Below are 57671 nucleotides of genomic sequence, written 5' to 3' on the forward strand. Positions count from 1 at the left end.
ATCAGAGTTACTCTATCTCCAAGAATTTGAGAGTATGGAGCACTTTCAACAGGAATTAGAGAGGTATATTGTTTATTTGAACTGAACCCAAAAAGTTAGACACGTTATTTAGGCAGCTATGGAGATGGTACGATAAACTGGACACTAAATTAAGAGAAAAAGGTGATTCGGTTTATGGGTAGAAAGGAGAAGAAACTTCTAGTGTCTAATCATTAGTTTTCTTCTTCATAAGTCATACATCCCTAAGTTTTGGACAATCCTATTAAAAGGTTGTCTTGGTGAGAGGAGAAGAGAGAAAATACTAGTAAATATTATTATGGGATTTATTGTACCTTGGATTTTTGGATTTATCTTATACAAAAAGGAATCTATAATTGTCCTTTTAATTGCACCTGTAGGAATGACAGTAGCCTTTATACTAAATGAGTGGGGGACTAATTATTTTTGGCAGTTTGAACCAAATTTTAGAAATCGAAGTTTATCTGCACTTCCTTTGAATATGGGTTTCTACCCTGTCCTAGCTTCTTATTTAGTTTATTTTAAAATAAAAAAGAGGGTTAATACCTTTCTGCTTTTAATTTGTTTTACTCTTTTTACTACAGGTTTTGAAGGCATTGGTTTAATCTTTGGAAAAGTAGAGTACTTTAATACTTGGAATATCATTGGAACTTTTATTAGTTATTTAATAGCATATATTATTATTTATGGTTATTATCAAAGTTTGGTAAAACATCAAATTTTTAAAAATTAAGCTCTACTTTCTACCAGTTGCTCGAATTAAATGATTTGTAAGAAAGAGAATAGCAAAGGGACCGATCAAAGCAATGAAGTATACAATAAAGACTTTGTATAATTTATAATTCATGTATAGTAAATCCACCTTTATCTACTAGAGTGAGTATTGAAGGGTTTCTTAAATAGAATGTTCAACTAAAGAAAAACTCATTCATGCTCATTAAAAAGCGAAAAAGCTACTGGGACCTAATCAGGAAATTTTTCTGTTGCGTATCATACACTGAACTATATTTAAAAATTATAATTTTCACTAAAGTGCTCATAATATGATAAATACGTCAAAAGGAGATACAAAAATGCTTATTAAAAAGATACTAATATTTTTACCACTATTCCTTTTTGTTGTTTATTCCTCTACGCACGCATTAGCGATGACGAGTACTTTCAGAATTGTAAATGATAAAAACGAGACGATTGCTTCAAAAGAAGTTTCATTTCAAGAAGGTGAGACATTATACGAAGTAACAAAAAGGGCCTTTAACATAGAAGAATCCCAAGGGAATATTATATCTATAAATGGTATCCATTCAATTCCAAAGAAAAATATACATTGGGCTGTTTTTGTAAATAGGAATTTTATAGAGTTAGGTTTAGATGAAGTCACGCTCAATGAAAATGATGATGTAGTATGGGCTTTGAAAAATTGGGATAACCAAGAAATTTTAAAGTGAATAACATAGAAAATTAAAACATCCTACAAAAAGTAGTTGGTTATTATTCTAACTACTTTTTTGTAAGTTGTAATTTCCGATAATGATGATTATGTTAACTGTGTCTGTATATTGTATTCACCTCAAGCTTCTTTTTTAAGAATAAAATAGTAAAAAGCAGAAATTCCCAAACTGACAAATATAATAGGTAGCACAATCATTGTATGTTCACCTTCTTTTTCATAAGGCCTGTTGGGATAGACGTTTCAGCTGTTACTGGAGAGTCAAAAAATACTCTTTTTAATTTTTTATATTCAAAGAAAAGTAAAGCTATACTCATACAGGTTAACAAGGTGGTAACAGAACGAGCTGGTATTTCAAAACAAAAGTCAAGAATAGTAATATTTACTGTGATAGGTAAGTAAATAATGTTCCCTAAAGTTGCTGTCTTTGGAATTACTAATAATAAGGCTGCTGTTATTTCTCCAAAAGCAATAAAAAGATTATATGTATCCGAATATCCAAAGAAATGCCATGCTAATTGCATTGCTGAGTCCTTTGTCGAGTCATATATAAAGTCGCCAGTAGAAAACTGACCTGGATAGATTTTAGCAATGCCGTAAATCAAGAAAGTTAATGCTAAAGACCATCTAAAGGTAGTAATAATCGTCATTCTAAGCTTTTTTAGAAATGTACTTCTATTCATCTGTTTTCCCACTTTCTGTTTCCGTTTTAATAAACCTATTTTGTATTTCTTTACTAGGAACGAGACAACTTTCTTTCTTTCCAAAGAATCGATATCGGTTCTTTGCAATAAAACGGTACACTTTATCTCTGATTTTTTTAGGTATTATCCAAAAGAGAACGAAGAACCTTATAGGTCCGGTAAGCTTATTTATGATATGTAAGATTGCTGTAGATTCAGTATATATTTGATCTTTATCAATTAAGATAATGGAATCCAATTGCTTATTATTCAGATTGTGATCTGTTATTAATGAGGATGCTAAATCTGATTGAAGAGACAAAAATTTAAATATGCCTTTAGGATCCCTTTTTATAACAAATTGAACCCAATGATTACATACGTTACATATACCATCAAACATAATAATAGGTTGATTGTCTTTTTTAAACTTCAATATATTTCATTCCCTTACCTAAATGTAAATATTTTCTACAATTAATTATAATACGAGATTTAATAAAGCTCACCTAACAATAATGTAAGATGGACTTACAATTTTGTTAGGTGAGCTTTATTTTTTTAAGAAGAGTGCCTAGAAGTTGTATTATGTAAACTTGTTTTGTATATGGTATACAAAGAAATCATTGAGAGAAATATTAAAATAAAGTTAAAAAGTTTGGAGAAGAAATGAATGAATACTATTTTAGAGGATTTTTACGAATTAAGAGAAATACTAAGTTCTTTTGACACTCTTCAGAAGCAGTACAACTGGTTGTTAACTGATTTAGATGGATCTTTACCAGACAAGTACCTTGATCACTTTATTGATTATAGAATTTACACTAATGGGACAAAAGAAAGTACTTATTGGATTACAGGTGAAAAGCTTACAGAGCTCGCCAATAAAGAGGAAATATATTTTGCCTGGGGAGTTTTTTCTGCCTTCAATAAGAACGAACATATAGATTTAGATATACTTAAGGAAGAACCTTATGCTGATGGAAATCCAAATTTTTGGGTTGAAAGACCAACTATCCAGCATCCCAAAGCAATGACAGAATTAGTTTTATGGGACTCATCTTTAGTATTACTTTTGAGTAAGGATGAAGAAATATCTACTAATTTCAGAAATAGGTTTAAAGAGTTTAAAGATCTTGAAGTATATAATAAGGAACCTTCTTAAAAATAAAGATAGAATAATTGAGTCTATAAATGAAAAAGTGCGAGGAGTTTTAGCAGATATGAAAAAAAGAATTGCTAGTTATATTATCTTTACTTTATGGTCTTTGTTCTTGTTTTTTTTATGGATTATTTTTTCATTTTCAAAAGGTACAGATGGAGAATGGTGGTCTATTTATCGTTTAAATCCTGATAAATATGGACCATGGTCTTTGGAATTTTCTTATATAAAGATTATTATCGCTGCTATTATCTCATTGATAATAGCTCGTATTATAACCCTTGGATTTAAAAGAAAATAGGCTTTTTATACACTTTCATTGTTAGAGAACCTAAGAATATAAACTTGATTTCCGATAATAGGTTTTATGTTACCTAGAAATGAATATCCTCTATACAGAGTCGATGTTGAAAATAGGAGTAATGAAGGGAGAGACTATAATGTTAGGAGTAGAACGTGGCTTAGTAAAATTAGAACCTTATAATGATAAATGGAGTAAGTTATTTGATAAGGAGAGAGAATTATTATCTTCTCAATTAAAGAATCTTATTGTTGAAATTGAACATGTGGGAAGTACATCTATTGAAGGTCTATTTGCTAAACCAATTATTGATATTGCAATTGGAGTTAGCTCTTTGGATGTAATTATAAAATTAAAAGAAAAAGTGAAGGAACTTGGGTATGTAGAAGTACCTGTAAGTTTAGATGGCAAGCATGTTTTTGCAAAGTATAAAGAAAAGAAAATCACTCATTTTTTACATGTAATGATCTATAAGCAGAATCTGTGGCTAGATCAAATTTCCTTTAGAGATTATTTACGATCAGCTCCTGATGCAAAGTTAGAGTATATAAAACTAAAAGAAGAACTAGCAAATAAATACCCGAATGATGTTATTTCATATACAAATAATAAAAAGAAGTTCGTTGAGGACATACTAAAAAGGGCAAAGAAATTGTAATAGTGATGAATATAAATAAAACCTTAGGAATCTGTGAATTTTTAAGGTTCTGTTTATTCTGAGCCGAGAATATCTGTTATGGTAACTAGAAATATATTATACTCCAAGAAAAAAGGTATTTGTTTCCTTTTTCGCTGTATATTATAGTGAATATACGGTGCTAAAAATAGGAGGAAATTAGATGAAGAAATTCTTTAAAAGTGCTTTAAAGGTATCAATAGCCTTTTTAGTCACTTCGATAATTTTGTACATAGTAATAATCGGGGTTCCTCTGTCACGAACTTTTACAGCAAGCACTGTTGGTACACTAATACAGATTGCTGTACCTATTCTAAGTTTAATTACTATAATGGGTTTTATTTATTCTTTCTTTATTAAAGGTAAACAAAAATTCGTCTTCTTAGTGTTTCATTTTGTTTCTATATGCATTATTTCATTTGGTATATATGTTTCTATAGCTCTACGAGACTTTGCACCTTAAAAATTAATCATGAATAAAAAAGAATCCTTTGCTATTAGCAAAGGATTTTCAAATTTATTGGAATAGGGGAATATGTTATTAGTGTAGCCAGATTTGTAGATTCATATACATATATCTTAAAAAATAAATGTTATGATTGAACATTATCTTAGAAAATAACTTCATTTGAGTTCTGTTGTTAGTTAAGTAAATATTAAAGTATTTTAGTTATTATTAAAGTTTTACTATTTACAGTTAGTGACGACAAATACGCAGTTTTTCTACAACATGAGTAAATAATAAAGTATTTATAAATAAAATAAATTAGATATTACTTTTAATTTTATTAATACTTAATAATTTTTATTTTTTAGTTAAGATATTTAAAACTATATCTTTTCAGTTTAATAGTACCAGTATGTATCCGAATTAAAAGTTAGTATAATGTTTGTAAAATTTTTCAAATATTATAAGGTATTATTTTTAGTTAAAATAGACTAGTATCAACTTAACTATACATATGGAGGAATAATCACCAATGAGTAACACTTTTTACAAAAATATTAGTTGCTATTCTAATAACATTGTCTTTGAAAATGAACGTGCTTTATCTTATACGACATTACTTAAAAAGAGTGGAAAAAAAGCAAATAAGAAGTTTATTGTGATTGACAAATATCTAGACATAACTTTCTCTTTAGAAATGCCCCTTGAACTTCGTTCAGAGGAATGTGTACACATGTACCCTTCTAACCCTTTAACATTTCGTGTAATGGGAGCCGATACTAGTGTACATAACACTATGAAGAAGTATTATGAAAGTATTGGGGAAAGTTGGGAACAATTCAAGACTGAATTCTTTACCGAATACAGTAGGACAGTAAACCCTATGCTTTTTCAAATGGAAGATAAATAAAAGACGGTCAGAATGAATCTAAGGATCAATCATCAGAACCAAATAAAAAATATTTGTATAGAAGATTTTCTCCATTATAGAGAGAATATTGGATTATAAGGATAAAAAAATGGATAAATATCGATTTATAAAAGCACAGCTGGCGAAAACAAATAAAAAAAACGACGAAAATTATGTTATTACACGTATTTGGAATCGTCTTGATAATTTAGATATTAAATTTATTACACAACAATATGTGATTCGACCTGATGGTAAATATGCTTTGACCGACATGTATTTTCCACAGTTAGGTATACATATAGAAATTGATGAGGGGCATCACAAAACAAATATCGAATCAGATAAAGCAAGAGAAGAAGATATAGTCAGAGTAACTGACCACGAAGTTAAAAGAATAGATGTCGCAAAAGGGTTAATTAGTATTCATCAGCAAATAGAAGGTATTGTACAGGAAATTAAAGAAAGATTATTAAAAGAGAAAGATAAGTTTGTACCTTGGGATATAGAAAAAGAACAAAGCCCCCAGACATACATTGAAAGAGGCTTTATTTCGTTACATGATAATGTTGCTTTTCGTACAATTGCTGACGCATGTAACTGCTTTGGGCATCGTTATAAAGTCTGGCAAAAAGGAGCTGCATCTCATGTCTATGAAAAAGATACGGAGTTATGGTTTCCAAAGTTATTCCCTAATGGAACTTGGGATAATTCCGTTTCTGAAGATGGAATTATCATTTTGGAAAGAAATCTAGATGAGATTGAAAACCAGAGATATTTAAAAGGAATTGTCGATGGACGAATTGGCACTAGAATAAGACCTCATAAACGCATTGTTTTTGCAAAAGTAAAGGGACCATTAGGAGATATTATGTATCGATTTAAAGGCAAATATCAATTAAATATTAACAAATCCTTTAAGTCCGGTTGCATAGTTTGGGAAAGAATATCTGAAAGGGTAAAAACTTATCCTTCAAGATAAATAATAGCGTGTATAGTATTTATATCCACAATCTAAGCTTCTATTTCCTTTTTCAAACTCAAGCCTGTCCTGCTGTTTAAAGAGTTAGATGAATAAGAGTCTAACTCTTTTTTGTATTAGTACACGAATCATTTTTCACATTATTCATTAACTAGAACCTTATAGTAAGTAAAAAAGAAAGGTAAAGATACCTTTCTTTCTATAGGGCTAACTTAGTTTTGTTTGGATGCCAGATTATCGAGTTTCCAATGTGTATTGTCAAACGGATCATTTTGACTATCTATGTATAAGTAGAAGTTTTCTAGTTCCCTTGCATCTTTAATTAAAAAGGAAACATCAAAAACCATAGATTGCCCTTGAGGGAGATTTTTAAATTTCTGAGTTTCGTTAGGAAGGGCTTTCCCTATAAATTTTTGATGTGTTTTCTCATTTTCTACCCAAAACTTCAAGGGAGAAAGATCAACACCTGTGCCATCATCATGAACATTCTCTACTTTAACTTGAGCCTTAATTGTGCCTGAACTCTCATTAGCTTCTTCGTATGTTCCATTCAAAACAGAAATACCATAATCCCCGCCTTTTACACTTTGTCGATAAGACATAGTTCCGTTTTCTAATTGCTCCCTCTCTAACCTTTCTTGCTTTTCCGAAGGAGATAGGGTACTTTCAACTTTTTTTTGTGGTTCTGCTTGAACGGTTTCTTTCTCATCACTACAAGCTGTCATAAGGCTTGTAATCATAAATGCTATGCAAGCTGTTGCTATGATTGATTTCATCGTATATCCTCACTACATTCAAAATTTTAGTATCAGGTTAATTCTACATTAAAAAGAAATAAAAGGAATTATATTTTTGTGAGAATATGACATAACGTATAAAAAGGTTAATTACTTTTTATACGTACATTAAGGTTTATTTCAGAGAATAAATAGACGTTTTTTTATTTGTTTTTTTATCGTCTAAAAAAGTGTACCTTTTGGGACTGTCTATATTGAACAGTCTTAAGGACAGATTATGTGTTATATCCTCAATGAAGGATTGGATTACTAGTGATACTCTTTTGTTCTGTACTAATGGGCAGTCAAGAAGAGGTTCTATTTTTGTAAAAACCATGATGAAAAGTCTGTGATATAATTACTCAAGATTAAATGTAGAATTTAGTTTTTGGAGGAAATTTTTGAATAGAGAGAAAAAGACAAGAGGCTTAAAAAGAAAAACAAAGAAGTTGATACAACGTTTAACAGAAGCAACAACTGAATTTCCTAGTGAATTCTGGCATGGATATTGGCATTTACATTTACCTTGTTCTCAAGGATTTATTAATTCCAATAAGACGCCGCATGCCATTAAGAGGCTTTGTCTTCAGACTTTAGTAGATAGAACCAAATATCTTATAGATCTGAAACAACCATCTACAGAGACAATCCGTGTAATGTCTGCAATAGATATACCCGACATATGGTCTTCTCAAATCATTGTGTTTTCAGGCGACAGTCATTATGAGGGTTTCTTTGATCGAGATAATGAAGAACAACAATGGATTCCTCTCCCAAAAGAGCGTGATTTATCAAGAGAATGGCAGTTGATCCTGCCTGACGATATGGCCATATGGGGTTATCTTGTGAAAAATTTTGATGAGGGAGATACGTACGAAAGCGAATTGTGGTTTATTGGCGAAAGGGATTAAACATATTAATGGTTTCATCAACTTACGTGTGCTTAAGTTGATGGGGGAGGGTTGCTGTGGCAGCCCTTATGGTTTAAAAGGAGAAGAATATGAGAGAAGCAATTAGATCCCAAATAGGTAAATTAATAGGCTTAAATTTACGATACGCTGGAAGAGCGTCGAATCTGTTTTGGCTTGGGTTTGGAGAAATGATTTCAGTAACCAGAAGAGGAAAAACTGAGGAATTAGCTGAATACGCTTTAGATATTCAATGTTCGTGGCGTATTACCAAGGACAATAAAATATTAGTAGGCTCACGGGATTTCTATTCTCCAAGAACAGGATGGAATGAGGAAAACGATGATTTTGATTGGGATGTGCAAGGAAATAATAGATTTGATGAACGAATTGAACCCTTTATAGAAAATGCAAAAGAACATGTAACTGTAGAAAGGGTTGAACCAGACGAGGTAGGAGGACTAAAAATCTTTTTATCTCAAGGTTATTTATTGGAGGTATTCCCGGATACTTCAGAAGATGATGAATACAGTGAGTTCTGGAGATTTTTTAACCGAAGAGAAAACAGCCCTCACTTTGTTGTCACAGGTAATGGCATTGAAAACGAGTAATTTCCGATGAAAGGGTATTTTGGTTGAAGATTAGGAGAGGTTTTTATGAAGAGAGGAATAAGTTTTGAGATTCCCAATGAATGCGGAACCTTTCTAGGGGATGTACTAAAGCCAATAGATATAACAGATTTTATTTGGCGAGTTAGTAATGAAGAATCATATCTAGAGGTGAATGATAAAGTAGATGAAGAACTCTTCCCTGAAGAGAAAAAAGTAATGCCAGGTACTGAACTTAAAAACCTATTAGAAAACAATGTCTATTATATTATTTTTGCTGATTTAAAGGCATATCCAAAAGAAAAGATTTCAGAGATTGTCACCTATGAAGAGTTTATCGAAAGTGATTGCGAACTTGTTCTGTTAGTAGTAGATAGTTGTTACACCACTATTTATTGCAAAGATAAAGAAAAGCTCGAACTACTTTATAGAAATGCACAAGCTTATGAATTTAAATATGTCCAATATGTTACTGAGAAAAATGATACAAGAACAAGATTAACTGTGTGGTGAAAGGTTTGGAAAACGAACGAGCTCTTGTGTATCAAGAGCTCATTTTTTTGATTGGTTCCGGAAATACCTGTTATGTTAACTAAATTTATACATGATACGAACTTATTATAAGATAAGCCCTGAAGCAAATTCTTTTTACAATATGGATATTTTTAGTAATATTAATAGGTACTAACGAGGAGGGAATCTTATGAAAGCCATTATACATTATCATAAAAAAGGAATAGCTGGTTTAAAGTATCAAGATACTCAAGAAGAAAAGCCCGGCTATGGTGAAGTAAAGGTAAAATTGATCACCGTAGGTTTGAATCGTAGGGATTTATTTGTTATTAACAATAGAAATCAAGATGAACAACCTTTCATCTCTGGCTCTGATGGGGCTGGAATAATAACAGAGATTGGAGAAGGTGTTTCGAACATTAGTTTACATACTGAAGTAATTATCAATCCAAGTTTAGACTGGGACTTTATTGATTCTGTTCCGGATGTTCCTAAAATTTTAGGGGGTCCATCAAATGGGACTTTCTCAGAGTACATAATTATATCAGCTAAGAATGTGGTTAAAAAGCCTACTTACCTTTCATGGGAAGAAGCAGGAGTATTACCTTTATCAGCTTTAACTGCTTACAGAGCTCTTTTTACAAAAGGAAACTTGAAAGAGGGACAGCATGTTTTAGTACCGGGAATAGGAAGTGGTGTAGCTACTTACGCAATGTTATTTGCAAAAGCAATAGGTGCTAAGGTGAGTGTCACATCAAGAAGTGAAGAAAAAAGAAAACTTGCTAAGAAATACGGTGCAGATCATGTGTTTGATAATAACAGTGACTGGGCAAAAAGTTTAGATGGTGAAAAGGTTGATGTCATATTGGATAGTATAGGTCCTACTACTTTCCCTAATTATTTCGATGTTTTAAAGCCAAATGGTGTTATTGTGAATTTTGGAGCTAGTTCTGGGGACAAAATTGAAATTCCTCTGAGAGCTCTATTTTACCCTCAAATAAATATCCTTGGTACATCTATGGGGAGTAAAGAAGAGTTTAATCAAATGCTTCAATTTATGACTAAATACGCTATAAAACCTATCATTGACCAAGCATATCCTTTATCTGAAGCTGTTCAAGCTTTTAATAGAATGAAGGAAGGATCTCAATTTGGAAATATTGCATTAGTAGTTAATGAAATGTATTGATTTTGTTGGTTAAGCTCACTAAAAAAGTGAGCTTTTTTGTTGCTAGAAGGCGTTTTATGTTAACTTTAAAAAGCTCGATTATGGTAAAATATAATAATAAAGTAACTTATTAGGTGTGTTTTTTTGAATAAAAGGGCCGCAGGTTGCTTATTCATATTCTTGGCAGCCTTATTTATATGTACAAAGTTTATTAGTGCAGCAATTTATTCTTCTAGTGAAGCATCTTGGAGTTCAGGTACATTTAACGATCAATTGCATGAAATTGGCACGACCTTAAATATTTTAAGTATAGTATCTTTAGTCATTGGTATTGTTTATTTATATTTTGCGGAACGCGATAAGCAATAAATATAAAAGATCTTATTCATACTAATAAGGTCTTTTTAATTATGTAGCCTATAGATTCTATAAAAAAGGAGTTTTTATGAAATATAAATCTATTATTTTACTTTTTTTATGCACTGTATTTCTTCTGGTATCATGCCAACAAAAGCAAGAGAATATTAAAGATATTTCCGTAAAAAAGATTTCTTCTTACAATACAGAAGATTGGAAAATAAATATCGTACCTAAGAAAGATCACAATAAATGGGTATACGATGTGAAAGCTACTTACTTAAAAAATAAGAGCATTGATGTAACAATAAAACCATACTCAGATAATTCTAAGTATGGATACAAAGGTTATTTAAAAGAACCTATAGTTATCCCTGGAAATTATGAATCTAATGAGTCTGTTTATTCTAAGGAAAACAATAAGGTAAAAATAAAGTTAGAATGGACTGAAGAGAAAGAGAATGAATTGAAACAAGCAGAGGCTGAATATGAACTGGTACCAAGAACAAAGTAAAGACATTTTATGTTAATTGACAGATAAATAAATCTTATCCTTAACCATATATCTAATTCTTGGAGGAATAAATTGAAAAAACGATTTAGTCAATACTCATTGTGGTTATCGTTGCTTGGAATTGTTATTGGGGTAGGACAATATTTTACACCAATATATAGCTCAAATATTCTTTATATAGAAATTGTCATTTACCTTATGGGCTTTGTATGTGGAGTAATAGCTTTTGGAAAACATGAAAAAGGACTAATGAAATATTTTAGTTTGACTTCTTTTGTTGTAACTCCACTACTTATCATGTTAGATATGTTATTTTTTGCAATAAATTTCGATGAAAATTAAAAGAAGTAAGCATCATATTACTTGCTTCTTTTTTATTTCTTAGAATGCTGATTATGTTAACTAATTATGTATATGATATATAGCTTAAAAACAAAAAAACTTCCCACTGCACAAGGGAAGTTTTTTTGTTTAGAGCGATAGAGATTCTAAAGAGGACGATGCCTTACGGAGTCTTGAGTAGTTTGCTCAAATTATTAGGTATTATTCATATAGACAATTACTACTTAGGTTCTATGAGTATCGATGAAGCTCCTTATTTAAATAAAAAACGTCTGCAACATACATACAAATCATCTAGCATATATTTTCAAAGTAACTTTAACAAAGAATATTATAGGAGGTGTTTATTACGAAGTGGGTTACAAGAATTATCCAGGGACTATTAGTTATTGATTTTTTATTATCTGGAATTATGAAATTAACAGGTAATAATACGGTGGTACAGGAATTTACAAAGGTCTACAATTTTCCACTAGGATTTATGTATACTATTGGTATTCTTGAAGTCTTGGGTGCACTTGGACTATTTATTGGTTATTGGAAGCCAAAACTTGCAATAGCTGCTTCTGGAGGATTAGGGCTAATTATGATAGGGGCGATATTCACTCTTTTTAATGCAGGACAAGGATTAATGGCTCTAATGCCTTTAGTAGTTCTTATTTTAAGCATTATTGTATTTATAAGAAATCAAGCAGTTTTGAAACAGCAATCAATAATTAAAGAAGAATAATTGATTATACAAATAGATATTTAAACATTCTTATTTTTCAAACTCACATACATCAAAAGCCCTTAGAATCATTAATTCTAAGGGCTTTTAATTCGTATAATCTACATTATGGTAACTAAAGTTTATATATCATATACAATTATTAATTCACTTATAAAGTCCCTAATATGAAAAACACTGAAGAATTTTTTTCAGAAAGAACAGATGAATGCATATATAAGGATCATATGTATTAACCCAATCGATCTAATTTTACAGTGGACGCAAAGTAGATGCAATAAATCTAATATAACCATTAATTTATGTCTTTAACTAATGTTAAAGATAAATAGCAAGTAAAGCTTCATATCTTTATATATAGTTTGTTAACACAATTCAGTTATCCTAGTTAGTATACGCGAATTCACCCCGAATAAGCAGTCAGGAGAACCCTGACTGCTTATTCAGGGTGAAAAACTATTTATCTGTGGCAAAATAAAGCAGAGCTATGACCGGAAAAGCTATTCCAACCCATAATGCTACACTCCATCCACCTGAGGCATATGCCCATCCTCCGACAGAGGATCCAATAGCACCACCTAAAAAGAAAATAGCCATGAATAACCCGTTTAATCGGCTACGAACCTCTGGACCCAATGAGAAAATCAATCGTTGACTGAGCACAAGATTGGCGGATACCCCCATGTCTAACAGAATAGCTGCGATTACTAGAACAGCTATTCCAACAGGGGAGCTGCTTCGAATTACGAGTGGTAGTAATAAAGAAATAATGACAATAGCGAGAGCTATCCCTGTTGCAGGTCGAGTCCAGCCGCGATCAGCTAAGCGACCAGCCACTGGTGCTGCTACCGCACCAGCAACTCCGACGAGTGCGTATAGTGCGATAGCTTTCTGAGAAAAATGAAAAGTAGGGCTAGACAATAATAACGGAACAGTAGTCCAGAATAAACTGAAAGTACCGAACACACATGCATGATAGATAGCGCGACGACGTAAGATTGGAGTAGTTCGCAACAGTTGCCACATCGAACCTAATAAAGCAGCATAGTGTGTATTTGCCGTGGGCTTCCTAGTAGGAAGTACTTTTGATAAAACGATCGCTAGGATAATAATTACTGCGGCAGACAAGGCGAATATTGCATTCCATCCCCAGATATCAGCTACTAAGCTGGAGATTGGGCGTGAAAGCATGATACCAAGTAACAGACCACTCATGACATTGCCAACAACGCGACCACGTGTAGCTTCCGATGCAAGGTATGATGCAAAAGGTACGAGCACTTGTGCTGCGACCGACCCCAATCCGATGAAAAACGAAGCCACTAAGAAAAAGATTCCGTGTTTCACAAATACTGTGGCAATCAGAGCGACTGCACTGAGAAGTAACGATACAACCACTAGCTTTCGATTTTCAACAATATCTCCCAAAGGTACGACAAATAGTAAGCCGACAACGTATCCAATCTGAGTTAGTGTTACAATCAAGCCAGCGCTACTAGTAGACAAACCAATTGCAGTGCTAATTAACCCAACCAAGGGCTGTGCGTAGTAAAGATTAGCTACAATGATACCACATGCAGTTGCTAGGAGTATGGTTAAACTCGCTGAAATACCCTTATCAATTGTTTGGTTTTTTAAATTAGACATAATTAACTCCTTTTCAGAAATAATCTTTACCTCTGTAAAATATTTTTATTATTTAGCCATTATTTCAATCTACTTGATGTTTATTGTAATCGTATGATTTTTAATACATTATTTGTTCTCTAATTTTTTTAGATGTTATAAGCTACAAAAAGCCCTTGATAAAAGGGCTTTTTGGTTCCTGTAAAATTACATTATGTGAACTAAGAATATATATGATATTAAAAAATAGTTTATGGTATAATAAGGAAATATATTAATATTTTGTTATTTTTTATGATGAAAAAGGAGGAATTTCAATGGGAACGGTATTGTTTTTTAATTTTCCTGGAGAAGGCCATGTTAATCCCACAATTGCACTAGTAGAAGAGCTAGTGAAAAAGGGAGAAGAAGTGGTTTATTACTGTGTAGAAGAGTATAAAAACAAAATTGAAAAAACAGGTGCTTTATTTCGTCCTTATGAAAATTTCACACGTAATATAGATCCAATGAAAAGGCTGACAGAAAAAATAGATCCTCTCGAAATGTTGCTATTTATGGGACGGTCAATGGATAAGATTATAGAGGATGTTTTAAACGAAATAAGCGAAGAGAAATACGACTATGTTATTTATGATAATAATTTCGCCGCAGGATGGATTATTGCTGATGTACTGGGAATACCTAAAATATCTTCTTGTACAACATTTGCCGTTAATGAGGATATCTTTTCAGCCCTTATAAAGAGCAGAGGAGAAATAGATAAAACTTCCCCAAGGTATCGAGAAATTGAAGAAATATCGACAAAATGGAAGCATAAATATGGAGTAATTCTCAGTGATAGTCAAAACTTGATGTCTTGTCCTGGGGATATCACGATTGTATTTACCTCTAAGTTATATCAACCCCATGCTGATAAATTTGATGAGTCTTTCATCTTTGTTGGTCCTTCTATTGCGCCACGGAAAGATGTAGAAACTCTTCCTTTAAAAAGTATCCCTAGTAATAGGCTCATTTTTATTTCAATGGGCACGGTATTTAATCAGCAACCTGAGTTATATACTACCTGTTTTAAAGCATTCCAAGAAAGTAAAGCTACAGTTGTATTATCAGTAGGAAAACAGACTGATATTCGCCAGTTTAAAGATATTCCACCTAATTTCATCGTGCGTAATTATGTACCCCAATTAGAAATACTACAACAGGTAGATGTTTTTATTACTCATGGTGGAATGAATAGTTCGAGTGAAGGGCTTTATTTTGGTGTTCCTCTCGTTGTTATCCCTGTTATGGGGGATCAACCAATAGTGGCTAATCGAATTGAAGAATTAGGAGCTGGTTTACAACTTAATCGTCAAGAACTGGATGCTATTACATTACGAAATATAACGGAACAAGTACTATCAAATTCTTCATTCAAAGAGAGAAGCTTGGAAATTGGAAAATCTTTAAGGGATTCTGGAGGATACAAAAAAGCAGTAGAAGCCATTTTAAAATTTAAAGAGGATGCTAACATTTAACCTCGTATAAAAATAAGAAAGTTCAAAAAAGTAAAAAAGAAGTCTCAGCTAGAGGCTTCATTTTTACTTGCTACCTAGAAAATCTATTATGGTAACTAGAAACAAAGGTATATGTTATTATATTCCAGGAGGAGAGAAAATTTTGAATATGGGCTTAGGAGTTATGTTAATATTTTTTGCAATTATATTTATTTTATGGGGGCTATTCTCACGTAAGCAAAAGAATAGAATTATAAGTAGTGCATTGTTGGTGGTAGGAACAGTTGCCTTATTTACAAGCATTCTATTGTTAACTGGGATATATGATCCATATGCTAACCATATTAAATAAAAATCAAATAGGCAGAAGTTCTTTATTTTAAAAGGACTTCTGCCTATTTGATTTCGGACTAGAAACTTTTGATTTTATGAGAAGTTCATTTCAAAGGTAATTCTTATGAAGTATAATAAAATAAATTTCATATGGTATTTTATGCTAATTTAGATTGAGGGGAGAATCATATTGGAGAAAGCAATAGTTATCGGAGGAAGCATTGCTGGGAAACTAGCTGCTAAAGCCCTATCACATACTTTTCGGCAAGTAATTGTTCTAGAAGCTGGGGAAAAGTGCGAGGAGAAAGCCCCTAGAAAGAGATTGCCTCAAAGTTATCATCCTCATGTTTTATTAAAAGGAGGAGAACAAGCAATTGAGAAGTTGTTCCCTCACTTCTTTAATCAATTAATCGAGGATGGGAGCGTTATAAATAACTTTACAAAAGATTTAAAGTGGCACCATTTTGGTTCCTGGAAAAAACGATTTTTAGGAGAATTAGAGATGATTCAACAAAGTCGCCCTATGTTAGAGTGGCATTTGCAACATCGTATTGAACAAATTCCTAATATTACAACCGAGTATGAAACAAAGGTCGAGCAACTACTATTAGATCATCAATGTAATAAAATATCCGGGGTACGAGCGCGCTCCCTTAAGACAGGAAGCGAAAAAGAAATTCTTGCAAATGTTATTATTGATGCTAGTGGGTTTGGTTCAAAGAGTGTAGAGTGGCTAAAATCATATGGTATAGAAGTTAAGGAAGAGAAGGTTGGGATTAAGCTTTTTTACGCGACCAGATTCTTTCGTCTGAAGAATCAAGACCGACCTGACTGGTGTAATCTTCTAATCTCTCCTAGTTTCCCTGATAACCCTTATGGTGCATATATTCAAAGGATTGAAGGGAATCGTTTTTCTATCACCTTTAGTGGTTATGCTAACGAAAATGCACCAAGAACAACTGAGGAGTTTTTCTCTTATGCACAAAAGTTACCTGTACCTGATGTACTTCATTTCCTAGAACAAGTAGAACCAATTTCAGAAATAAAAATACATGCAATTCCTTATCAAGTACGTCGACGCTTTGACCTTGCCAATGTTCCAGAAGGTTTCTTAGTGGTTGGAGACGCTCACTGTCGTTTTGATCCGGTATTTGGACAGGGAATATCTGTTGCTGCTATGGAAGCCTTAGAGTTGCAACGCTATTTTGGGAATTTTGCATATCCTAATAAAAGGTTTACCAAAATACTTCACAAGAGATTTTCTACTCTTATTGCAACTCCATGGGATATGGCAATTACAGAGGCATTTCGTCATCCCGATATTAATGGGGAGAAATCTTTCATACAGCCGATTAAACAATGGTATAGTAAGAAAGTTTACCAGCTTTCGGCTTCTGATCCTGAGATTTACCTTAGATTAGTTAGAGTGATGAATTTACTACGCCCTCCTTTACATCTTTTCCATCCTAGAGTTGGAGTCGCTATATTGACCAATCGGAAGAAAAAAAGTAAGAAACAAGTAAATAGTCCGAAATCAGCTCCATATGAAAATTGATATACGGATGTTGGGTTCCATATGGAAACGTAATGAAAATTTTCATATGGTAGACATTATTGAATATATTACAAGTAACTCCAAAATTCCAAACAATTACATAAAGGAGAAAATTTAATATGAACAGGCTGTTAATTTTGACGATAGCTTCGGAAATGTTTCTGTTGCTATCTTTTCTGATCATTTTACTAACAACCGGAAAGACAAAAAGGAGTATTTTCTTGATACCCTTACTTATTATTGGAGGCTTCCCACTTCTCTATTTAGCTATAGACCATATGAACAGCCACTATGTGGACGCTAATATGGGATTGGGTCTTGCCTTTATGTTTACCTGGATATATAGTGCAATTGCCTTTGTCGTTGCTATTATTCTCATAGTAAGAAGAAAAAGAAAGAATAATATTTCAAAAGAACAGTAATGTTGGTTCTGGTGTAAGAAATCCAATATAAATGGAGGAATATGAATGAAACACCTTGTTGTATATGCCCATCCACATCCAGAAAGTTTTAATTATTCTATAATGGAAACCATTGTTCAAGCCTTAGAGAACAATGGTCATGAGGTTGTTGTGAGAGACTTGTATGCGTTAGACTTTCAGCCTGTACTGAAACCTGAAGATACGGATGCTATGAAATCTGGCCATATCCCAGATGATATTAAAACGGAACAAGAATTCATTACTCATTCAGATGTAATAATATTTATATATCCAATTTGGTGGGCTGGTCTTCCTGCCATTATCAAAGGCTATGTAGATCGTGTATTTTCTTATGGCTATGCGTATGCTTATGGTGAGGAAGGAATTATTCAGTTACTCAAAGGTAAGAAAGGTTTGATAATTAATACTCACGGTGCTCCAAAAGAGATGTATGACAAAATCGGAATGACAGCTGGGTTAAAAATTACGTCAGATGTTGGGATATTTGAGTTTACAGGAATTGAACCTATAGATCATTTATTGTTTGGAAATGTCTCTGAACACCTTGAAGAGTCAGTGCTGAAGGAAATGCTAAAACAAATTGAAGAGAGAATAAATTCTATTTTTTAGAAGGATATAAAAATGACTACAAATAAAAAGAGAGCCTTGTTTATTTTAAGGCTCTCTTTTTTATTTACTACTGATAATTTACATTATGTTAACTAAAAATTTATAGCAACCCTTTAGTAATATAGAGTTTTTCTTTTGACTCTTAAACTTCAGCTGTATTGTTCAATTAAAGGGTCATTTTCTAGAGTAAGAATTATTGAGAATATTGGACAGTTATTAATAAGAATTAGAAATTCTTTTGAATTTTATATGGTAAAATACGGAATACGTTAGATGTAGAAAGGAAGCTTAATATGGGGTCCTACCACGTAAATAAAGAAAGCGTACTCTGGTAGAAGAAATTCAGTTAAGTAGTTTAATATTATAATAGTAATTGGAAAGGGAAGATTAAAATGATTGTTGATTGCCATTTTCATGTAGATGAAAAAATGTTGACTCTAGAAAAAATGATAGAGGGTATGGATAAAAATGATATAACTAAAACAGTGCTAATTGCCTCTATGAATGAAACAATGTTTGAAGTGGATAGCGCCTTTCAACATAATTTACAACACTTTTTCCGGTTTTTAATATTAAATGCACCTCAAATTGGACTTAAAATTTATGATGGTCTAGTAAAGGATGGATTTTTGAAACTTTATGGCAATTCATACAAGATTTTCACTAAGCCAAGTAATGATATAGTTGCTAGTGCAATTGCTAGATTTCCGGAACGGTTTCTAGGCTGGGTAGCAGTGAACCCACTGACTCATGAATCAGTGGAAGAAGTAGAATTCTATCTTAATAACCCTAGTTTTATTGGAGTGAAAGCTCATCCGTTCATGCATGAATATAGTATTAAAGCACTTGATCCAATTGCGGCTTTGTGCGAATCAAAAGGCATACCTATGATTATTCATCTATCTTCAGAAGCTGACTCCTATAAATATTTACCTGAAAATTACCCTAAACTAAAATTAATTTATGCTCACGCAGGTCTTCCATTTTGGGAAAAACTATGGAAATACGTTAAGGATCAACCAAATGTATATGTTGACACATCAAGTGATTATCTTAACCAATCGATTGTAAAGAAGGCAGTTGAATCTTTAGGGTTTCGTAAAGTTCTTTATGGTTGCGACGGACCTTATGGAATGAAAGAATTTAATGATTATGACTATTCGGCAAAGAAAAGCTGGATTGAATCACTTCATATTCCTGATAACCAAAAGGAATATATTCTTGGAAAAAACTTTTTAGGATTAATTGACTAATATAGTTATTGTTGACGAGAGAAGAGATATTTTAATAGAAAATAAAGTTGAATATATTATTATTTAGCTAAAATGCGCTTTAATGGCATAAGAATCACAGAACTGATCAAACATTTTTATAAAAGAATAGTTCAGTTGAATATCTGTAGAGCGTATTTTGATCAATTTTTTAAAAAAACACTCTTTTTCTTTTTGTTCGTTTATCAAGGTTATAAGTATTAATTTGATCAAACTTTATTTCAAAGCAACAGATATAAATGATCCGGATAAAAATAGTTTGGAATTCATTTCTAGGTTGCCTGTCGAATTAGAAATTAGAGATAAAATGTATTTGAGTGAATGGAAAGGGCTTTTTGGTTCCTGTAATAAAAGTTATGTTAAGTAAATGATAAAGTAAATAGTAAAATCATTAATTTTACTATTTACTTTAAGTGTAGACAAAGGAGAATTTTTCACATCAGAACTCCTATGCTTAGTAGGCGGCTAATATCCATCTGTTTTAAAGGTTTTTTGTCCTTTAGTGTCGAACATAGCAAGTCATGGGGAAGGGGCTGTTAATATGAATCTAAAAGATCAATTTGATAAAAATGAAAAAAGACTAACAGTTACTAGAGAATTAATGGAGAATGCTAAGCAAAGAATCAAGTTATCTTCAGAGTTAGAGAAAGAATTGAATAATTTAGAACTTCAAAGAAGAATGAGGCAATTAGAACTCGAAAGTAAGGTACTAAAACAGCAAGAAAAAGAACTAGGTTAATTACTCTAGGACTTGGGTTCCGTAAAGAGACATTATGTAAACATAATGTCTCTTTACGGAACTAAGCAAGCAAACGAGCCCTTGATGCATAAGGGCTCGCCTAAATTCTAAATTTATCATTTATACATCGTTGATTTATTAACATTTCGAGCTTTTGCTAAATAATACGTTCTACATAAGAAAGGAGAACTTTATGCTCCATTTCATTCAGAGACATCAATTATCGACTTCGATTAATCCTCTTTACCACTATTTTCTTTCCAACTTTTTTGTAGTTTCCGAATATAAATGATTTGACCAATGTGATATGCGTTATGAGTAGTTAAATTTCCAAGTACCTCCCACCACTTCACATGTGCAGAAAAACCATTTACATCTCTTTCGACTTTTTCCTCAGTTAATAACTCTTGCCATTGTAACAGTACTTCTAATAGTCGATCTTTTAAATGATCAAATGTTTGATATTCGGCAATTATAAAGCTTTTATTATTATTTCCTATAGAAGGTACTGCATTGACATGAGACTTTTGATACCTAGTTTGCCATGTTTCATTCCAGTAAAGTAGATGTTGCACAACCTCAGCTATACTATTACTATCCTTGTTAGGCTTCCAAAAAGCTTCTTCTTCTGACAAGTTTTCAATTGAAGCTGAAAATGGCTGGTACCAGCTAGGGTCATTAGCATTTGCTAACAGCTGATCGGCTAAAACATCCTTCGCGTGAAACATGATTTCCATCCCCTTTATAAAAAATTTCCGATCTATTCACAAGAAAAATCAAAATTATGTAAAGATGCCTTGTTGAAAATGTCATAAATCTATTTTCTTTCCACTGACATACATTCTCTTATATATAGTTATTTTCCTTTTTCATTCAACCACTACCCTTCATTTGTTTAACAAATAAAAACTATACATTTTTACATTAGAAGAAAATATTTTTGTTTATTTAAAGGGCTTTTTGGTTCCTGTAACTGTGATTATGGTAACTAAGAATAAATACTATATACAACAGACGAACATAAAATGGACAGAATCCATAAAGGGTTTTTTATAAATGAGACGAAGTAAATTATTTGAATGGCTATAAGTCGATGTCAAGGTGATTGGTTCTTTAAAATAAAGATACCCGACTACCACTTTTGAACAATGAATAAAAGTTCATTCGACAATAAAATAATATTAAATTGTAATGGGTGGAGGAATTTCAATGGATTTGTATTACGAAGTTAATGGGCATGGCCATCCTATTGTTCTCCTAACTGGTGGTGCTGATGTACGGAACTGGACATTTATGGTACCTCTCTTAGCAAAACACTATAAGGTTGTTGCTTGTGACGGACGTGGGACAGGGAAATCACCAGTCCCTTTAGAAGATATCAACCCTGTTAAAGATTTGCTGTCACTACTTAACCATCTAGAAATCAGCCAGGCAACGCTTCTCGGTCACTCAATGGGTGGCCAAATTGCTACTGAATTCGCTCTGAATTATCCTGAAAGGGTTTCAAAACTTATTTTGCTTGCGCCTGGATTATCTGGGTTTACCTATTCAAAAGAATTTGAAGAGAACATGAAGAAGATTCATCAAGCTGCCCCAGATATAGATAAGATGATTGAGCTTTTGCTCAGCGATTCATCGTATCGTGTTCTAACGATGAATCCTCACCGAGGTTTAATGGTTCAAATGCTCAAGCACCATATGAATCGAATGTTTGAATGGCCAGCCGTTAAATTGATTTGGCAGCAACCATTGGCAATCGAAAGATTAGGAGAATTGACAACCAAAACATTGTTGATAATTGGTAAGGAGGATTCACCTGATAACCTTCGTGTTGCTGATTACTTTCGAAAGCACTCAGGTGCTCGCATCATAGAAATTCCAGGTGCTGATCATATGATCAATCTCACCCATCCTGAGAAATTGTATCATCACATTAATGATTTTATAAAGAAATGAAATGTTAGAAAGTATCCCTGAAATGGTATATGAAACGAGAACCCCGATGTTTTTAATAAACGTAGCAGAAGAGAACTGATTTGTTTCATGAAGAAGAATTAATTGATTAAATAATTAAAAGGTGTCCTACTTTACCAAGGGACACTTTTTTGTTTCCTAGAAGCAGTTTTATGTTAACTATAAATAAAGATTATGTAAAAATTATAGTCCTCCACTGGCAAAACTATTATTGGACTTATAAAATAACAGAGAAAGTAAAAGTTAATTTTATCACTCCATTAGTAATAATCTATAGTTTATAAACCTTTCAAGTTATTGTGTTCATACAGACTCAATCTGTTTTTTGATGTTTTTCATTAGGATAAAAAACATAGGAGGTTTGAACAGAAGTATGACATTTCTTAAGAATGCAAAAGAGGTTTTATACATGGATAAACGTTTTAGAGTCATTCATGTTTATAATTCTGGTTATTGCGAAATACGTAAAATTAACAACTCTTATCATGTAGAGCTAGCATTAGCAACAGACTTAGTTGTCATAAAATAAATACTTAGGTATTAATCTTATGAAACTAGATACCATAATAAACCTCCACTTAAATGAGTGGAGGTTTATTATGGTGCAGAAAAATTAGCAATAAAAATTAGGGATTAATGATACTTTGAGTGATTTCTCTAGGTGTTTTTTTTGTTTTTCCATACGATATTCTTCTGGCTTATAATCATCATGACATTGTATATCCATGATCCAGTCACCATTTTTGAACGAGAATTTTATATCATTGACCACGTTACGCTTAGTAATATTTAAACTCTGAGCTACTTTTAAAATAGAACCTAATAAGCACATCTTTTTTTGTTCTTCTTGCGTGTACCAATCTTTAAAAGGCTCTATATATTGACGAAACGTTCTTTTTCCCTTATATGAAGCTACAAGAGATAGTTTTACACGTTCCTGGTGGGATAAACCTAAGATAGATCGGTTAGAAAGTAAATAAAAAGTATGGTGGCTGCTGGACTCTTCGTTTAAATATTTCCCGAGATGAAAAATGCATGCTGCATGTTCTAACAACTTTACATCTTTATCGGTTATAATTCCTTCTATCTCTTTCATTTTATTCATTTGTTCCAATATGAGCCTTGCTATTTTAGTCATTTGTCTACTGTTATCACTGTTGATATGGAAATCGTACATAATCTCTTGCATACTCATATCTACTAGAGATGGGGAAGGAGAATTCTCTTCCTCGATTTTGTTATATAGAATGCCTTCTCTTAATCCCTTTTTACTTATGACAAATTTGTTTGATTTTGAAGAAGCCAGTAATAACCCAAATACCTCTAGAGAGGGTAAGATGGTATCAGCTCGCTCTTTAGAAAGACCTTCAAGTTTTTGTAGTGAAGAAAATGTTAATGTTTTAAGCTTCTCTTGTACCTCTTGAACGGTAGATACATTCATTTCATATTGATGGATACCAGCCAGAGGATAATCGATTAAATGCTGGTGAAGCTGTCCAAAGTTCCGGGCGCTTCCTCCTATTCCAATGAGGGGAACCTTTTTATTAAAAATCCATGGAATGTCTTTCAGTTGTGCATGTACATATTGACGTATTTGCTCGTACTCTTCCTCAGTGGGAATAGAACCCTTTACAAAATCAAGCCTTAAAGACAGTGATCCAAATGGAAGGCTACAATGTTCTACTAATTTACGATTGCGAAAATAAGTGATTTCTGTACTTCCCCCTCCCATATCTACCGTAATTCCTTCTTTTATATCAGTAGAGTGGATAACAGCTGCATAGCCATAAAAGGCTTCTTCATATTCATCTAAAAGTGTGAGAGTAAATCCTGTTTTTTCTTGAACAATATGTAAGATATCCTCCCTATTTTTTGCTTGACGTATAGTGGCTGTGGCTACACATGTTACATTCGTTACGTCATAGTGATGGAGTAACAATTGGAAGCTATGGAGGGTATCTATCAATATAGAAATCCCTTCATTACTTACTATTTTTTCAGCATTTAGATATGTTCGTAAACGTGCGCCCATTTTTATATTTTCTACTTCCTTGAAGGGTAGGCCCTTTTGCGGCTGGACATATATAACAAGTCTCATCGTATTAGAACCAATGTCTATAATTCCAACTTTATTTTCCAACTTATCTACCTCTCTTTTTATTAGAAATTGTCTTGTACTCTAGATGCAAAATGTAAAGATGCTCTTTAATTTAATCGTTTAAAGGATAACGTCCGACTAAGTTAAGCTTTCCAAGAACATTTTGTTCTATTCTCTCTCATGTTCCAATAATTTCTTAAAGAATATTCTGTTTCGTTATATAATACTCTTTCTTATTTCATATAGCCATCACACTTTCTATATAAAATTTTAAATTTCCATTAGAATAAGCGAAAATGTTATTAAAGTAGATAAACTATACATTTTTTTAACTTAAAATTTACATTTACATATAAACTTAAACATTGCTACCAAAAGTAGAAATTATTTATTATTTATATTTATAATTTACAAATTTACATTATCTTTACAAAAAATTCATTTCCTGTTTATATACTGGTGTTATTTTCTAATTATACACATAACGACACTTAGATAAGGGAGATGTCTATATCATGGAAACATCAAGTACAGACCACAAATTAACGAATTTAGAGGATCCTTCTTTTTATAATAACAGAGAGCTAAGTTGGTTGGATTTTAATAAGCGAGTATTAGAAGAAGCAATTGATGAACGGAATGCTTTACTAGAACGTTTTAAATTTTTATCTATTTTCAGCTCCAATTTGGACGAGTTCTTTATGGTTCGTGTAGCTGGACTATTAGATCAAGTAAAAGCAGGATTCAATCGTCCAGAAAACAAAGCTGGACTGACGCCCAAAGAACAACTAGCTGCAATTTCTACAATTACTCATAATCTTATAGACAAACAAGATGACGTATATTTATATGACTTAGCCCCCCTATTAGCTAAAGAGAAGGTAAAGATTGTGTCTATCTCTAAAACTAATTCCACAGGTTTATCTTTTTTAGAATCTTTCTTTGATAAACAGATTTTTCCCATTCTAACCCCAATGGCTATAGATGCCTATCGGCCCTTCCCTATGCTCTTAAATAAATCTTTAAACCTGGCTGTTCAAATTGAAGGTAAAAAGCAAGATAGAAGTAGCAATACATATTCTAAGAGCGAAAAATTAGCAATTGTACAAGTTCCTGCAGGACTCGCTCGTTATATTGAGTTGCCTGGAGATGAGGGAGTAAGAAACTTTGTTTTAGTCGAACAAGTTATTGCTCAATTTATTCATAAATTGTTTAAAGGGCATCATGTTCAATCAGTCACACTTTTCCGTATTACGCGTAACGCAGATTTAACCATCCATGAAGACGAAGCACAGGATCTTCTAAAAGAGATAGAAGAAGAGCTAAAAAAACGCAAATGGGGGGCAGCAGTTAGACTAGAAGTACAGAAACACTGTCATGATCAACAAGTGGTTAATTACTTAAAAGATGAACTAGAGATTCATGATAAAGATGTCTACTGTGTTCAGGCACCTCTTGACTTAACCTTTCTCTTCTCATTTTACAAAACGATTCAATCAACTCATGAACATTTAGTAGCACCTTCATTTATCCCTCAGCCTCCCCAAGACTTAGAAGGAGAGAAAGATATTTTTGAAAAAGTACTTAAGGAAGATGTTTTACTCCATCATCCTTATGAGTCCTTCGAACCGGTGGTTAACTTTATATCACAAGCTGCTGATGATCCAGATGTGTTAGCGATTAAACAGACCTTATATCGAGTGAGTGGAGATTCTCCGATTATTAAAAGTCTTGAAAGAGCTGCTGAAAAAGGAAAACAGGTAACGGTACTAGTGGAATTAAAAGCACGATTTGATGAGGAGAACAATGTACAGTGGGCTAAAGAATTAGAGCAATCAGGATGCCATGTACTATACGGAATGACGGGCTTAAAAACACATAGTAAAATCACATTAGTTTTACGCCGTAAGAAAGGAGAAATTCAACGATTTGTTCATTTAGGAACAGGTAATTACAATGATGCTACGGCACGAATTTATACCGACTTGGGCTTAATTACATCAAATGAACAGATTGGAATTGATGCAACCAACTTTTTTAATTATTTAAGTGGCTATACAGAGAAACCCGATTATCACCACTTATCAGTTTCTCCATTTGGTATAAGAGATACATTTATAAATTTAATAGATGAAGAAATTGCGTATCAACAACAGTATGGAAATGGTCATATTATCGCTAAAATGAATTCATTAACGGATAAGCAGATAATTATAAAGCTTTATGAAGCATCTAATACAGGAGTGAAAATTAATCTTATTATACGTGGAGTCTGCTGCCTACGTCCAGGCATTAAGGGTGTTAGTGAAAATATCAAAGTCCGAAGTATTGTAGGAACGTTTTTAGAGCATACACGCATTTATTGTTTTCATCACAATGGAGAACAAAAAGTATTTTTATCGTCTGCAGATCTTATGACAAGAAACATGGAAAATCGTGTAGAGATTCTTTTCCCAATTTTAAGGGAGCATTTGCAACAACGAATTTATACGTGGTTAAATCTTATGCTAAAAGATAACTCGAAAGCCCGTGAACAAAATTCAGAGGGACAGTATCATTATATAAACCACAAAAGTGAAACAGAGCTAATTAACAGTCAAGAGGAGCTTTGCCAGTTAGCTTATGCTGTAAAGAATTCTCCAAAAGTAAACAATCAATTAGCGATGGAACTCAAGCACAAAGTAGTTAAATTAGGTGCTTCCTCATTAGGTAGCTTACGTAAAATGATGCTCTTATAAATTTATAACAAGTGTACTTAGAAAGGATTGCGATTGTTAAATCGTCATCCTTTTTTATTTTTTACAGACTAGTAATTTATCCGCAAAATTTGTATGACAAGTAGGTAAAAAATATGTAGAAATATAATATGAAATTGTGTACAATAATGTAAAGAATATGTAAAAATGGTGTTAATTTATTGTTAATTTTAAACTTGAAGCAAAAATGAAGTATGAATTAAGTTGAAAAGGTGTTTTAAAATGGACAGTTTTTTTAGTGGAATTGAACTTTCGTTTCTTTTGTTAACAGTACTTATTGTGTATATTTTAGTTTGGCACCTTCCTCTCCAAGGTTCACTGATCATGATGGTATATTTTATACTGTTACTTGTCTACACAATTATTAAATTTCTTTTATCCCCTCAATTTCGTCATTTTCCTCTTGTTAAAAGCTTGATTACCATTCTATTCATTCTGGTGATTTCAGAGTATCTTATCATTTACGATTATCATACAATTCATTTTTCCTTCTTTCGTTCAATTATTGATTACTTAAGTAACTTGAGTATGTATTTAATCTTTATGAATAAATAAGTTAGAGAAATTAATTCTTACGTATGAACAGGAATCCAAAGCTAGTTTTATTTATTGCTTACATGCACCTTTGTAAACAGATAGAATTCTAATTTTATAAAAAGCAAATAATGGTAGAGGTGAGTATATGATTACTAAAGCTAATGAAAATGATGTAAAAGAGATTATAAGTAATGCTGTAGATGCTGTTCAGGAAGCAACTGGTTATACTTTTAAACCTTCTCAAGGGCAAATGGGAGACATCATTAAAAGAATTTTAGATCATGGGGGATATTACCTTATATTGAAAGGAAAGAGCTATTTAAAAGGTTGGATTTTATTAGATATCAGTAAGGATTACTTTAGACGGCAAAATATTGGTTTCATTTATGAAGTATATATTTTGCCTAAATATCGAGGAAGGGGTTATTCCAAAGAATTGATTAAGGCAGCTCTAGAAGACCTATACACTCAAGGATGTAATGAAATAGAAAGAAATATATGTAGCACAAATTTTTATAAAGAAATAGGGTTTGTAAATCATCAAAACGAGCCCATCTATTAATTATTTTTATACTGAATAGATGATTAAAACATAAAAGTCCTTTTAAAGGGCTTTTATGTTTTTTATTACCGATAATTCACATTATGGTAACTAATAATGAATGGAGTATACAGCGTTTTTTTTAAGAATACCTATGTTAAAATGGTGTAAAAAGGTAACTAGTTAAGGGGATGCACATGTCTTTTATTCTTAATAATTGTCTAGGCATTGGAGTAATTTTTAGTTTGATATTTTTCGCAAGTATAGTTATTGAAAAAAGAATAATTTCTCTTTTAGTTTCTTTAATTACTCTATTGTTTGGTTTATTTTTAACTTTTTATGCTGCTAATAAAATGAATGGATTTGAAGCTATAGACGTATATGTAAAAGGACTAATCTTTATTGGAGAAGCTTTAATCTTATTAGTTGTTACAAGTATATTCATAGTGACACAAGAATCGAAGAAGAAAACAGGCTAGCTTGAAAATTTTCAAGCTAGCCTGTTCCTAGAAAGTACACTATGTATGGGTCTTAAAGTAGTTTAAAATCCTCAAACAATATTGTAAATACTCATTGCAATAATAGTTTGAACCATTGAAATGATACTTAATTGTATAAAAGAACTATTTCTTTTAGTAATATATGTATCGTATAAAATATTGACAATAAAGAAGCAAATGAGGCCTACAACAGTTTCAATTATAAACATTTTTATAACCATCCATTTAATAAATATTAGATTTAACTAACTTCTACCTCCATATAACGGATGCCAAAAGAGGTGTAATATGTAACGCGATAATTTTTTATGGATTTTTGTTTCACGCTGTTCCACTCGTGGCCATTCGGTTTGGCTTGATAACCTTGCACCATAAATTTATCCAGTGGTCTAAGTGACCATTTTCTGAAATCCCCTTCAAGTTGTGCTACCTTTTTCTCTTCTTCTGGTGAACTTAAATAGCGTGCTTAATTACTTGTTATTCTCGGTATACTGATAGCTAAAATAATAATAACCCCAATGAAGATGACCCAATTCAACAAGCGTTTTTTCATTTTGGATATTTATCCCTTTTTATTTCATTATATTATATCTATCGATATACGACTAATATATTCTGCTAACTAAATCTGTACAGGAGATTTATAGCAATCTACGTCTCTAGATGTATAGTAATAGCAAAGAATTGGTGTTGAAATTTTCTATGTAAATTAATGGATATTATATGGGGGATATTTATGAAAAAAGTTTATATTGAGGTCATAGCAGCTTTGAGTATATCTATACTCTTGTTTGGTTGTAGCTCAAATGAAAAAGATATGAAGGAAGAATTAAACTTAGGGTTTGACCAATCTAAAAAAGTAGAAGTATCATCTGTAAATCATCCAGACGTAGTAGTAAATACTATTGATAAGCAGCAAGATATAAATACATTTATCAATAAACTAAAAGTGGATAAATGGGATGCTGCAGAGATCCCTGCCGATGCTAAGAAAGAGAATGTCTATAAAATGTATCAAGAAGGAACGGTTAAGTTAGGGGAGTCATCAAACAAGAACGAAAAGGAACTTCAACAGGTTGCTATAGTTACTACTTATAAGGGTATTCCTTATGTTAGTGTCGAAATTAAAAAACTTAATTTAAGTCTTAAAGTTCCAAATGATGTATCTGAATATTTGTCTAGTCAGAGTCTTGAAAAACAGTAGTTACATACATAATAAGTATAAGAAATAGGGCATTAAAAACATGATAGAAAATAAAATCCTGTTACTTTACATTCTTGTGATAAGATGGCATAGTGATTTATTATAAAATATTCTTATCAGAAGGAGAGTGGGGATTGTGAGAGAAACCTGTGTTCCGACTGGCATAGAACTAAAAAACACTGGTTTTGGATATACGTTATCCGTAATAGGTGGTAAATATAAAATGATTATTTTGTATTGGTTGTTTGAAAATAAGGTTATGAGGTTCAATGAGCTCAACCGATGTATTGGAACTATTTCCTTTAAAACACTAAGCGTTATGTTAAAAGAGCTTGAGAAAGATGGTCTTATTATACGCAAAGAATTTCCTCAAATACCTCCAAAAGTTGAATATTCATTATCTGAACGTGGATCTTCACTTATCCCATTGTTAGATATGATGTGCGATTGGGGAGAGAAAAATAATTTTCAAGCTCTAGAAGATGTAACACAGTAGGCATAATTAAAAAGAAGTACCTTCTTGTTTAAGAGGTACTTCTTTTTTTAGCTTTTATAAAAGTTACCCATTACATATTATCAATGAAATTTAAATAATCTTGAGTACTTTTTTCTATTTCACTTACAGATGGCTCAAATTCTGCTCCATAAAACGCAAAGAACGAACGATAATCTGCTTTACAATAGATGGCTGTCATCTCAAACGGACGCAACACTTGTTCAAGTGTATAATGGTATCTTCCAGCTTCACTATAATCCACATTTTTGACCCCAGCAGATACTCCTAAAGCAACTTTACGATTTTTTAATTTATCTCCTTTTGAACCATAAGCCCATCCATAAAGGAAAACCTCATCCAACCACTTTTTTAAGAGAGGCGGACAGTTGAACCAATATACAGGAAATTGGAAAACAAGGTTTCCATGAGTTTCAATCAATTTCTGTTCTTTTTCCACATCTATATTCTCATCAGGATAAACCTTATACAATTCGTGCACAGTATATTTTTCTGGATATTTTTTTAATTCTTCTACCCATCGCTTATTAACAACAGATGTTTCTAAGCTTGGGTGTGTTATGATAACAAGAGTTTTCAATGTTTCTTCCTCCTTAGGATAATTTGATTTTTATTGTAAAATCCAAACTAAAAATATGTAAGTACGCACTTTTATTACAGGTAATTACATAAAGGTAAGTACCTCCACATTTAAATCCATTATCCTAAAGTTGAATTTTGTGATTGAGTTTTCAATTAATGGTTTTACTTTTTTTCATTTATTCAATATTAGATATGTAGATATTAAAGTATTAATAATTATTTCTTTGTTTTATCATTTACGTATTATGTAGACAAATTGGTTCTCTGACCATAAGGTAAGTAATAGACAAAGCACTTATTTTTTTTATTCTTGTTATTTAATTGACATATTTTCGTCTTTTAAAACTATATTTATTTCTATTATGTAATAGGCATATCCCGTATAATGTTAACCAAAAGAACAAGGAACCTCATATTTATATAATTAAACATTATCTGAATCACCTGTCTAATATAGATGAATGAAAAAAGCAGTAAAGGTTTATTTCCTTACTGCTTTTTTCGCTTTCCTATTAATCGTGTTACAACAAGCATAGTACCTGGTAGCGAACGAGTTTTTCGATAGGCTAAATACTTGCCGTTCCATACAGGCTTATATTTGTCTTTAAAAAATCGTAAACCACTAAAGCTATACATATAACGTACGTTATTAAAAATCGCTGCTGCTACGCGCTCATACCAAAAAGAATGAGGGGAAATACCTACATTGGAAAGAGGAGCCATTCCTATGTTCAAATAGAGATAGCCTTCCTGCTTCGCCCATTCTAAAAGATGAATCAGCATAGCATCCATTACACCACTAGGGGCATTAGGGATGTATCGCATTAAATCGATAGAAATTTTATTTGGCTGGTAAACCGGCATAAGAGTATAAAACGCAATAATATAACCATCTTTATCTGCAAGTATGGCGACTGGTGCACGATTAATATAATCTAAACTGAAATAGCCAAGTGAAAATCCCTTTTCCTTTTTACCATTGAGCCATGCATCTGATACTCCTTTTAACTGTGTATATAACTCATTTGTAAGTGGGGGGGGAATCACAGAAAACACATAACCTTCTCGTTTAAATTTGTTTACTGTCGCACGAAGGCTCGCGCGTTTTTTCCCCGAGAGGGTAAACTTATTTACATCTACAATAGCTTCTTCTCCAAGTTTAAAGAAATTGTATCCAAAGTCATGATACAACCCCATCCATTTGCTCTCAATTTGATAGAAAATACAAGTATATCCAAACTTGTCTGCTTCATGAAGAAACTCTGCAACCGCTTTTGAAAAAGACAAGGAATTGCCACTGGGATCTCCTAATACAACGAGTCGATCACCTGAACGAGTAAATTGAATCAAAGCCTGTCCATCACTACTGAAGAAAAGGCGTTTATCTCCGAGAAACCCAAGATGACTTAATACATTTCCCCCATATTTCTCTAAAAAGTTTTGTAAACTGACAGAAGAAGCTGGCTGTCCCACCATTTTCGTTCGTGAACGTTTGAAAGATAATAATCCTCCGAGTAAAAAAACAGGCACAATAATTGCGGTTAATAGGGTACTTCTATGTACTTGGGCTGTAGTTCGGACAACATAATGCGGTTCAAATGTATTTGTTATTTCAGAAATCCATGTTCCAAGTGAATCGTATATATATAAAATAACAAGTAAAGCAACAATAGCGTTTACTACGTCAACTAATGTAAGCTCTATCCGTTCTTTTACAAATCGTGTTCTTAGTGCGTAAAACACTGCAAGAATGATGAGTAGTAGAAATGTTTCTTCTAAATCGATTCCTTTTAATGCATTAAACACTGCCCCGCCTATCAGCACAAAGAACATCATGTAATAGGATCTTTTCGTTTGATGATAAACTCCCTTTGTCAAAAGAATAAGAAGTACTCCAAACGAAAGAGACAAATCGAATGAAATCTGTATGAGTTGTTTTGGCACAAGAATACGTAGTTCATGTGCTCTATTAGCCGCAGTAGGGAGTAAAACGGATAAAATGATGATACATCCCGTCAAGGCTGTCAACGTTGCTAAAGACCATGAACTTAACGTAGAGAAAAACCGTCGTCTTAATGCCCATAGGACACCGGTTGTCTCTAAAGTAGGGGCAATAAATGGCCTATCCTCTACTTTCTTCAATGTTAACCCAGTCATTTCAAATGCTGCAAACGCAAGTCCTATTCCAAATGGGAATACAGTGTAAACGAGACGATATAACAAAAGAACAGATAAGGTTGTTTCTGCACTTATTCCATATTGCTTCAACCCCATTAAAAAAATGAGGTCAAATGATCCAAGACCACCTGGCACAAGGCTGATGCTTCCTGCAATAGAAGATATAACATATACACCTAGGGTTTGCCTAAAGCTCATCTCTACACCTAGCAATAAAACAATAACATACATAACAATACTAGCTGACAACCATTCTACAAGTGATACGAGGCAGTATAAAACAGCTGTTCCAGTTTTTCCTACTCTATCTTTTTCTTTTTTGCGTTTGACCTTTGAAATTCCAATGTATACAGGGACAAGAAAGGCGAAAATAACTAAAGCAGGCCAAAGCCAAGGCTTCTCCTGTAATAAAAACCATATATTTAATACACCGATCAATCCTAAGAAAGACAGAAAAGAAAGTCCGGTAATAAATGCAGTAGTCATCCATGTGATATTTTTAATCAGCTTTCCGTTATCTTGCACGTAAGAACGATAAAGCATGACACGTAAGCCAGCACCTACAAGGCCGCCAAAGCCAAAAATACCGTTAAATGAGTTGGCAATCCATGACACACGGAATATTTTCTGTATAGTTATATCTATCTTCATAGAACGTATCATAAGAAAATCATAAAAAAACATCATGGAGACCGCAAGTATACCTACTGTAATAGCTAAAAAAAAACCACCTGTAGGAATGTTCTTAATAACATGTACGGCATTACTAATCGATAACGATGCGAGTTCTTTTCGAGCCTCAATAGCTACAATAATTAGTATAAAAACTGGAAATAAAAATTTCCCGATATGTAAAATTCGTTTCAAAGCAATTGACATACGACCCTCTACTTTCAACAAGATTCACTGTTATCTTATCCACGCAACTAGTTTATTATGTACCAAACAAGTAGGCTGACATTTAGGTTGTATTCTAACTATGCTTTTACATATTGAAATATAATTGGCCCTAGTACTATATTTTAAGGAAACAGTTAGTGGGTAACTTATATTAAACACTAAGGTGGTAAGGAATGTTGCTGTTTGTATTATCTATTACCTTTTTTTTCTTTATTTAGGATAAACTCTTAATCCTTTAATGCAACTATATTTATAGTGTGTTTACTTTTTCATCTTTTTTTCACTATTAAATGATAACTTAAGTCTTAATCATGCTATAAAGCATTTTCTATAGATATTCCCCTTTCCATTTTCAAGCTTACCTAAAAAGGTGAGCTTTTTTTCTTATAATCCTCATTTTGTTTACAAATGTCTCTTTACATAATTCACAAAAGGAAGATGCTCACAATAGACTAGGCCCATACAAATTGAGGGGATGCATAAATATTAGTGTGTAATTTCAACCGTTTTTAATAGATCGGAAATTGTAACACATTCATATCCTTTTTCTTTTAGGGCGGGCAAAATACGTTTGAGAGCTGAAATAGTCTGGCTTTTTCCATTCACATGGTCGTGTAAAAGAATGATGTCTCCATTTTCTATATCATCTAATACATTTTGAACAATATATTCTACCCCAGGTCGATCCCAATCACGCGTATCATGCTTTTGAGACCACAACACAACTTGCAAGTTAGATTGTTCCACCACGTCTACAAGCTTTTGGTTGTAAAACCCTTGAACGGGTCGAAATAATGAAGGCTGATACCCACTTATATTAGAAATAGCTTTCTGAGTTAATTCAATTTCCTTGGTCAATTGTTTCATGGAAACATTGCGAGTCCAAATCAAATGATGAAATGTATGGTTTCCAACTTCATGACCTTCTCGTATTTCCCTTTCAACAATAGATGCATAACGTTCTACACGAGACCCTACGACGAAGAAAGTCGCTTTTGCATCGTATTCTTTCAAAAGATCTAAGATTTGTACCGTTTCATCTGATGTTGGTCCATCATCAAATGTAAGAGCTATTTTCTTCTTTTGGATAGGAATAGAATGAATGACATGCTCTTTAGGTAGAGAGATAGAAAATAACGGACTCATCAATGAATAGGCATTAACTGTTTTTTCACTCATTACAAACAAGGTAAATAAAGATACGCCAACCAATAAAACCACCCGACCCATAAGCATCCCCTTCTTTAAAACATTATTCGTTAAGATAACCTATTGAGTTGTTTTTATGTATAAGCCCTCTACCATGAGCTATGAAGGTTTCAGCAGCAGAATACCAAATATATGAATGTGTAGGGAAACACTACCTAAGGAAATTAACTTTGGTTTTACATATTATAAGAGGGATAATGTGAAGAAGAAAGAAACAAATTTGTTAAATGATGCGGCTAAGTCTTTTGCATTAGATTTACTGGAAAAGACTCCTAGTTCAATTCCACAAGTATTAGTGTATAATGAGACTACCTTGTAGAAAATTCTTTTTTATCACACAGATGCTCCTGGCAGAGCGTCTTTTTTATTTATCCCAATAAAGATTGTAAAAGGAAATACATAGATGAGTGTAAATGATAAATGGTATTTAGCCAAATATGAACCCGCATCTCGCGTAGGTTCATATAACTGGGACTACAAATTTGATAATAGCATTGAAGGAGCAAATTTAGTAAACAGATATCTAATTAAAGAAGATAAGCTCTCCCTATTTTTAAATAGTGAAAATTATTATTTTTATGTTGTAAAGCCTATTGAGGGTCATAGTAAAATACAAAAACTGTTCTGTGAAAGAAATCTTCAAAAGAATGGATTTCAAGACCTACATTACTCTTATATAAGGGACGAAAAGAGCTATACACCTTATTATGTATCAGCAGACATTCGAACCATTAAGTATTGTTATAAAAGTTTAACTAAGGATGATAATCCATTCACTTTAGATTTATTTGATGGGGATAACGACACAGTCATCTTATTTTCTAAGGAAGAGATTCGTGAAAATTTAATAGTCGATTATTTAAAAAATGAGGAGTTACAACCTTGGAGAAATAAAGAAACAAATGTACTACTCAATTTTTAAATAAAAAAGAAGTAGGATTAGTATATAAACATGATTATTTCTTTCATGAAGAAGCTACTGCTCGACCAGAATTAGAAGAGACAGTATTTATATGTTACGTTCCCTGGATATTAACTTAATTAATAAAAGAAAAAGCTGAAAGCTCAAAAATTGAGTTCTTTCAGCTTTTTTCTTTCCTAAAACAATATTATGTAAATAGACGTTGTATATGACTTATAGAAATTTCTAGTGTGAACCATTAAAATCTATTTTTCCATCGAGTTCTTCTAAATTTGTCTCATAAAGTTCCTCATCTTCACCATCACCTACAACTCCAATTAACCTCAGATCTTTCCCAGGCTCACCAAGTAATATTGCTTTTGAACCTATAGTTTCGAAATTGCAGTCTGTATAAAAGTACTCGGAAAGTATTTCAAGAATATCTTCTTCATTGTATTTAAAGTATTTTCTTTTATTCTTCATCATTAACACCTATTCATCTATAAATTTTTCACCTTTATAAACGCTTATTATAGCATGGTAGATGAACTAAATTTCTATTAAGAGCTATAAAAAAGAGTGCTAATAAGAATGAGTATATTAACAGACATACGTTAGAAATCATAATTTCAATCCTCTGTTTAAGAGCAATAAGAACTTTGCTTGAGATTTCTCATTACGAATCATTTTTTTAACACGAACATTACTTTGTAAGTAAGCTCTGACTTCTCTATTTCGGGATAGAGTGACAATTACTAGAGAAAAATAATCAATAAAAACACCGTTTCAAATAAACGGTGTAGTAAAAATTTGTTCTAATTTAATTTAGCTTGGATCATTTTCGTCTAACGAGAGAGTCGTTACGTTAGTATATTCTCCTTTAGAAATTTCCTCTGGAGTTGCATCTTTTTGCAATTCATCTTCAGTATTCATTCCTTCTGCAATTGTTGGCTTATCAGTTGAATTTTTTTGTTTTTTCATTTAGCACACTCCTTTCGAGTATATTTTTCTCAACGATAAACAGTATTATGTAAATTAGAAACAGAGTTCATTGTTCTTCCTTATAAAATCGTTCTCCTGTGTAATGATTGTAGTATACACGCAATTTTTTGTTTGTCGTTGGATCAACCATAACTTCATCCGTGCGGATAAACCCATTCGGTATACCCTGCCCGTGTCGGTTTCGAAAGCGTTTATCCCAAATAAGCCATGATAATAGGGCTAAAATCAAGATACCAACACTCATCACTACATAATATATAATGATTATATACACCATTATTACATCTCTTCTACAATAACTGCGGTTCCATATGCCACAATTTCACTCATGTTGTTTCCAATTTCACCAGAATCAAAGCGCATCATAATTATTGCATTGGCACCCATCAATTGGGCGTTTTTCACCATACGGTCTAACGCGTGCTTCCTTGCGTCCTCAAGCATTTCTGTATATTGACTAATTTCGCCCCCAATGAGTCCCTTTAGCCCAGCAAGAATATCATTACCAATACCTCTTGCTCGTACAGTTAATCCAAATACAGGACCCTTTACTTCTACTGTTTTATAGTTTGGTACGTTTTCTGTTGTAACAATAATCATCAACCATTTCTCCTTTTATTTATGATATTTACAAGATATTGAAATGAAAGAGTTGTATAGTAATCCTGAACTATTATTTATTCTACTTCTAAACTAAATAATTTCACTAACTGAAACATTTACTAACCTAATTTTTTTATGTTAAAATAGATTTATGCAAAAGTCCAACGTTGCATAACACATAGAATATACACCTTAACCTTTTTCTAAGAAAAGTCTTATTGTCAGTTTTCAAAACTGCTTTGGGGCTTTTCTTTTCTATAACATCGTTAGTCTCCATTTATTGCTTTTTAAAAAATCTCAGCATTAAAACCAAACAGAATTTGACAAAATAAAAGCCTTAACCCTATTCTATACTTAAAAATAAACTCAAGGAGTTATAACATACATGGATAACATGCAGCGTTTTATAGAGTTAGTCTTAAAGTTTGAACAATCCTTAAATAGAAAGCTGAATCATCAAGAAAAAGAATTCTTAATGTCGGTTGTAAAAAAAGAAAAACAGATAAAAGCGTAATTCTGAATTAATTACTTCTATCTGTTTTAGTAATGAAGGGTAGATCCCTTCTTTTCAATTCTTCTTCAAGAATAAGAATGAAATCTTTATCTAACTTTAATTCAATTGCTTTAAAATACGATGCTAATAATGTTTCATCCTGTAGTTTCTCCATGCTTCTCCTCGCTTTTTTTGAACAACATCTTTAAATATATAACAAATTGAATTTGATGTTAAGTATTTAAAAGATATTTACATTTCTCTTTTAGCTTATATAATTTGCGATATCCTAACAAAAATAAGCCCTTATCTTCAAGGACTCACTCGCTTTTACAAAGTTATTATTCATGCACCTTGTTTATTTTTGATAGATCCACATTTTAGATATAACTATAAGTAATTAAATATAATAAACTTTTAGCTCTCCTGATCTTACTGTTACAAAAGCTGTTCTTTCTACAGGTTTTTCACTTAATATACTCTCTATTTAAAGAAGGAAAACCCACTGTTCCTAAAACCTATTTAACAATTGGTTGCCCTTCTAACCTTTCATTGTTAGGAAGGTGGAATTAAACGTTGTACTCCATTTTTGTTCTTTCATTTCCATAACATTCTGTTAGATTACTCAATAGTATCTTTATGATAAATAAAAAGAACACGTAAAGAAAAACATATCTACGTACTAGATATTTTCCACCTTTAGATATCAGTACTTTTAGCAACTTCATGCTTTTATTCCGTGTTTGTCAGGATGATTCCTGCAAATAAAGGTATTTCATTTGATGCCTCATCTTTTTCTTAATTCGGCAAAGTGCATTATCCACTGTTTTGTGAGGAATATCTAGGTTTTTAGAGATTTGCATATAGGTTTGACCCTTCATATATAGGGCAAACACTTCTTGTTCGATGGCTGATAACATTTCTCCCAGGATGTATTCTCTCTCTTTTTTATTCTCGCTTTCTACAGCTGCCTTTTCCGGACTTATCGCGTAAGGGTGAGGAAGTATCTCCATAAGGGTTATGTCTTCCTCTGCTCGTTTTGAATTTCTAGATGTGTTTAAAGAAAGAGCATTATTTAAAGGCGAGTGTTTTTGACGATTCCCTGCTTTTATAGCTGTAATAAGTTGACGTGTAATGCATAACTCCGCAAAGCCTCTAAATGAACTTTTCCCTTCTATTCTAAAATCTCGCGCAGCTTTATATAATCCTAACTTTGCCTCCTGTAAGAGATCCTCTCGATCCCCTCCTAAGAGGAAGTATACTTTCACCTTCGAACAGACTAAATACTCATATTTTTTCACTAGTAAGTTGAAAGCAACCTCGTCGCCTAGTTGAAACGCTTGAACAATCCCTTCATCACTTGAAATTGACTTTTTTTCTCCTAGTTTTACATCAGCTAATATGTTCATTTGCGTTCCTCCTCTTCTCTTATGCTTTCTGTATACTTTAATTATAAAAAAGAGAAAGTATAAAAAATGTCGAAAAAGCAATGAGGAAAAAGAATATTTAGATAGAAAGAAGAGGGACATTACACAGTGTACAGGTCGTAATCCTCAAACAGGGGCAGGAATGACAATTCCAGCAACAAAGGTCCGGGGTTTAAAGTAGGAAAAGAATTAAAATATGCTGTTAAATAAGGATGCCTTAAAAGAAAGTCCCCCTATAGAGATAAACTTCTAAAGGGGGCTATTTTTCATGGTGAAAATTTCTAAATACCTACATCCAAACATTATCTAATCAAGGTTTCGATTTTCTTGAGTCGTCGTCTTAGAGTTAGAGGTAGGCTCTTTGCCAAGTTTAGGTTTCCAATTTCCTAACTTGTTCTTTACGTAATCCTTTAAAAAATCACGTTTCTTTTTTCGTCTTTTATCCCTGTTTTTCATAAAGATTCACCACCTTTGAGTTACTTAATAAATTCAATTTATCCTAGTTATAACTATGTTAAAAAAAACCATCTTTATGCTAAATCTATAAGTAATAAGTAGTTCATCTTATTATTGAAAGATATACTTTTAGGTTTGTTTCAGAGTATTCCAGAGAACGTTTTCCATTGTAAAAGTAATAAAAGTAGAATGTGAAGAACAAACAGATAATCTTCATTACTATTGTCATAATCAATCATAATAAACAAAGCAGGTTAATAAATATTAACCTGCTTTTCAGACTGATGAGAACTCTTTTAAGTTCTCGTTAGAACTTTATGATTTCTTAAAAGAAGCATCCTCGTTCTCAGAGGTGAAACTTTCTCTTTGAAGCTAGTTAGACCTGCCGTATGAAACTAACATTCTATGTTTCTAGAGAGTGGGCTTTGCACTAGAATTTCTATTTTGGCAATACTTCAAATGCTAAAAATTGGGTTACTTGATTACGGTTGAAATTATCATCGGAAAGTAGAACTAAACTGTCATGTCCATTTGGAAGCTTTGGTCCCCAGGATATCCCTTCAATATTGTCCAGTACCGATAAACCTAATGTTGTTAAATCTAAAATAAGACGCTTTTTCACGGGTTTAAATTTTTGTCCTTGTAATGAATGAATGTTCCTAATGTCACTAGCCCCGCGCGTATCTAATTCATAAATACGGATATAATTTTTAAATGCTCCATCCGCGCTTTGTACGCCAGAACGTTCAATACTTAGAAGTTTGTGTTTATTTACAGATAAAATTTCTGATACTCCGTTATCTGCATACTTACCAGGGCCAGGCTTCGCTGGGATGGCATCAATAGGATATGCATATTGTGCTAATAGCTTTCCATTACGGTCATATTGTGTAATTCGTGAAAGCGCCCCATTAGTCGGTGTAGGTACAGGTCCATCCTGATATAAAGGGGCTTCCATGGAAACCCATAAGGAATTACCATCGTTTGCAAAGGTCATTCCTTCAAACGTTAAATTATCACGTGGTCCAATCTCATGTTCTAGTGTCATGTTAAATTGTTTCGCTAAAGGTAAAGTAGCTAAATATTTCCCTTCCCCATTCGCATGCTTTATGAAAGGATTTAAGCCAAGAGAACGGCTCCCCTCACTTGTATACCAAACGCTTCCGTCTCTTGGATCTAGACGTATAGATTCAAAATCTGGTACTTCTCCTCCTGTTACGGCATATTGTGTTTGATTAGGATAGTTTGTACCATCAGGTTGTTTTAAAAAGTTCCTTCCTGTCAGTTTAACCGAAGCGAAATTCTTATTATCGTAGTTCAATTGAGCTGTATAAAAACGGGCAGGACTGTTATCCGATTTGTCATCACTTATCATTATCCATGTACCTTGCTTAGCGTTATAGGAAAGTCCTGATAACCCTCCTACAACAGTTCCTTGAAATTCTTTCTTAAAAGGGATCCTTTGCTCTCCAATCATTTTTAGGCTTCCAATATTATGTGTTTCTTTTGTATTATATTCCCACTTTTTATTTTGGAACGACTGACCAGCTGTTTCTTTATTATTTTTAGCTGCATCTGCAGGAGTAGATATAGCTAAAAAGGAACCTAATGCCATAATACTCAAGACTTTAAAACAATTGCCTGATTTTTGCTTATTCATAATAACCTCCCGAATTTTTAAGATGAGATGGGATACATATAATACGATAGCAATCATATATGAATTTTCCTTTAAAGTAACATTAATCCATTGTAAAGTCAGTTCAAGTATAGAAACTTAGAAATAACTACAATAACTTTTTAAAACGCAAAAGTATTACTACTAGTACTCTTAAAAAAGGGAACTCAGCATGTGAAAATTAAGGTGAACTGTGCAAGAAAAGATTACTTTTGGGTATCTTAGACATATAGAATTTGTTTCCATATAAATTTCTGTCAGGAAAGATGTATGCTCAAAGTAACTTCTAGCTAATAAGATAGTTATCAGAAGGAGGCACCTATCTAGTGGAAAAAGTAAAAATTAATGGAAGTCAACTTTTTACGTTAATGATGCTGTTTGAATTTGGAACTGCTTTCCTCCTCCCTATTGCTATAGAAGCGAAGCAAGATGCTTGGCTTTCCATTATGTTTGGAATGGTAGGTGGTTTTCTTCTATTTTTAGTCTACTATCAACTCTATCGTTACTACCCTGATTTATTACTTGTAGAACTCACACAAAAAATTATGGGGAAATGGATTGGTCGTCTCATTTCATTTCTTTACATTTTCTACTTTGCGAACCTTGCTGCCAGAGTCATTCGAGATTTTGGAGACATGTTATTGACATTTGCTTATCCAGACACTCCTTTATTTATTGTAAATGCCTTACTGATGTTTGTTGTTATCTATACTGTAAGCAAAGGAATCGAGGTATTGGCAAGATCCAGTCAACTTCTGTTCATTTTGCTCTACTTCTTTACTCTTTCTGGATTCCTGCTCATTGTATGTGCTGGTTTACTTGACTTTAAAAATTTAAAACCTGTATTAGAAAACGGCATTTGGCTACCTCTGAAAGTTTCCCTAACTCAAGATTTATATTTTCCATTTGGTGAAACAATTGTATTTTTGATGATTTTACCGTACGTGAAAAACATGAGCAAAGGAATTGGATTAAGCGCTATTGGATTAACAGGTATCAATTTAATGATTACCATTTTACCTGGACATTCCACTTCAAGTTATAATCCCTCTTTTGCTTCTGACGGTGGCTTTCTTTAAAAATAGAGACAATCTTAAGCAATCTGATATCAAGTTGCATAAATGAACTGAGTCAGCTTAATTCACTCAAATCAAATCGACATTCTTAAATAATTCCCTTTTAAGTTGTATATCGTATACAGAGTTAGGTTAGTTACCGGAATGGTTTTTATCGGAATAGAAAAGAAGCTTAAGAGCTATATTGATAACTCCTAAACTTCTTTTTTCCAATGGACAAGGGCAGTACGGCGGCTGGGATTGGGGATGACGGTGCGAGCTTACCGCGGTGGCTATGCGCCCATCGGCCAATTTGGCTGGGACAGAGGAAGTGGCACCTCTACCTCGGCCGACCCGAACAACCAGATTATCGGAATACTACTCACTCAATTTCGGATGGGCATTGCAGATTCCGCGTGAGCTACCCACAACTTCTGGACCATGCTCTACCAAGCAAACGGATACTGACACCCAGTCCGAAAATTATTTATATTTCCGATAACAGTACTTATATTGATTGTATTTTTATATTGTATACACGGTTCTCTTGACACCTTACAAATATTACTAATTTTCAGATAAACTTTACATTTGGTGATTTCTCTATAAACTTTCTCTATCCTTATCATGTATGCAACTTGAGTCAATACAATAAAGTCCGCCTCTAGATTCAATTTCCTCTATAATTTGACGATGAATTTTCTGACCTTCTTCATTTAAATAGGGAGTTATCTGTTGAAGTGAATGATGAAAGTAAGTAAGTTCATCATCTTTCCATTCTTTTTTTGAAATCATTGACAATTTAGTCATGTCTCGACCTCTATACAATTTATAAACACCCCTCTACTTTTTTGTCTGAAAGCAATAAGTTTATTGAAACCAACTGTTTTTCTTCTTCAATCCGGTATTATTTCCTTCTGAATCACTATTTTCATTTAGACAGGCAATAAAGATATTTACTCTTTCTTTCATAAAATAAATAAAAACATCCTTTAGCCTCTCCCAGCTTGGAAAGAAGGATATTTAGTCATACCGCCATCAGCAAATAATGTAATACCTGTTACGTAGCTTGCTTGTGATGATGCTAAGAATGCTGCAACTGCTGCTACTTCTTCTGGTTTACCGATGTAACCCATTGGAATCATGCTTTCTACGTCTGCACGTTGTAGAGGATCAGCAAATTTTTCAGCGTTGATTGGTGTATTCATCGCACCCGGTCCAATATTATTTACGCGGATACCCTTTGGCGCATATTCTAGAGCCAATGTTTCTGTCATTTGTTTCATACCGCCTTTACTTGCTGCGTAGTGAACAAATAATGGCCAGGGAATCCTTTCATGAACGCTAGACATGTTAATAACGTTTCCTTTAATGTCGTTTTCAACAAAATATTTGATTGCTTCGCGGCTTCCTAAGAATGCACCTGTTAAGTTTGTATCAATAACTTTATTCCAGTTATCTAGAGGCAACTCATGAGAAGGAACTGGATTTTCAACACCAGCATTGTTAATCATTACGTCCAATGTACCAAATTCTTTAATGGCTGTTTGAACAAGACTTACAACGTCTTCTTCTTTTGTTACGTCGCCTTGGACGATGATTGCATCTCCTCCTGCTTCTTCTACTTCTTTTTTTGCTTCTAAAGCTTCTTCTTCATTGTTGTAATAGTTAATAACAACTTTTGCTTCTTCTTGACCGAAACGAACAGCCATTGCGCGTCCTAAACCTGTTGATCCACCTGTAATTACAACTACTTTATCTTTTAAATCTGTATACATCATAAAATCCTCCTATCCCGCAGAGATATATTCTCTCTTCTAAGGTGCTTTTTAAAACAACTAATAAGTTTTGTCTTCTTGTTAGATTACCTCTGAATATATAAAATAAAACTCATTTTAACTATTAATCCAGTAAAATGGTTAAACAGCACTATTCATTCCATATACATGTCACCTTAAAAGATTGTTTGAATTTTTTCATTCCTAGAGACACACAATGGTTAAAATTGATTGGTTAATTAATTGAATATGAATATTTCCAAGAAGAAATAAATGTATATGAAAAGAACATTTAGTGAAAATATATAGTTTATAAGAATTAGTTTTTTTATAGGAACCTACCTTTTTCAAGCCAAAAGATTATATGAGGTCGCTTATTTCTTCCTCACTAATTACGTTTTCTCTGTTAAAACATAGGGTAAATACTTGTGCAGATAAGAATAATTTCTAACACTACCTTAATATCTATACTTACCTGCTATAGAGTTCGCTCGTTACGGAGAACTCATAACAAACATTTCAGGATTAATAATGATAAAAAGGAGTTCTTGACCAATGGAAAAGAAGTGGTGGAAAGAAAGTGTAGTTTATCAGATATACCCCATTAGCTTTAAAGATTCAAACGGTGATGGTATTGGGGATTTGCAAGGCATTATATCAAAGCTTGACTACCTACAAGAGCTAGGCATTGAAGTGATTTGGCTATGCCCTATTTATCAATCACCAAATCATGATAATGGCTATGATATCAGTGATTATCGAGCTATTATGAAACAGTTTGGAACGATGGAGGATTTTGATGAACTATTAACTCAAGCACATAAACGTAATTTGAAGATCATTATGGACTTAGTTGTTAACCATACATCAGACGAACATCCGTGGTTTATTGAATCCCGTTCTTCTATAGATAACCCAAAGAGGGACTACTACATCTGGAGAAAAGGTAAAAATGGGGGTCCACCGAATAACTGGGAATCTTATTTTGGTGGATCTGTTTGGAAATATGATGAACTGACAGACGAGTACTATCTTCATCTCTACACTAAGCAACAGCCAGATCTGAATTGGGATAATAAAAATGTTATAAGAGAAGTTGAAGAAATGGTGTCTTGGTGGCTTGATAAAGGAGTAGATGGATTTAGATTAGATGCTATTGCTCATATTGTTAAAGCTGAAAATCTTCCCGATGCGCCGAATCCAACTGGCCTTCCCTATGTAAGAGCCTATAAGCTATTTTCTAATTTGGAAAAAGTTCATACTCTACTTAGAAATTTATATGATGAAGTACTGTATAAATACGATATCATGACAGTAGGGGAAACATCGGGGTTAGGACCTGAACAAGCATTGAACTATATTGGAGATAAACGTCATGAACTGAATATGGTCTTTCATTTTGAACATATGCTGTTAGATTCAAAAGCTGGAGGGACCGGCAAATGGGAATTTAAGCCGTGGAACCTTCTAGATTTAAAGAATGTAATGAGTAAATGGCAAACGATTATTCATAATCAGGGCTGGAATGCAAATTATCTCTGTAACCATGATCAGCCTCGTTCAGTTTCACGTTTCGGAAATGATGGAAAATACCGAAAAGAATCAGCCAAAATGTTAGCAACGTTCTTGCTAACATTAGAAGGGACACCTTACATATTCCAAGGAGAGGAAATTGGTATGACAAATCCCAACTTCCCGTCCATTGAGGATTATCGCGATATTGAGACCCTTAACTATTATAAGGAAGCAACGGAAAGTGGAGCTTCACTGGATTCTACTATGAAAGCAATTTGGAGGAAAAGTCGGGATAACTCTCGTACTCCTATGCAATGGGATGGTACACATGCTGCAGGTTTTACCCAAGGTACACCTTGGATTAAAATAAATGCGAATTACAAGGAAATTAATGTAGAGGAAGCCCTTCAGGATAAGAGTTCTATTTTTCACTATTATCGAAAGATGATTGCATTGAGAAAGAACCATGATGTCCTTATTTATGGAGAATATAAACTCTTATTGCCTATTGATCCAGACCTTTATGTATATACTCGTACGTTAGGTGAAGAAAGATTTTTAATTATATTGAATTTCTTTGATAGAACGCCCATATTTGAAATGCCAGAAGAGTTAAGTATGCTGGATGCTAAACTTTTGATTTCTAATTATGATGTAGAAAGAGAAGATTTACATGGGTTAAAGTTACAGCCTTATGAAGCCCGGATTTATAAATTACAAAAGAATTAATGATGGAAATTTCACCTTTACTTTAAGGTAGATATATTTAGAAGTACCATAATGAATTAAACTATATATTTCATATTTCGATCGATAATTCCCTCAAAATTATTACAATCATAAAATAAGTATATAAATAAGCCAAGACATTATAACCTGTCTTGGCTTATTTAAAAAATTCAATAACCAACCGATTTTGATTATATATCCAATTTTCATTATAAAATCAAATGGGTGTGGAGAAAGCTCATCATGTTAAATAACTGTATATATCCCATACATCATAAAAAGGCAAAAAAATTAGAGATTTAAAATGAACTAAAAATCCATCCAGTATAAATTCTATAATAGAAAAAAACTATGGGATTTTTTTGATGATGGTTTTTATATCAGTTTTAAAAAAGGGTCATAAAAAAATAAACTAATGTAAATATAGCAAAGTTGCTAGCACTCACCCTTTACTTACCCGCCGCCTGAAGACTCGTATTCCTACTAAATTTGCGTGTTTCTTTCTTTTCAACGAGGGAATATCCAAAGTAATACTTGTTTATAAGGAGTTGGGAAATCAGTATGAAGCTAAAAGCTCTTGCACTTAATTGTACGTTAAAGAAAGGTTCTGAAGTCTCAAACACAGGTGCGTTAATTGACGAAGTGGTGAAGATATTTGATAAGAATGAGGTGCAAACCGAAGTCATAACCATGGCAGACTATAAGATTGGACACGGAATTACAGAAAAAGCAGTAAATGAAGAAGATGAATGGCCTTCTATTTTTGATAAAGTAAAGGAAGCAGATATTGTACTAATAGGCTCTCCTATTTGGCTAGGTGAACAAAGCAGTATTACTACTCAAATTATAGAAAGACTTTATGGCGGAAGTAGTCTAACAAATGATGAGGGTCAATATATTTACTACAACAAAGTAGGTGGAGTGGTTGTGACGGGAAATGAGGATGGTGCCAAACACGTTTCACGTTCGATCATCTACGCATTATCTCATATAGGTTTTACCATTCCTCCCAATGTGGATACGTATTGGGTGGGAAAGCAGGACCGGGACCATCCTTTATTGAGGCAGAAGGATATAAAAATGATTTCACCATGCAACATGTGAAAATGATGGCTCATAATCTAATACATTTTGCAAGACTGTTGAAAAGTCACCCAATTCCTGCTGAAGGAAATGTAGTCAATAGTTAATAAAAGAGGATCCCATTAACGGGTCCTCTTTTATACGTTTACATACACCCTGTAACTATTTTTATGAGAAGTTTCCCTTTTTATGTTAGCCTGCTTTGGTTGCAACTACTAGTACACGCCCTTGATCTAATTCTCTTTCATATTGTTGAGCTTCAACATCCGATAAACCTAAAGATTCGATTTTAGAACGTAATTCATCTCCACGAGATCGGAATACATTGGCTACTAAATCAAATGCGCCTTGTTCTGAGACACCAACATCGTTCGTCTCTAATGCTTCTGTTAAATCTTTGGAACGATTTTTATCATGAGCTAATAAATATACTTCATCCTTTGTGTATCCTCGATTTAGAAATTGTTCAATTGCCTCTTTTGCTTGGACTCCGTTTTCTACTACTCTTACATTTTTCATAAAAAACCCTCCTTTGTAGTTAAATGATATATACCCATTTTCAAGAAATAAAAATCTTTTTTTACTAACTGATAAAATGCTATAAAATTCCCCAATTCACAATTCATTTTCTTCTCCTTAAAATCTAAAGCTGTGTTTATTAAAACTTAAGCTTATGTTTTAGAAGGAGCTGTACGGGAACGAAGTAAAATAAGACGATTATTCAATAAAGGAGGAATTATTATGAACATAACAGAAGTAATGACCTCAAATATTGAGACGTGCAATCTTAAAAGTTCTTGTGGTGAGGTAGCTAACATGATGAAGAATCTAGATGTGGGGGTTCTTCCTATTTGCGAGGATAATAAGCTAATAGGAGTAATAACGGATCGTGATTTAGTTATCAAAGGATTAGCTAATAATTTTAATGCAAATACGCAGATATCTGAAATGATAACAACGGACGTGATTACTGGTACAAAACATACGTCTGTAGAACAAGCTATGGAAATCATGTCTCAATATCAAATACGCAGACTTCCTATCGTAGATGATGGAAAACTCATTGGAATGGTTTCTTTAGGAGATTTAGCAGTAAGTAATGCTTCAAATAAAGAAGCTGGGAAAGCTCTTCAGGACATTTCAGTCCCTGCTGAACCTACTAAATAAAAATCAGGAGATTTTATCTATAAATTGTCTGTTTTTTAGTTTTAAAAATACAAGGATATGAGAAGGGAGTATACGTTATGCCTTTGTTAGAAATAAGTATTATACCTGTTGGAACAGATTCAACAAGTTTTAGTTCAGAAGTAATTAACGCTGTACGTAAGCTCAAGGGAAAGGAATTACATTATGATGTAACACCTACTTCTACCATAATAGAAGGGGACCTTGAACAATTATGGCAAGTAGCAAAAGAAATACATCAAGAGGCAATTTCAAGTGGTCCTAATCGAGTTATCACAAATATACGTATTGATCACCGGAAAGATAAGAAAACAGATATGAACCATCAAATAAATATCGTTGAGGATGCGTTACATCATAGTTAGGATAACGTAAAAAAAGATAATCTACTCAACGAAAAGGATTTTTAGTTTTTCTCTATCTATAATAGCGATTATCATAAGTAGAAGTTTTAATATTTATACTTTGGGAACATGAATAATAGAAAAGAAATAGGAGGAGATGAAAATGGAACGAACTGCAAAGAGAGTTGTAGGGATATACAAATCTGAGCAAGAAGCCATTGCAGCTGTGGAGGATCTTAAAAACCAAGGATACGCTACACGTGACATCTCCATCATTGGGCAAGACCGTAAAGAAGTAGATAGAGTAACAGAGGAAACAGATACTGAAGTGGTTGATGGAATTGCAACAGGTGCCCTGACTGGTGGAGCTCTTGGTGGGCTAACAGGTTTATTAGTAGGAGCTGGTGCACTTGCTATTCCAGGAATAGGACCGATTGTTGCTGCGGGACCCATTGCAGCCGTGTTAACTGGCGCTGTAACGGGTGCAGGAGTTGGAGGATTAACAGGAGCTCTTGTTGAAATTGGTCTTTCTAAAGATGAAGCTGAATACTATGGTAACTCAGTCAAAGAAGGAAATATCTTAGTACTCGTTGATGAAAAAGAGCAGTTTGGTAAAAATAGAGAGCAAAAACTACCTCTATCCGGAAGATTTCTTTAAATTTGAATAAAAAAGTTTATAAAAAGAGTTCTCTAATAGATGATGGGCCTGACCCCAGAGAGTAAGACAAATAAAAAAACTACTGGCATATGTGTGTCAGTAGTTTTTTTAGGTTAAATAGTACGTAGATAAGAGCCTTGCATTTTACAATTTAAACACTTCACGAGTAGTATGCTCCAGATGTGAAAACTTATTACTCTAACTGACGACAAATACAATGTTTTTATATATATTAGTCAAAGAACAAAGAGTTTACAAATGGGTATTTTTGTCATTTATTTAATAGTTAATACGTTTGTTTAAAGGAATAAAGCAAGGATTAACACTTCAAATTATTGATGTGGAGAGTCTCTCCCCATATCAATAATCAAAGACAACTAAACTAAAATCTTATTCTTATTCCTATAAAGTTTAAAGTCGTTTATAATCTGGCAAATAAGGGGTTAGGGGAACATCATTTATAGATAACGGAACCTCTATACGCCTCCCATCCCCTATATTGCTTAATTCAGTTAGGCCATTAGCCTTCATCAAATTCTCCTTAGAAATACCATAATACTCTACAAGTGTTTCAATCGTTTCATCTGCTGTTAGTTGGTGTACATTTCTTATTTTTTCTATTTTACATGCTGACTGTTTAAAAATAGGCTGTTTAGATAAAGGATCGGTGAAATCAGCTGTTAATTCGTTTGCTGCTTCATTTGTGGTCCAGCTACCATAATGGAATGGTACAAAGATAAGCCCTCTCTGTACAACATTGCCTATTCTTGCAGGTACTTTTATCCATCCTCTCGGTGACGTTATACGTACGATCTCCCCATTGATAAGATCTAAATCTTTGGCATCCTCTTCATTAATTTCTACGTAGCCATGAGGAGCTTTTGATTGCAATAAAGGAGATCGAGCTGTTTTTGTCCTTGTATGCCAATGCCATACAAGCCTTCCAGTTGTAAGCCAGAGAGGGTACTCTTCATTTGGTTGCTCCACTGGAGGTAAATATCGTGTCGGATGAATCATTGCTTTTCCTTCAGCCTTTTTCGATTCAAATTCCCCCTTTGTCAGAGCTCTCCCTGTAAACTGATCTTTCGTGTAGCTTTGTGTATATTCAGAGTGGGTCGGAAATACAAAATTTGAATATAATCGAGTAGTTCCATGAAGGTTTTCACTGTTCACTGGCCATCGTAATCCATTATATTTTTCTAACCTTTCATAGGTAATGCCTGTCATATCGCAAGGACGTCCTTTTGAGATAAGCTTCCACTCTTCAAAACATTCTTCAGGAATAGAAAAACGAATTAATGGGTTCCCATCCTTGTCTGTTAAGTTCATTCTTCTTGCAAAATCTAAAAGTATATAAAAGTCTGCTTTTACTCCTTTAGGTGGATCAACTGCTTTTCGCAGCAAGTTAATTGTACGATCAGCGTTTTCCATCGTACCCTCTTTTTCACCCCATAAAGCTGCAGGTAAGATAACATCAGCTACTGCTGCTGTCTCAGTTAGGAATGGGTCTTGAACAATGACAAACGTTTTTTCTAAGGCTTTTTTTGCTCTTCTTCTATTGGGAAGTGAAACGAGAGGATTGGTGCCAATATTCCAAAATACCCCGATTTCCCCTTTTTCCATCATTTCTATTTGTTCTTCAATACCTTTTTCTGGACCAACAGGGAGTGTTAAAGGGTCCATATTCCATAACTTTGCTATTTCTTCGATATGTTTAGGGTTGGAGGAATTACGTTGTCCCGGGTATGTTCCCACACCTCCGGCAGTACGATTGGCAGATGAACTAGGTTGTCCAGCCATATGTAAGGGTCCGCAACCAGGCTTACCAATTAAGCCACGAATTAAATGCAAGTTATTGATTGCTACACAAGCCGTTGTAGCATCTGCACTTTGAAACGTACCTTGAAGTGTCGTAGTAACCAGCGAGTTTGTCTTTCCTAAACGAATCGAAGCTTCTTTTAAAAAGTCAGAGGGAATCCCAGTTTGTTTTGCTGTTTGTTCCAGCGTCCATTCTTTTACAGAGTCTTTCATGTCTTCAAAGCCAATTGTATAGTTCTGAATAAACTCGTTATCAATATTTCCTTGCTGTAAGATAAAGTGGATTAGACCATTCAGTAATGCAACATTGGTTCCCGGATATAGTTGCAAATGCAAATCAGCTTCTTGTGCAGTTAATGTCTTTCTTGGGTCTACCACAATGAGATAGGGCTTTCCAGTTTTCTTTTTTCTCTGCATTATACGTTCGAATAACACAGTTCCTGTCTCTGCCATATTGTGACCAAATAGCATAAGGGTATCTGTTTCATCAATATCATCAAATGAAGCTGGCGTTCCATCGGCACCAAACGATTGAAGTAGACAAAATTCAGTTGTAGCTGTACAAAGCCTTGTATTTGCATCTAATAGATGAGTCTGTAATCCTGCCCTACCTATTTTAGCTAACGTATAATAGTCTTCTAAAAATCCCTGACCTGTTGAGTAAATAGAAATACTATTAGCCCCTTTTTCTTTTAGTGACTTCTTTGTCTTTGTAACAATAAGGTTCATTGCTTCGTCCCATGTTGCAGGAGTAAGCTCTCCTGATGAATTACGTATTAAAGGCGTCACTAATCGATCGGTGCTATTATTGGCATACCATTGATTTTCCCCTTTTGGGCCAAGTCGTCCCCGATTTGTAGGGTGTTTACCATTCCCTTTAATTCCTACAATTTTTTCATCTTTTACTGCTATGTAACAGCCACAGCCAACTGAACAGATATTACACGTATTATAGACCCATTTATCTACTTCCCCTTGGCTGTAGATGTTCATATCAATTCTTTCTTTATCCCAACTCATTTCCTATTCCTCCTAACGGGCTTTGCTCAGATAAAATGATGGAACAACGTATTTGATAGTTTCAAAACCAAACATAGTTTCAAGGGTATCTCCGACTTGCTCCAAACTTACTTTCATTTCAGGTAATAATTTATTTAAATAGTTAGCAGTTGAAAGATTTCCTTTATCCATCCACTTTACAGCCCTTTCATATGCCCTAAAAATAGAATGTACAATATCATAATTGTGATAAAGAATAGTTATGGGTTCTTTTATATCATTGATAAGTAATGATGCTTGATTTAATTTGGGAAGAAGCTCTTTCAGTACATTTTCTTGTTCTGTGAGAGCTTCTCTTAAAATTTGAATGAGAGGATAATTTATGTTTTTTGTTTCTATTAATGCTTTTTGATTATGATCATAAACAAGTGAGTATAATTGAAATAACTCGGACATTTTTTCACACCTTTCAGACATTAGGGTTTTATTGCATATACTCTCTCTATACCCAATCAAATTTTTGAATAATCTACTAAAAAAATAGGGTTATATCTAATTTAATAAATCAATCAATCAATATAGGGTAGAGCCATTAGTTAACGTAATACGTTTTATGTTAACTAGTTCGTAAATTAGTGCATCAAATTATCTTTAGGTGTAATGATCCTAGAATTATTATGAAGTTATCATATTTTAACTATTGAAAATGATAATTACTTCTTATATGATTCAGAATTGAAAACAGATTAAATGTGATGACTAACCGGAGGATATTATGAGGCTTTTAAAAAAAGTGTTTAAGCGTAAAGTTACATGGATTGTTTTTTTGATTGTAATAGCTTTTATTTATTTAAATAATAGTTCTTTACTGGCTAAGGAAAGAGAGAGTCAACCTTTTCTGCTTGCTCATAGAGGCGTCGCTCAAACATTTACGATGAAAGATATTCAAAATGACACGTGTACAGCCGAAAGGATTTACAACCCTGAACATAATTTTTTAGAAAACACCATTCCGTCTATGGAAGCTGCTTTTGAAGATGGGGCTGATATGGTTGAACTTGATGTTCACATTACAAAAGACAATCAATTTGCAGTATTTCATGATTGGACAGTAGATTGTCGAACAAATGGAAAAGGCGTTACAAGGGATTATACAATGGCTGAGTTAAAAAAATTAGATATTGGATACGGATATACAGCTGATGGAGGGAAAACGTACCCTTTTCGTGGTAAGGGAGTCAACCTCATGCCTTCTCTGAATGAAGTAATGGAGCATTTTCCTCACCAAGCATTTCTTATTCATGTGAAAAGTAATGATCCTAAGGAAGGAAAACAATTAGCTAAGTATTTATCACAATTTTCCAAGAATCGTTTAAAAAATATAACCGTTTATGGCGGAGAAGAACCCATTGATTCATTAAAAAAGGAAATGCCCAACCTAAAGGTTATGTCCAAAGCGACTATGAAAGATTGTCTTATCCCATACATAGCAACAGGTTGGACGGGGTACGTACCAAAGGCATGTGAAAATACAGAATTACATATACCAGAAAAGATTGGGCCTTTTCTATGGGGATGGCCAAGTCGTTTTTTAAATCGAATGGATGATGTAAATACTCGAACAATTATCGTAGGAGGAAATGGAAGCGAGTTTTCAACTGGTTTTGATTCTATTCAAGATTTAAAAAGACTTCCAAATGGTTATTCAGGAGGAATATGGACCAATCGTATTGATAAAATAGGAGATTACTATAAGACGAATAAAGAGTAATTTTAGAATCATTGAAGCAATTAAATAACAGCAATGAGGCAATTGGTTTTTATTCCAATTGCTTTTCTTATTTATGTTTCCTAGAAGGTACATTATGTGGACTAAATAGGTATGTCTTATGCCACTTAAAAACAGATTCCCTTTTGTTTGTTAACAATAATTTCCTTAATTTAGTTATAATATATGGAAATCACAAAAAAGGTGGATATTTATATGAAATTATCAGTACTTGTAGATAATAATACGTTGATTGATCGCTACTTCTTAGGAGAGCCAGCATTTTCATTCTTTATTGAGGAAGACGATAAACGAATTTTATTTGATACTGGCTATTCCGATGCTTTTATAAGAAATGCAGAGAAGATGAGAATTGATTTAAGGAACTTAGATTGGATAGCCTTATCACATGGACATGTCGACCATACTTGGGGCCTTACACATTTAATTAGCCTACATATGGAAGCCAAAAATGAGGCTTTAGCTCATCATACCCCTACAATCATTGGTCATCCGTTAGTTTTTGAAAGCAAATTACTTGATTCAGTAAGCGAGATAGGGAGCGTCTTATCTTACCATAAATTAAGCAAACATTTCCCTATTAACTTATCTAAGCAACCATTTTGGCTGACTGATAAATTAGTGTTTTTGGGTGAAATTAAAAGAAAATTTAACTTTGAGGGCAAAGAATCTATTGGAAAAGTTAGCACTGAAAAAGAAGAATTTGACGATTTTATTTTTGATGATACTGCGTTAGTTTATAAATCATCTGAAGGGTTAGTTATTATGGTAGGTTGTGCTCATTCGGGGATATGTAACATTATTGAGTATGCAAAAGAGGTATGTAGTGAAGAAAGAATAGCAGATGTTATAGGGGGATTTCATTTATTGGATCCCTCAGACTTTCAACTAGATAATACCGTAAAATATATAGAAGAACTTGGTCCTAATAAGCTACACGCTTCTCATTGTACGGATCTACATTCTAAGATAGCGCTCTCTCGAGTTGCTGATATAGAAGAAGTTGGGGTAGGTTTACGACTAGAATATGTTTAAGTGGAAAATCCATTATGTTAATTAAACGAAGAGGCTCAGAAAAAATCTGGGCTTTTTTTATTGTTTACAAATTAATCGTTGACTTAGAGCTAACTCTAAGTTGTAACATGTAAAGAAAGGAGGAAATGGAAATGTATAGTATATCTGAAGTTGCTACGAAAACAGGATTCACAGCTCATACGTTACGTTATTATGAAAAGATTAGGTTATTAACTCCACCATTAAGAAAAGGTGGAAAAAGAAGATATACGGAAGGTGAAATTCGCCTTCTCAAATTTATGAAAATGTTAAAACAAACAGGGATGTCTTTGGAAGATATCCAGGAATTTTCAAAAGATGGATGCCTCCTGGAAAAAATTGATTCTGTAGCTATTCAATTAAAAAAGATTCAAACGAGGGCGGATATTTTAAACAAACACTTACTTCTTTTAGAGAAGCAAAAACAAGAGATTGAAACTGTTATGAAGGTGACAAGAGAGAAATTAGAGGTGTACGAAACAATGATTGGAGATTTGGAAGATGAAAAGTAAAATATACCTTATGTTGATAGGCTTCGCTATATTTACAGGTGCTACGTTCAACCTAGCTAAGTATGCCGTTCAGTATTTCTCCCCTGCAAGTTCTGCAGCATGGCGATTTGGTATTGCTGCACTCGTTATGGTTCTTATATTAGGATTACAAAAACAAATAAAGTCAAAAGCCATTAAGAACTATTGGAAAATGTATATCTTACTTGGCATCATAGGAATCTTTGGGTTCAATGCTTTTTTCTTTTTAGGAATGCAATACACTTCACCTTTAAACGGGGCTCTCATCATGGGAACTAACCCTCTTGCAACTGCACTTTTTGCTTATTTTATTTTAAAGAATCCCATTACAAAACAGCAAATGTTGGGTATATCCTTTGCTTTAGTAGGCGTTATTCTTGTCCTTACGCAAGGTTCGTTAAAAATTATTCAAACACTATCTATTTCTAAAGGTGATTTACTAATCTTAACAGGGAACTTATGTTGGGCTTTATATGGTGTATTAGGAAGAAAATATTTAAAGGGTAGTTCTTCAATGGAGACAACTACTTATACAATGATTGTTGGTTCTCTTTTTCTTTTAGTCTTAACAGCTTTTTCACCAAGCTCTCTGCCTTTGTCTCACGTTACATGGTCAGCTTGGGGAGCTATTCTCTTTATGGCTCTATTTACAAGTGTATTAGGCTATCTGTGGTGGAATAAGGGAATGGCTACAATTGGCGCAAGTAATACATCTTTATTTTTTAATTTAGTTCCAGTCGTCACCATGATTCTTTCTATTTTAACCGGATCCCTTATTACATTACCTCAAGTAATAGGTACATGTTTAGTTATTTTAGGTGTTTTAACAGCTTCTGGCTTCTTAAACTTGAGAAGAAAACAAAAAGTTTCGGCTTCAATATAACGATGAACTGCTAAAGCCTATATAAAAAATATATAGGCTTTATTATCTCCGGTAACTTTGTTATATCATTTTTTTCAAATT

At 33.2% G+C, this 57671-nt stretch carries 62 protein-coding genes and 3 pseudogenes (1 of these 65 running past the window's edge); 42 read left to right on the forward strand and 23 right to left on the reverse strand.

Annotated elements, in window-relative coordinates; translation table 11 throughout:
- Positions 1-316 precede the first annotated feature (316 nt).
- Positions 317-751 carry a hypothetical protein gene (locus SB717_RS26580; RefSeq protein ID WP_410905483.1) on the forward strand — a complete coding sequence of 145 codons (435 nt, stop codon included), beginning with the start codon at positions 317-319 and terminating at the stop codon, positions 749-751.
- 340 nt (positions 752-1091) lie between these two features.
- The gene (locus SB717_RS26585) at positions 1092-1466 is read left to right on the forward strand and encodes a DUF4430 domain-containing protein (protein ID WP_410905484.1); all 375 of its coding nucleotides are present in this window, start codon (positions 1092-1094) and stop codon (positions 1464-1466) included.
- Between the two features lie 196 nt (positions 1467-1662).
- On the opposite strand, the gene SB717_RS26590 is transcribed toward SB717_RS26585, so the two are convergent.
- Both SB717_RS26590 and SB717_RS26595 read right to left on the reverse strand, forming a co-directional pair.
- The gene (locus SB717_RS26590) at positions 1663-2151 is read right to left on the reverse strand and encodes a hypothetical protein (RefSeq protein ID WP_098658621.1); all 489 of its coding nucleotides are present in this window, start codon (positions 2149-2151) and stop codon (positions 1663-1665) included.
- The gene (locus SB717_RS26595; protein WP_274158014.1) at positions 2144-2554 is read right to left on the reverse strand and encodes a thiol-disulfide oxidoreductase DCC family protein; all 411 of its coding nucleotides are present in this window, start codon (positions 2552-2554) and stop codon (positions 2144-2146) included. The genes SB717_RS26590 and SB717_RS26595 overlap by 8 nt, the downstream gene beginning before the upstream one ends.
- A gap of 270 nt (positions 2555-2824) precedes the next feature.
- Here SB717_RS26595 and SB717_RS26600 point away from each other — a divergent pair, with 270 nt between their 5' ends.
- From SB717_RS26600 to SB717_RS26620, 5 genes are all read left to right on the forward strand, one after another.
- Positions 2825-3316: a hypothetical protein gene (locus tag SB717_RS26600; protein ID WP_410905486.1), complete on the forward strand. Its 492-nt coding sequence runs from the start codon at positions 2825-2827 to the stop codon at positions 3314-3316.
- Between the two features lie 58 nt (positions 3317-3374).
- Positions 3375-3614, forward strand: a complete 240-nt coding sequence (locus tag SB717_RS26605) for a hypothetical protein (RefSeq protein WP_410905488.1) — start codon at positions 3375-3377, stop codon at positions 3612-3614.
- A gap of 139 nt (positions 3615-3753) precedes the next feature.
- A complete protein-coding gene (locus SB717_RS26610; RefSeq protein ID WP_410905490.1) occupies positions 3754-4272 on the forward strand; it encodes a GrpB family protein in 519 nt (172 codons plus the stop codon).
- Between the two features lie 998 nt (positions 4273-5270).
- Positions 5271-5648, forward strand: coding sequence for a hypothetical protein (locus SB717_RS26615; RefSeq protein WP_410905492.1), 378 nt, complete (start codon positions 5271-5273; stop codon positions 5646-5648).
- A gap of 109 nt (positions 5649-5757) precedes the next feature.
- Positions 5758-6630 (forward strand): AbaSI family restriction endonuclease, encoded by an 873-nt coding sequence (locus tag SB717_RS26620; RefSeq protein ID WP_410905494.1) that lies wholly within the window; start codon positions 5758-5760, stop codon positions 6628-6630.
- Between the two features lie 212 nt (positions 6631-6842).
- On the opposite strand, the gene SB717_RS26625 is transcribed toward SB717_RS26620, so the two are convergent.
- Positions 6843-7406 carry a hypothetical protein gene (locus SB717_RS26625; RefSeq protein ID WP_410905496.1) on the reverse strand — a complete coding sequence of 188 codons (564 nt, stop codon included), beginning with the start codon at positions 7404-7406 and terminating at the stop codon, positions 6843-6845.
- Positions 7407-7807: 401 nt separating this feature from the next.
- Between SB717_RS26625 and SB717_RS26630 the strand changes: the two genes are divergently transcribed.
- From SB717_RS26630 to SB717_RS26665, 8 genes are all read left to right on the forward strand, one after another.
- The gene (locus tag SB717_RS26630) at positions 7808-8317 is read left to right on the forward strand and encodes a DUF3916 domain-containing protein (RefSeq protein WP_410905498.1); all 510 of its coding nucleotides are present in this window, start codon (positions 7808-7810) and stop codon (positions 8315-8317) included.
- 89 nt (positions 8318-8406) lie between these two features.
- A complete protein-coding gene (locus tag SB717_RS26635) occupies positions 8407-8925 on the forward strand; it encodes a hypothetical protein (RefSeq protein ID WP_074682777.1) in 519 nt (172 codons plus the stop codon).
- A 45-nt stretch (positions 8926-8970) separates the two neighbouring features.
- Complete coding sequence (locus SB717_RS26640; protein WP_410905500.1) at positions 8971-9435, forward strand: DUF2691 family protein; 465 nt, start codon at positions 8971-8973, stop codon at positions 9433-9435.
- 190 nt (positions 9436-9625) lie between these two features.
- Positions 9626-10624 (forward strand): zinc-binding dehydrogenase, encoded by a 999-nt coding sequence (locus SB717_RS26645; protein ID WP_074682773.1) that lies wholly within the window; start codon positions 9626-9628, stop codon positions 10622-10624.
- A 123-nt stretch (positions 10625-10747) separates the two neighbouring features.
- Positions 10748-10972, forward strand: a complete 225-nt coding sequence (locus SB717_RS26650; RefSeq protein WP_074682771.1) for a hypothetical protein — start codon at positions 10748-10750, stop codon at positions 10970-10972.
- Between the two features lie 76 nt (positions 10973-11048).
- The gene (locus SB717_RS26655) at positions 11049-11474 is read left to right on the forward strand and encodes a hypothetical protein (protein ID WP_074682769.1); all 426 of its coding nucleotides are present in this window, start codon (positions 11049-11051) and stop codon (positions 11472-11474) included.
- A 72-nt stretch (positions 11475-11546) separates the two neighbouring features.
- Positions 11547-11816, forward strand: coding sequence for a hypothetical protein (locus SB717_RS26660; protein ID WP_074682767.1), 270 nt, complete (start codon positions 11547-11549; stop codon positions 11814-11816).
- 340 nt (positions 11817-12156) lie between these two features.
- A complete protein-coding gene (locus tag SB717_RS26665; RefSeq protein ID WP_410905502.1) occupies positions 12157-12546 on the forward strand; it encodes a DoxX family protein in 390 nt (129 codons plus the stop codon).
- A gap of 456 nt (positions 12547-13002) precedes the next feature.
- On the opposite strand, the gene SB717_RS26670 is transcribed toward SB717_RS26665, so the two are convergent.
- Positions 13003-14193, reverse strand: a complete 1191-nt coding sequence (locus SB717_RS26670) for an MFS transporter (RefSeq protein WP_074682763.1) — start codon at positions 14191-14193, stop codon at positions 13003-13005.
- A 296-nt stretch (positions 14194-14489) separates the two neighbouring features.
- On the opposite strand from SB717_RS26670, the gene SB717_RS26675 reads away from it, so the two are divergent.
- From SB717_RS26675 to SB717_RS26705, 7 genes are all read left to right on the forward strand, one after another.
- On the forward strand, positions 14490-15689 hold the full coding sequence (locus SB717_RS26675) for a macrolide family glycosyltransferase (RefSeq protein ID WP_074682761.1): 1200 nt from the start codon (positions 14490-14492) through the stop codon (positions 15687-15689).
- A 148-nt stretch (positions 15690-15837) separates the two neighbouring features.
- A complete protein-coding gene (locus SB717_RS26680; protein ID WP_237894416.1) occupies positions 15838-16020 on the forward strand; it encodes a hypothetical protein in 183 nt (60 codons plus the stop codon).
- 168 nt (positions 16021-16188) lie between these two features.
- Positions 16189-17556: an NAD(P)/FAD-dependent oxidoreductase gene (locus SB717_RS26685; protein WP_377585812.1), complete on the forward strand. Its 1368-nt coding sequence runs from the start codon at positions 16189-16191 to the stop codon at positions 17554-17556.
- A 119-nt stretch (positions 17557-17675) separates the two neighbouring features.
- Complete coding sequence (locus SB717_RS26690) at positions 17676-17978, forward strand: hypothetical protein (RefSeq protein ID WP_410905504.1); 303 nt, start codon at positions 17676-17678, stop codon at positions 17976-17978.
- Positions 17979-18023: 45 nt separating this feature from the next.
- A complete protein-coding gene (locus tag SB717_RS26695) occupies positions 18024-18608 on the forward strand; it encodes an NAD(P)H-dependent oxidoreductase (protein WP_410905506.1) in 585 nt (194 codons plus the stop codon).
- Positions 18609-19000: 392 nt separating this feature from the next.
- Positions 19001-19861: an amidohydrolase family protein gene (locus SB717_RS26700; protein ID WP_410905508.1), complete on the forward strand. Its 861-nt coding sequence runs from the start codon at positions 19001-19003 to the stop codon at positions 19859-19861.
- Between the two features lie 559 nt (positions 19862-20420).
- Complete coding sequence (locus tag SB717_RS26705) at positions 20421-20618, forward strand: hypothetical protein (protein WP_074682749.1); 198 nt, start codon at positions 20421-20423, stop codon at positions 20616-20618.
- A 233-nt stretch (positions 20619-20851) separates the two neighbouring features.
- Here SB717_RS26705 and SB717_RS26710 read toward each other — a convergent pair whose 3' ends face one another.
- Positions 20852-21346, reverse strand: coding sequence for a DinB family protein (locus SB717_RS26710; protein WP_410905510.1), 495 nt, complete (start codon positions 21344-21346; stop codon positions 20852-20854).
- 481 nt (positions 21347-21827) lie between these two features.
- On the opposite strand from SB717_RS26710, the gene SB717_RS26715 reads away from it, so the two are divergent.
- The gene (locus SB717_RS26715) at positions 21828-22574 is read left to right on the forward strand and encodes an alpha/beta fold hydrolase (protein ID WP_410905512.1); all 747 of its coding nucleotides are present in this window, start codon (positions 21828-21830) and stop codon (positions 22572-22574) included.
- A 631-nt stretch (positions 22575-23205) separates the two neighbouring features.
- On the opposite strand, the gene SB717_RS26720 is transcribed toward SB717_RS26715, so the two are convergent.
- Positions 23206-24732, reverse strand: coding sequence for a Ppx/GppA phosphatase family protein (locus tag SB717_RS26720; RefSeq protein WP_410905514.1), 1527 nt, complete (start codon positions 24730-24732; stop codon positions 23206-23208).
- 473 nt (positions 24733-25205) lie between these two features.
- Between SB717_RS26720 and SB717_RS26725 the strand changes: the two genes are divergently transcribed.
- The 6 genes from SB717_RS26725 (at position 25206) to SB717_RS26750 (ending at position 30724) form a co-directional block, all read left to right on the forward strand.
- Positions 25206-27428 carry an RNA degradosome polyphosphate kinase gene (locus tag SB717_RS26725; protein WP_410905516.1) on the forward strand — a complete coding sequence of 741 codons (2223 nt, stop codon included), beginning with the start codon at positions 25206-25208 and terminating at the stop codon, positions 27426-27428.
- Between the two features lie 240 nt (positions 27429-27668).
- Positions 27669-28001, forward strand: coding sequence for a hypothetical protein (locus SB717_RS26730; RefSeq protein ID WP_410905518.1), 333 nt, complete (start codon positions 27669-27671; stop codon positions 27999-28001).
- A gap of 127 nt (positions 28002-28128) precedes the next feature.
- Entirely contained in the window at positions 28129-28545 is a 417-nt protein-coding gene (locus tag SB717_RS26735; protein WP_410905520.1) for a GNAT family N-acetyltransferase, read from the forward strand.
- 176 nt (positions 28546-28721) lie between these two features.
- On the forward strand, positions 28722-29003 hold the full coding sequence (locus SB717_RS26740; protein WP_098239820.1) for a hypothetical protein: 282 nt from the start codon (positions 28722-28724) through the stop codon (positions 29001-29003).
- Between the two features lie 757 nt (positions 29004-29760).
- Entirely contained in the window at positions 29761-30228 is a 468-nt protein-coding gene (locus SB717_RS26745) for a hypothetical protein (protein ID WP_410905523.1), read from the forward strand.
- A 136-nt stretch (positions 30229-30364) separates the two neighbouring features.
- Positions 30365-30724, forward strand: a complete 360-nt coding sequence (locus SB717_RS26750) for a winged helix-turn-helix transcriptional regulator (protein ID WP_353636061.1) — start codon at positions 30365-30367, stop codon at positions 30722-30724.
- 70 nt (positions 30725-30794) lie between these two features.
- Here the strand turns inward: SB717_RS26750 and SB717_RS26755 are convergent, their stop codons facing one another.
- The 3 genes from SB717_RS26755 to SB717_RS26765 all read right to left on the reverse strand — a co-directional run bounded on the left by SB717_RS26755 (position 30795) and on the right by SB717_RS26765 (position 35632).
- Positions 30795-31322: an NAD(P)H-dependent oxidoreductase gene (locus SB717_RS26755; RefSeq protein ID WP_303533836.1), complete on the reverse strand. Its 528-nt coding sequence runs from the start codon at positions 31320-31322 to the stop codon at positions 30795-30797.
- 491 nt (positions 31323-31813) lie between these two features.
- A complete protein-coding gene (gene mprF, locus SB717_RS26760; protein WP_410905525.1) occupies positions 31814-34381 on the reverse strand; it encodes a bifunctional lysylphosphatidylglycerol flippase/synthetase MprF in 2568 nt (855 codons plus the stop codon).
- A gap of 507 nt (positions 34382-34888) precedes the next feature.
- Positions 34889-35632 carry a polysaccharide deacetylase family protein gene (locus SB717_RS26765; RefSeq protein ID WP_410905527.1) on the reverse strand — a complete coding sequence of 248 codons (744 nt, stop codon included), beginning with the start codon at positions 35630-35632 and terminating at the stop codon, positions 34889-34891.
- Positions 35633-36014: 382 nt separating this feature from the next.
- Between SB717_RS26765 and SB717_RS26770 the strand changes: the two genes are divergently transcribed.
- Positions 36015-36533 carry a hypothetical protein gene (locus tag SB717_RS26770; RefSeq protein ID WP_410905529.1) on the forward strand — a complete coding sequence of 173 codons (519 nt, stop codon included), beginning with the start codon at positions 36015-36017 and terminating at the stop codon, positions 36531-36533.
- Positions 36534-36758: 225 nt separating this feature from the next.
- Here SB717_RS26770 and SB717_RS26775 read toward each other — a convergent pair whose 3' ends face one another.
- The 4 genes from SB717_RS26775 to SB717_RS26790 form a co-directional block, all read right to left on the reverse strand.
- Positions 36759-36998: a hypothetical protein gene (locus SB717_RS26775; RefSeq protein ID WP_312036203.1), complete on the reverse strand. Its 240-nt coding sequence runs from the start codon at positions 36996-36998 to the stop codon at positions 36759-36761.
- Between the two features lie 339 nt (positions 36999-37337).
- On the reverse strand, positions 37338-37493 hold the full coding sequence (locus tag SB717_RS26780) for a hypothetical protein (protein WP_168797088.1): 156 nt from the start codon (positions 37491-37493) through the stop codon (positions 37338-37340).
- Positions 37494-37560: 67 nt separating this feature from the next.
- Positions 37561-37791, reverse strand: coding sequence for a hypothetical protein (locus tag SB717_RS26785; RefSeq protein WP_081350979.1), 231 nt, complete (start codon positions 37789-37791; stop codon positions 37561-37563).
- A 2-nt stretch (positions 37792-37793) separates the two neighbouring features.
- Complete coding sequence (locus SB717_RS26790; RefSeq protein ID WP_074682737.1) at positions 37794-38114, reverse strand: YbjQ family protein; 321 nt, start codon at positions 38112-38114, stop codon at positions 37794-37796.
- A 388-nt stretch (positions 38115-38502) separates the two neighbouring features.
- Between SB717_RS26790 and SB717_RS26795 the strand changes: the two genes are divergently transcribed.
- The gene (locus tag SB717_RS26795; RefSeq protein ID WP_312036202.1) at positions 38503-38631 is read left to right on the forward strand and encodes a hypothetical protein; all 129 of its coding nucleotides are present in this window, start codon (positions 38503-38505) and stop codon (positions 38629-38631) included.
- 7 nt (positions 38632-38638) lie between these two features.
- On the opposite strand, the gene sda is transcribed toward SB717_RS26795, so the two are convergent.
- From sda to SB717_RS26815, 4 genes are all read right to left on the reverse strand, one after another.
- A complete protein-coding gene (gene sda / locus SB717_RS26800; RefSeq protein ID WP_074682735.1) occupies positions 38639-38785 on the reverse strand; it encodes a sporulation histidine kinase inhibitor Sda in 147 nt (48 codons plus the stop codon).
- Positions 38786-39356: 571 nt separating this feature from the next.
- Entirely contained in the window at positions 39357-40019 is a 663-nt protein-coding gene (locus SB717_RS26805) for a sigma-70 family RNA polymerase sigma factor (RefSeq protein ID WP_410905532.1), read from the reverse strand.
- Between the two features lie 324 nt (positions 40020-40343).
- Complete coding sequence (locus SB717_RS26810) at positions 40344-40493, reverse strand: hypothetical protein (RefSeq protein ID WP_176585747.1); 150 nt, start codon at positions 40491-40493, stop codon at positions 40344-40346.
- 439 nt (positions 40494-40932) lie between these two features.
- Positions 40933-42153, reverse strand: coding sequence for an esterase-like activity of phytase family protein (locus SB717_RS26815; RefSeq protein ID WP_074682731.1), 1221 nt, complete (start codon positions 42151-42153; stop codon positions 40933-40935).
- 344 nt (positions 42154-42497) lie between these two features.
- On the opposite strand from SB717_RS26815, the pseudogene SB717_RS26820 reads away from it, so the two are divergent.
- Together SB717_RS26820 and SB717_RS26825 are read left to right on the forward strand one after the other, a co-directional pair.
- A pseudogene (locus tag SB717_RS26820) lies at positions 42498-43190 on the forward strand (GerAB/ArcD/ProY family transporter); the annotation flags it as partial.
- 265 nt (positions 43191-43455) lie between these two features.
- Positions 43456-43646 (forward strand): annotated as a pseudogene (locus SB717_RS26825) (serine hydrolase); the annotation flags it as partial.
- A gap of 183 nt (positions 43647-43829) precedes the next feature.
- Here SB717_RS26825 and SB717_RS26830 read toward each other — a convergent pair.
- Both SB717_RS26830 and gdh read right to left on the reverse strand, forming a co-directional pair.
- Entirely contained in the window at positions 43830-44054 is a 225-nt protein-coding gene (locus SB717_RS26830; protein ID WP_074682729.1) for a hypothetical protein, read from the reverse strand.
- Between the two features lie 164 nt (positions 44055-44218).
- Positions 44219-45004: a glucose 1-dehydrogenase gene (gene gdh, locus SB717_RS26835; RefSeq protein WP_074682727.1), complete on the reverse strand. Its 786-nt coding sequence runs from the start codon at positions 45002-45004 to the stop codon at positions 44219-44221.
- A gap of 555 nt (positions 45005-45559) precedes the next feature.
- Between gdh and SB717_RS26840 the strand changes: the two genes are divergently transcribed.
- Both SB717_RS26840 and SB717_RS26845 read left to right on the forward strand, forming a co-directional pair.
- Positions 45560-47248, forward strand: a complete 1689-nt coding sequence (locus SB717_RS26840; RefSeq protein WP_074682725.1) for a glycoside hydrolase family 13 protein — start codon at positions 45560-45562, stop codon at positions 47246-47248.
- A 561-nt stretch (positions 47249-47809) separates the two neighbouring features.
- A pseudogene (locus tag SB717_RS26845) lies at positions 47810-48438 on the forward strand (flavodoxin family protein).
- 85 nt (positions 48439-48523) lie between these two features.
- Here the strand turns inward: SB717_RS26845 and SB717_RS26850 are convergent.
- Positions 48524-48850 carry a YflT domain-containing protein gene (locus SB717_RS26850; RefSeq protein ID WP_410905535.1) on the reverse strand — a complete coding sequence of 109 codons (327 nt, stop codon included), beginning with the start codon at positions 48848-48850 and terminating at the stop codon, positions 48524-48526.
- Between the two features lie 240 nt (positions 48851-49090).
- Here SB717_RS26850 and SB717_RS26855 point away from each other — a divergent pair, with 240 nt between their 5' ends.
- The 3 genes from SB717_RS26855 (at position 49091) to SB717_RS26865 (ending at position 50518) form a co-directional block, all read left to right on the forward strand.
- On the forward strand, positions 49091-49498 hold the full coding sequence (locus SB717_RS26855; RefSeq protein ID WP_410905559.1) for a CBS domain-containing protein: 408 nt from the start codon (positions 49091-49093) through the stop codon (positions 49496-49498).
- Between the two features lie 77 nt (positions 49499-49575).
- Entirely contained in the window at positions 49576-49881 is a 306-nt protein-coding gene (locus tag SB717_RS26860) for an MTH1187 family thiamine-binding protein (protein WP_074682717.1), read from the forward strand.
- A gap of 142 nt (positions 49882-50023) precedes the next feature.
- Positions 50024-50518 carry a YflT domain-containing protein gene (locus tag SB717_RS26865; protein ID WP_074682715.1) on the forward strand — a complete coding sequence of 165 codons (495 nt, stop codon included), beginning with the start codon at positions 50024-50026 and terminating at the stop codon, positions 50516-50518.
- A 411-nt stretch (positions 50519-50929) separates the two neighbouring features.
- Here the strand turns inward: SB717_RS26865 and SB717_RS26870 are convergent, their stop codons facing one another.
- Both SB717_RS26870 and SB717_RS26875 read right to left on the reverse strand, forming a co-directional pair.
- A complete protein-coding gene (locus SB717_RS26870; RefSeq protein WP_410905537.1) occupies positions 50930-53356 on the reverse strand; it encodes a molybdopterin oxidoreductase family protein in 2427 nt (808 codons plus the stop codon).
- Between the two features lie 12 nt (positions 53357-53368).
- A complete protein-coding gene (locus SB717_RS26875; protein WP_410905539.1) occupies positions 53369-53791 on the reverse strand; it encodes a hypothetical protein in 423 nt (140 codons plus the stop codon).
- A 319-nt stretch (positions 53792-54110) separates the two neighbouring features.
- On the opposite strand from SB717_RS26875, the gene SB717_RS26880 reads away from it, so the two are divergent.
- The 4 genes from SB717_RS26880 (at position 54111) to SB717_RS26895 (ending at position 57590) form a co-directional block, all read left to right on the forward strand.
- On the forward strand, positions 54111-55106 hold the full coding sequence (locus SB717_RS26880) for a glycerophosphodiester phosphodiesterase family protein (protein WP_410905541.1): 996 nt from the start codon (positions 54111-54113) through the stop codon (positions 55104-55106).
- A gap of 213 nt (positions 55107-55319) precedes the next feature.
- Entirely contained in the window at positions 55320-56159 is an 840-nt protein-coding gene (locus SB717_RS26885) for an MBL fold metallo-hydrolase (RefSeq protein ID WP_074682869.1), read from the forward strand.
- A 131-nt stretch (positions 56160-56290) separates the two neighbouring features.
- Entirely contained in the window at positions 56291-56689 is a 399-nt protein-coding gene (locus SB717_RS26890) for a MerR family transcriptional regulator (RefSeq protein WP_410905543.1), read from the forward strand.
- Positions 56679-57590 (forward strand): DMT family transporter, encoded by a 912-nt coding sequence (locus tag SB717_RS26895; protein ID WP_410905545.1) that lies wholly within the window; start codon positions 56679-56681, stop codon positions 57588-57590. Before SB717_RS26890 ends, SB717_RS26895 begins: the two co-directional genes overlap by 11 nt.
- A gap of 80 nt (positions 57591-57670) precedes the next feature.
- Here the strand turns inward: SB717_RS26895 and SB717_RS26900 are convergent, their stop codons facing one another.
- A protein-coding gene (locus SB717_RS26900; protein ID WP_074682877.1) for a DinB family protein crosses the window boundary here: on the reverse strand, position 57671 shows a 1-nt sliver of it. 470 nt of this gene lie beyond the right edge of the window; just 1 of its 471 coding nucleotides falls inside the window; the start codon falls outside the window, past its right edge — the gene reads right to left on this strand; the stop codon is cut by the window's right edge — 1 of its three bases falls inside, at position 57671.

Origin of the sequence: Priestia sp. SIMBA_032, assembly GCF_046535215.1 — a bacterium.
Taxonomy (GTDB): domain Bacteria; phylum Bacillota; class Bacilli; order Bacillales; family Bacillaceae_H; genus Priestia; species Priestia aryabhattai.

What these genes read in the sequence shown, in the direction of transcription:
- SB717_RS26580 (WP_410905483.1), top strand. Translation starts at nt 317, where the DNA reads ATGGGATTTATTGTACCTTGGATTTTTGGATTTATCTTATACAAAAAG.
- SB717_RS26585 (WP_410905484.1), top strand. Translation starts at nt 1,092, where the DNA reads ATGCTTATTAAAAAGATACTAATATTTTTACCACTATTCCTTTTTGTT.
- SB717_RS26590 (WP_098658621.1), bottom strand. Translation starts at nt 2,151, where the DNA reads ATGAATAGAAGTACATTTCTAAAAAAGCTTAGAATGACGATTATTACT.
- SB717_RS26595 (WP_274158014.1), bottom strand. Translation starts at nt 2,554, where the DNA reads ATGTTTGATGGTATATGTAACGTATGTAATCATTGGGTTCAATTTGTT.
- SB717_RS26600 (WP_410905486.1), top strand. Translation starts at nt 2,825, where the DNA reads ATGAATACTATTTTAGAGGATTTTTACGAATTAAGAGAAATACTAAGT.
- SB717_RS26605 (WP_410905488.1), top strand. Translation starts at nt 3,375, where the DNA reads ATGAAAAAAAGAATTGCTAGTTATATTATCTTTACTTTATGGTCTTTG.
- SB717_RS26610 (WP_410905490.1), top strand. Translation starts at nt 3,754, where the DNA reads ATGTTAGGAGTAGAACGTGGCTTAGTAAAATTAGAACCTTATAATGAT.
- SB717_RS26615 (WP_410905492.1), top strand. Translation starts at nt 5,271, where the DNA reads ATGAGTAACACTTTTTACAAAAATATTAGTTGCTATTCTAATAACATT.
- SB717_RS26620 (WP_410905494.1), top strand. Translation starts at nt 5,758, where the DNA reads ATGGATAAATATCGATTTATAAAAGCACAGCTGGCGAAAACAAATAAA.
- SB717_RS26625 (WP_410905496.1), bottom strand. Translation starts at nt 7,406, where the DNA reads ATGAAATCAATCATAGCAACAGCTTGCATAGCATTTATGATTACAAGC.
- SB717_RS26635 (WP_074682777.1), top strand. Translation starts at nt 8,407, where the DNA reads ATGAGAGAAGCAATTAGATCCCAAATAGGTAAATTAATAGGCTTAAAT.
- SB717_RS26640 (WP_410905500.1), top strand. Translation starts at nt 8,971, where the DNA reads ATGAAGAGAGGAATAAGTTTTGAGATTCCCAATGAATGCGGAACCTTT.
- SB717_RS26645 (WP_074682773.1), top strand. Translation starts at nt 9,626, where the DNA reads ATGAAAGCCATTATACATTATCATAAAAAAGGAATAGCTGGTTTAAAG.
- SB717_RS26655 (WP_074682769.1), top strand. Translation starts at nt 11,049, where the DNA reads ATGAAATATAAATCTATTATTTTACTTTTTTTATGCACTGTATTTCTT.
- SB717_RS26670 (WP_074682763.1), bottom strand. Translation starts at nt 14,193, where the DNA reads ATGTCTAATTTAAAAAACCAAACAATTGATAAGGGTATTTCAGCGAGT.
- SB717_RS26675 (WP_074682761.1), top strand. Translation starts at nt 14,490, where the DNA reads ATGGGAACGGTATTGTTTTTTAATTTTCCTGGAGAAGGCCATGTTAAT.
- SB717_RS26680 (WP_237894416.1), top strand. Translation starts at nt 15,838, where the DNA reads ATGGGCTTAGGAGTTATGTTAATATTTTTTGCAATTATATTTATTTTA.
- SB717_RS26690 (WP_410905504.1), top strand. Translation starts at nt 17,676, where the DNA reads ATGAACAGGCTGTTAATTTTGACGATAGCTTCGGAAATGTTTCTGTTG.
- SB717_RS26695 (WP_410905506.1), top strand. Translation starts at nt 18,024, where the DNA reads ATGAAACACCTTGTTGTATATGCCCATCCACATCCAGAAAGTTTTAAT.
- SB717_RS26700 (WP_410905508.1), top strand. Translation starts at nt 19,001, where the DNA reads ATGATTGTTGATTGCCATTTTCATGTAGATGAAAAAATGTTGACTCTA.
- SB717_RS26705 (WP_074682749.1), top strand. Translation starts at nt 20,421, where the DNA reads ATGAATCTAAAAGATCAATTTGATAAAAATGAAAAAAGACTAACAGTT.
- SB717_RS26710 (WP_410905510.1), bottom strand. Translation starts at nt 21,346, where the DNA reads ATGTTTCACGCGAAGGATGTTTTAGCCGATCAGCTGTTAGCAAATGCT.
- SB717_RS26715 (WP_410905512.1), top strand. Translation starts at nt 21,828, where the DNA reads ATGGATTTGTATTACGAAGTTAATGGGCATGGCCATCCTATTGTTCTC.
- SB717_RS26725 (WP_410905516.1), top strand. Translation starts at nt 25,206, where the DNA reads ATGGAAACATCAAGTACAGACCACAAATTAACGAATTTAGAGGATCCT.
- SB717_RS26730 (WP_410905518.1), top strand. Translation starts at nt 27,669, where the DNA reads ATGGACAGTTTTTTTAGTGGAATTGAACTTTCGTTTCTTTTGTTAACA.
- SB717_RS26735 (WP_410905520.1), top strand. Translation starts at nt 28,129, where the DNA reads ATGATTACTAAAGCTAATGAAAATGATGTAAAAGAGATTATAAGTAAT.
- SB717_RS26740 (WP_098239820.1), top strand. Translation starts at nt 28,722, where the DNA reads ATGTCTTTTATTCTTAATAATTGTCTAGGCATTGGAGTAATTTTTAGT.
- SB717_RS26745 (WP_410905523.1), top strand. Translation starts at nt 29,761, where the DNA reads ATGAAAAAAGTTTATATTGAGGTCATAGCAGCTTTGAGTATATCTATA.
- mprF (WP_410905525.1), bottom strand. Translation starts at nt 34,381, where the DNA reads ATGTCAATTGCTTTGAAACGAATTTTACATATCGGGAAATTTTTATTT.
- SB717_RS26765 (WP_410905527.1), bottom strand. Translation starts at nt 35,632, where the DNA reads ATGGGTCGGGTGGTTTTATTGGTTGGCGTATCTTTATTTACCTTGTTT.
- SB717_RS26770 (WP_410905529.1), top strand. Translation starts at nt 36,015, where the DNA reads ATGAGTGTAAATGATAAATGGTATTTAGCCAAATATGAACCCGCATCT.
- SB717_RS26775 (WP_312036203.1), bottom strand. Translation starts at nt 36,998, where the DNA reads ATGATGAAGAATAAAAGAAAATACTTTAAATACAATGAAGAAGATATT.
- SB717_RS26780 (WP_168797088.1), bottom strand. Translation starts at nt 37,493, where the DNA reads ATGAAAAAACAAAAAAATTCAACTGATAAGCCAACAATTGCAGAAGGA.
- SB717_RS26785 (WP_081350979.1), bottom strand. Translation starts at nt 37,791, where the DNA reads ATGGTGTATATAATCATTATATATTATGTAGTGATGAGTGTTGGTATC.
- SB717_RS26790 (WP_074682737.1), bottom strand. Translation starts at nt 38,114, where the DNA reads ATGATTATTGTTACAACAGAAAACGTACCAAACTATAAAACAGTAGAA.
- SB717_RS26795 (WP_312036202.1), top strand. Translation starts at nt 38,503, where the DNA reads ATGGATAACATGCAGCGTTTTATAGAGTTAGTCTTAAAGTTTGAACAA.
- sda (WP_074682735.1), bottom strand. Translation starts at nt 38,785, where the DNA reads ATGGAGAAACTACAGGATGAAACATTATTAGCATCGTATTTTAAAGCA.
- SB717_RS26805 (WP_410905532.1), bottom strand. Translation starts at nt 40,019, where the DNA reads ATGAACATATTAGCTGATGTAAAACTAGGAGAAAAAAAGTCAATTTCA.
- SB717_RS26810 (WP_176585747.1), bottom strand. Translation starts at nt 40,493, where the DNA reads ATGAAAAACAGGGATAAAAGACGAAAAAAGAAACGTGATTTTTTAAAG.
- SB717_RS26815 (WP_074682731.1), bottom strand. Translation starts at nt 42,153, where the DNA reads ATGAATAAGCAAAAATCAGGCAATTGTTTTAAAGTCTTGAGTATTATG.
- gdh (WP_074682727.1), bottom strand. Translation starts at nt 45,004, where the DNA reads ATGTATACAGATTTAAAAGATAAAGTAGTTGTAATTACAGGTGGATCA.
- SB717_RS26840 (WP_074682725.1), top strand. Translation starts at nt 45,560, where the DNA reads ATGGAAAAGAAGTGGTGGAAAGAAAGTGTAGTTTATCAGATATACCCC.
- SB717_RS26850 (WP_410905535.1), bottom strand. Translation starts at nt 48,850, where the DNA reads ATGAAAAATGTAAGAGTAGTAGAAAACGGAGTCCAAGCAAAAGAGGCA.
- SB717_RS26855 (WP_410905559.1), top strand. Translation starts at nt 49,091, where the DNA reads ATGACCTCAAATATTGAGACGTGCAATCTTAAAAGTTCTTGTGGTGAG.
- SB717_RS26860 (WP_074682717.1), top strand. Translation starts at nt 49,576, where the DNA reads ATGCCTTTGTTAGAAATAAGTATTATACCTGTTGGAACAGATTCAACA.
- SB717_RS26865 (WP_074682715.1), top strand. Translation starts at nt 50,024, where the DNA reads ATGGAACGAACTGCAAAGAGAGTTGTAGGGATATACAAATCTGAGCAA.
- SB717_RS26870 (WP_410905537.1), bottom strand. Translation starts at nt 53,356, where the DNA reads ATGAGTTGGGATAAAGAAAGAATTGATATGAACATCTACAGCCAAGGG.
- SB717_RS26875 (WP_410905539.1), bottom strand. Translation starts at nt 53,791, where the DNA reads ATGTCCGAGTTATTTCAATTATACTCACTTGTTTATGATCATAATCAA.
- SB717_RS26880 (WP_410905541.1), top strand. Translation starts at nt 54,111, where the DNA reads ATGAGGCTTTTAAAAAAAGTGTTTAAGCGTAAAGTTACATGGATTGTT.
- SB717_RS26885 (WP_074682869.1), top strand. Translation starts at nt 55,320, where the DNA reads ATGAAATTATCAGTACTTGTAGATAATAATACGTTGATTGATCGCTAC.
- SB717_RS26890 (WP_410905543.1), top strand. Translation starts at nt 56,291, where the DNA reads ATGTATAGTATATCTGAAGTTGCTACGAAAACAGGATTCACAGCTCAT.
- SB717_RS26895 (WP_410905545.1), top strand. Translation starts at nt 56,679, where the DNA reads ATGAAAAGTAAAATATACCTTATGTTGATAGGCTTCGCTATATTTACA.